The organism is Ilyobacter polytropus DSM 2926, from assembly GCF_000165505.1.
Lineage (GTDB): Bacteria > Fusobacteriota > Fusobacteriia > Fusobacteriales > Fusobacteriaceae > Ilyobacter > Ilyobacter polytropus.
The window spans coordinates 980,414-1,036,222 of the sequence record NC_014632.1; the positions used below are offsets into that span (position 1 = coordinate 980,414).

Genomic DNA, 55,809 nt, shown 5'->3' on the forward strand with positions numbered 1-55,809 from the left:
TTTCTACATACCGGGCACAGCTTGTTATAAGGAACACCTCTATTATCCAATTCGCTTTTAAAATTCTTCTTACATTTCAAACATGTTATGGCCTTAGATTTTATTTTAGTTTCCATTAACATACCCCTCCCATTTTAAAAACAATAAATTATTCTTTAGACGGACTTTTAATAAAAAAAGTTTATTTTTTTATTTTTTATTTAAAAGTCCTATAATTTATTAATATTAAATTTTTTGTAAAAAAATAAAAAATAAGATATAATAAATCAGTACAAAATATTTCAAAGAATAGGAGAAAATATATAAATGAATATAGAATTAAAAAAAATAGTTTTAGATATAAAACCAGGACAGGAAAATTTAGATTTTGAAAAACTCTATGAAAATTCTTATAAAGAAGCCTTAAAAAGGGAAACCTTGACAGACAAAGAAAAAATACAATGGTCTGGAATATTTCACATAGAAGATGATGAGATTGAGATGGAATTTTTAGCAGATACAAAGGGAAATTATATAACCTACCTCGATCTAGATGGATATTTAAATGGTGAAGTTGCAGAGATTGACGAAGGAAGTGCACTGCATCTTGTGTCTGAAGGAAGCAATATCTATGAAGCAATTTGTTTTATGGAGATAAAAAAGTTGAAAGTTCTTCCAGAGCCGAAATTAAAGGCTTTAGAATATAGCTTGTTTCCTAAATTTGCTCAGGGTTTTATAGCAAGTGACCTTTCTGGGGAAAATAATGTAAGTGAATTTATGGAATTATTTACTCCTATTCTTTCAAATTTAGAGCTTATAAAAAAAATAAACATCAGTTGTGAATGGAGTGAGATTATAGGTGGAAACAGCGAGACTAAAGAAAGATTTGAAAAATTTCTGAAAGATTATGTTGAAAAGGAACTATTCTTTTTATACTATGATACCGAGTATGGTGAGATGCTCTCTAAGAAAGAGTATAACGAACTTTTTGCTCAAGGTATAAAATATAATCCCAATACTGATATTTTAGACCTTTATGAATAAAGAAGGATAAACAAAAGAGGCAGCAAATGCTGCCTCTTTTGTTTATATTATTCGTACCCTAAATATAATTATTTCATCTTTATCAGGAGTGATGTGGATGAAATTAACTGTATCTTCATTTTCATACTGAACTTCGTCTACTTTACAAACAATCTTTGTATCATTGTCTAAAATCATTATTAAAAGTTTATTTAGCTTGGAGATCTCTTTTACAGAACCTATAGAATCTATTTCTATCAGTTCCCATCTTGACTCTACCATAACTTCTTTATTCATTAGAAGAGTTTTAAGTTTTTCTAATTCCATAGATACTCACTCCTTTTTAATATAAGGTTAAATATTCTTTAGATATTAATCTGGCGATAAATTTTAAATATTTCCCATCAAAAGACATTCACTAAAAGTAGTATTTGACAAGAACAGCTTTTATCCTTTTCAGAAAAATATAGTTCCTTCTATAAAATCATTCTTTATGGTAAAATACTATAAGTGTAAGAAATAGGAGGAAAGATATAAGTGAGGAAAAAAATAAAAGAAACAATCGTAGTAGAGGGAAGAGATGACATAACTGCGGTAAAGGCGGCAGTGGATGCAGAACTTATAGAGGTAAACGGATTTGCTGTAAGAAAGAGAAGTACACTGGAAAAAATAAAGAATGCACAGGAAAGGACAGGAGTTATTATTCTTACAGATCCTGATTTTGCAGGAGAAAAAATAAGAAAGACTATAGAAAACTATGTCCCAGGTGTAAGACATGCATATATCGGAAGGAAAGAGGGTACCAGACTAAAAGACGGGAATGTTGGAGTAGAAAATGCTTCTCCATCTGTTATTATAAGGGCTCTTAATGATGCAAAATGCAAGCTCATAGAAAGAAATGATATATTTACTTCTATGGATATGCTAGAGTATGGCCTGACAGGTGGAGATGACTCTAAAAATAAAAGGCAGATAGTTGGAGTTAAATTGGGTATAGGATACGGAAACGGCAAGCAATTTTTAGCCAAACTCAACCACTTTGGCATAACAAAAGATGAATTTCTGAAAGCAATGGAAAAATAGGCTCCTAACAGGAGCCTATTTTTTATTTGTACCTTTTTTAACTTTTTCTTTCTTTTTATCTTTTATTTTATCCTTCTCTTCTTTTTTCAAATCCTCTATAATGTCTTCCATCTCTCTTCTGCTCATATCTACCTCCTCTTAAAATTAGGTCCTTTAATATCTTATTTGATAATAAATAAATATTCCTTTTACATTATAAAGAGGAAAAAGAGTAAATATAAAAAACATTATTTATAGATACATATAAGGAGGGATAAATATGTTTACAGAAAAAATTATTATAAATAAGGGAGCAGTATATCTACTTTTTGATAAAGACGAGAATTTTATTGGAAGAGCCTTTATAGAGGATTTAAGTGAAAGCCCGGTCAAAATATTCACTTATGTTGGTAGAACGTATAAAAAAGATTATGAGGAGATAGCAGGATCCATTTCTAAAGCCTTAAAAGAGGATTATAAAGGAAAAAGTGAAATGAAAATGGAATTTCTTTTAAATTTCATTGAAGACGATGCAACCAGGACTATAACTTTAGATTAAAAATAAACTACAAATTTCAAATACTAGAACTTGAAATTATGGATGATATATTTTAAAGTTTCGTAAAAAAATCCCCTGTTAATAAATACAGGGGACTTATTGCATATGAATAAAAACTAGTTTTCTTCGTTATTAATGTAATCTTCAAAACCTTGATAAAATTCTTCTTCACTTTCTTCATGAGAAAGGGATTCAAGAATAGCTTCTTTAAAATTTTCTAACTTTAAGTTTTCAGGAAGTGGAGTTTCACTTAGAAACTTAAAGTCTTTATCTTTTAATATAGGAAGAAAAAGATAAGGCAACTGTCTGTCAAACTCTGAAAAATAAGAATGTGCTCCAAATGAATTTCCCTGTTTGGATGCCTTATTTATCTCTCTTGCATATTTAGTGTGATTTGAACAGTCATGGACCAACATATCCCATTTTTCCTTAGAAGCCATTTCCATAAATTTGCACGTTATTTTTCTAGACCACGTAGGAGATAGATATCCATTTTTATAGACATAAAATTTTTCTCCGATATAGTTGTTAATATTGTCAGGCCCAACATGAAATTCTGCACAGTTCATAAAATCAAGACCGATAGATAGAATTTCTTCTTTTTTTTCAATAAAACTCTCATAGAATTCAGGAGTCATAGGTGTTTCAATTCCCACAGCCTTAAAATATTTTTTTGCTGTTTTCATGGCTTTTATTACCTTGTCAGAGCAGTTGGAAGCTCCTAGATTAAATCTCAATTCATCTAGCCCGCTTTCTGCAAGTTTTTTTAGATTTTCATCTGTACAAAGGACTCCGTTGGTGTACATATGCTGATGAATTCCGGCTTTACTAAATTTTTTCACAACCGAATAATATTCTTCTATCTCCATGAAAGGCTCTAAATACACATAGGCTATACCACTTGGATTCTTCTGAATGGAGAGAAGGAGATCAATATCTTCTTCTTCATAAAGGTTGTCCCCTATATCCCACATACCCTCTGGAATCTGTTCTACATCTTCCATAGAATCGTGATAATAGCAAAATTTACACGTAAGGTTACAGGTGTGTGTCTTTCTAATACCTCCTAGTCCGTCGCCGAAAAGACACGACATACATCCTTTTGGAAAGTTTTTTTCCTCTCCTACGTAATATGTTCTTCCTTGTAAATTTTTAAGTCCGGGAATATTATCCTGAAGTTTTTTTATTTCATTCATATAGCTTTTTTCGATCTGTCTCAATGTGGATTTTATTATATTGTTATATTCTTCAAATACCTGTTGACTGTCACTTGGTATTTCAGATAAAAATTCAAACCACTCTAAAGCTTCTTTTTTACTAATCTTCATTTTTTCCTCCATAATTCAAATACAGGGTTATCTAGTTATTTTATCATTTAACTTTTACTATTACAATGAAAAACTTTCTTATCTATTTTATTACATATGATTTAGTATTAATAAAAATGGTATTTACAGAAAAATAAAATAAAATAAATATTTTTAGAAATTTGAAGGATTGAGTTGAAAAAATTAGTATATATATAGTGATTCGAATAGGTATGATTTTTTTAACATAAGGAGGAGAGAAAATGAGAAAGAAAATATTAATAGGAGCATTTATAGCTGTTGCGGCTATGGCAAGTGCAGCTGAGTTAGAATTAAAATTGGGTGCTGATTTATACAGAGACTTGACAGAGGATGCCGCAGGACATAACCCTGTTAAAATATACCCTGGAGGATCAGCAGGATTGGAATTATTGGTTAATGAAGATTCACCTTTTAGATTTGGTATAGGTGCTGAAGCTAAGAGTTCTGTAGAAGGAAGTGGCGGATATGATGGACACTATGCCTTCCCTGTATACGGTGTAGGAAAGTATGATGTTGCCGATACATGGTATCTACTAGGTAGAGCTGGTTATGCCTTTGCCAAAGAAGGGGATGCCGACGATGTGATTGATGCTAATGGTGGTCTATATGGAGCTGTAGGTGTAGGTAAGGAGTTTATGGATGAAAGGTTCAACCTTGAGTTCATGTATGAACTTATGGATTATGACTATGATACAAATACATCTGCTTCTAACGAGGACGGATTATACCATGTGGCTTCCCTTAAATTCGGTATTAAATTCGGAGGACCTTCACCTGCTGTAGCTGCTCCTGCACCTATGGTGGTAGAGAAGCCAGAGCCAGTTATGGTTGTAGAGCCCGAACCTGAGCCGATGCCAGTAGTTGAAAAACCAGCTCCGGCTCCTGAACCTGTTATAATGGTTCCTGAAGAGGGATTAAAATTAAGAGAGCTATTCTCAGTAAATAGCTATGAAGTAACAGGAGCAGGACTTGCAGAAATAGATGAAATTTCTCAAGTTTTAGAAGGACACAAAGGAACTCTAACTATAGAGGGAAATACAGACTCAACAGGAGCTGCAAAGTATAACATGATGCTATCAGAAAAAAGAGCAGAAGCTGTAGCAAATGTGTTTAAGGCAAGACTTGAAGGCGAAGAGATAGAAATAGTTTCAAAAGGATTTGGAGAGGAAAACCCATTGGTTCCTAACACAACTCCAGAAGCAAAAGCCCAAAACAGAAGAGTAGAGGTATTCTGGGCTCCAGCAGAATAACAAATAAAAAAAACGGCTGCGAAAGCAGCCTTTTTTATTTGTTATTCATTATATTATTTCTTTAGTTTCTATTTTTATATCTTTCATTTCTTTCATATTTTTTAGCCTGTACATGAGGAACCCTGTTTCGAGATTTATGATAGTTATTGATAACTACAACTTTTTGAGGTTCTCTAGATCTGTTTTTATATTTCTTACTATATCTAGGTTTTTCATATCTGTGGACAACTTTTTTTACATACCTAGGTCTTTTGTATATGTGTACCTCTTTTTCGATGTATCTAGGCTGTTTATATATATGCACTTCTTTTTCAATATACCTAGACCTCCTAGGTTCACGATATCTGTGGTGATATCCGTCATTGACGCTGAGTGAAACAGAAACATCTGCCTTTCCCCTATGCCCGTCTCCAAAGTTTAAAGACAAACTTCCACTATCTGCAAAGGTTAGAGTGGAAATAAATACGAATCCTATCATCAGTAATTTTTTCATTTTTATTCCTCCTTATTATCTTATAATTTTCTATAACTAAGTCTACTCATTGACTGTGACGGCAATGTGACAATAAAAAGAAAGATAAAACAGCTTAAAGGAAGGATAGATTAAAGTAAAGGAATATGAAATAAAAATTGGTATTTACTTTGAAAGAGCTAGTTTTGTAGCTGATTATGAAATGTGGTGATATATATGGAAAGACTTGAAAAATATAAAAAAGTACTAAAACTAGCTCTGCCTGCAGTGGGTGAGATGCTTTTATACATGCTTATATGGACGGTGGATACTCTGATGGTAGGGAAATATGGGGGGAGAGTAGCAGTCAGTGCAGTAGGACTCTCAGGACAGATATTGTATACAGTTTCTGCTATATTTTCTGCGATGGGTATAGGGGTTGCTCTCACATCACTTGTTTCTAGGAAGATCGGAGAAGAAAATGGTGAAGAGGCCAACATCTATGGTAGTATAGGATTTTTTATGGGAGTAGCCATATCATTAGTTTTAGGTGTTTTGTTTTTTACCCTTCCACAGGAATTTTTGAAGTTTGCAAATGCCAGAGGAGAGGTTTTACTGTTAGGTAGTATTTATTTAAAAATAAGTTCTTTTGCTCTTTTGATGACAATCTGGAGAGGACTCTTAAACGGAATTATAAGAGGGGCACAAAATACAAAGATCCCTCTATACACAACCGCAGTAATGACAGTAGTTAATTTAGGACTGGATTACCTCCTTATATTTGGTAAAATGGGGTTCCCTGAAATGGGAGTAAAAGGAGCAGCTATAGCAACTGTAGCTGCTAATTTAGTTGGGTTTTTATACACCATGTTTTATCTTCAGAAATATTCTTGCATTAGCCTGGGTCTATGTATGGGAATAAAGAGCAGCCATCTCTTATATTTAAAAGACAAGTGGTGGGAAATAATGAAAATTGCTTTGCCTGCATCATTTCAAGAGGGAGCCATTAGTATCTCAAGACTTGCTGCCGTATTTATAATAATGATCTTAGGAGAAACAGCATTTTCGGCCAATCAAATCGCTCTTACAGTAGAATCTATTTCTTTTATGCCTGGTTGGGGGTTTGCCGTGGCAGCAACTTCACTTGCAGGTCTAAAAATAGGTGAAAAAAATTATGAAGAAGCAGAAGATATGATAGGAATCTGCCTTCAAATGGGAATTGTAGTAATGGGAGTTATCGCCTTTTCATTTGTACTTTTTCCAGAATTTCTCATATCTCTTTTTATAAAAATTGAGGAAAAAGAAGTTATATCATTAGGTGCCACTTGCCTTATGATAGCGTCTTTAGAGCAAATTCCACTTGCCTATTCTATGATTGTCAGTGGAGCACTGCGTGGTATGGGAGATACCAAGACACCTTTTTATATATCAGTATTTTCACACTGGTTTATAAGACTACCTCTGATCTACTATTTGATTTATCTAAAAAGATACCCTGTATACTACGTGTGGATTGTGCAAATATTTCACTGGATTATAGACGGAGGACTTTTGTATATATTTTATAAAAAGAAAATAAATGCCCTATTAAAGTACAAAGTTAAAAATTGAAATAGAAGCTGCAAAAGTGAGAAATCAAAAAATATAAAATTATTTTCAGATTTTACTCTAATTTTAAGTTTGTTATTTTATACTATCTGTACTCAAAAAAAAGTATATGAAGCAATATTGAAAATATGTTCATTATTGTGAAAAATACTTTTTTTTTATACAAAAAATTAATAGAAAAGTATAAATTAATTAAAAAAAAGGATTTCAAAAATAGAAATTATGTTTAAAAAAATATTTTTTGTTCTTTTTAAGAACTGATTTGAATCAAAAAAATACTATATGATATTAAAATTTTAATTAGTAAATTTAATTTTATGATTTCTTAATTATAAAGATATTTATATGATTACATAATGTAATTTTATAAAAAAAATATTGACCTTTGGATAAATATAATATATATTGTATGAATATAATTCGACAAAAGAATAATTTGTATCAATAAAAGTGCGGTGCTGTTCTATAAATGATCTCTTCACTTTTTTATTTTGAATAAAATACAGTAAAATTAATAAAAATTTAAAAAAATAACATAATAATCAAAAAAATCTTTAGTTTTAAAATTTTCAATAGGAGGGTTTGTTACATATGAAAAAAATGTCGTTTTTAGGAAAGCTAGGGGTTATTTCTTTGATATGTCCTACTTTATTATTTGCATCTTCAGATATTCAGACAAATCTTAACATAGTTTGGCTTGGAATAGCCGGTGCTATGGTAATGTTTATGCAGGTTGGTTTTATAGCGCTAGAATCAGGGTTTACCAGAGGTAAAAATGCAGTTAATGTTGCTTCAAAAGGTATACTGGATTTTGCAGTGGGAGCTATATTGTATTTTTCAATCGGTTATGCATTTATGTTTGGAGAAGGTGGATTTATAGGAACCACTAATTTTTTTCTGACAGATTATATCAGCTCGGGAGATAGCTGGGGAATCATGGTTTGGTTCTTTCAGGTAATGTTTGCAGGAGCGGCGGCTACAATAGTATCAGGTGCAGTTGCAGAAAGAGTAAAACTTTCAGGTTATGTAGTAGCATGTGCTTTAATCGCAGGTTTCATTTACCCTATATTTGGGCACTGGGCATGGAGTGGCGAAGGATGGCTTGCTGCTATGAATTTTCATGATTTTGCAGGATCGACAGTAATACACTCACTAGGAGGTTGGCTTGCCTTAGCAGGGGCAATAGTTGTGGGACCTAGATTTGGAAAATTCGGAAAAGATGGAAAAGTTAATGCCATACCTGGTCACAACATTCCGTTAGCTACTTTAGGAACTTTTATACTATGGTTCGGCTGGTATGGTTTTAACGGTGGTTCGACTCTTTTAGGTGACGGTTCTATAGCAATAGTTCTTTTGAATACAACACTTGGAGGAGCTGCAGGAGCACTTTCTGCAATGATCTATTCGGTATTCAAGCAGAACAAACTAGTTGATCTAGGTATGACTCTAAACGGAGCTTTGGCAGGATTGGTATCAGTAACGGCTGGGGCAGATGTATTACATCCTGGGTTTTCGATACTTATAGGACTTGTAGCAGGGATACTTGTATCAGTTTCGGTTCCTTTCTTTGATAAAATAGGTGTTGATGATCCTGTAGGTGCAGTTTCAGTGCATGGGGTAAATGGTGCATGGGGAACTATTGCCGTAGGGCTTTTCACAGCAGAGTATAGTTTAGGGACACAGCTTATAGGTTCAGTTACTGTATTTGTTTATGCTTTTGGAATTGGAATGATTATGTTTAAACTAATAGATAAAATGATGGGAATAAGAGTAACTGCAAACGAAGAGTTGATGGGGCTTGATCTTGCAGAGCACGGATATTCAGCATATCCAGAATTTCCTTCACATTCTGAGGTTTCCCTATTTAAATAATAAGTATTTTAGGGTAGAATTTAAATGAGGATAATATTCTAGGAGGTGTTTTTATGAAAATGTTGTCAGCAATAATTAGACCTGAGGGTCTGAATCTTTTAAAAGAGGCCCTGCATGAAGAGGGAATAAACGGTATGACAATAAGTGAAGTAAGAGGATTCGGTAGACAACTTGGTAAAAAGGAGATTTTCAGAGGTGTTGAATACCTTGTGGAATTCATCCCAAAACTAAGAATAGAAATATTACTTAAAGATGATGATGTGGAAAAAACAGTAGATATTCTACTAAAAAATCTAAAAACAGGAGAAATAGGAGATGGAAAAATATTTATATATCCTGTAGAAGATGTTATAAGAATAAGTTCTTCTGAAAGAGGAGAAAAAGCAATATAAATAAAAAAAATTGGCAGTTTAATTAAACTGCCAATTTTTTTTATTAGTCTGCAGAAATATTTAAGTTACTTATAAGAACAGAGGGAGCACCTACAGGAGAAAGTCCAAAATTCAGGTCATCTCCTAATAAGTTTATTTCTTTTAAAAGTTCGAAAAAGTTCCCTGAGACGGTTATCTGTTTTAAAGAACTTGATATTTCCCCCTCAGAAATAACAAAGCCTTCAGATGCCAGGGAAAAGTCCCCTGAGATAGAATTGAGACCTGAGTGAAGTCCGCTTAGAGAGGTAATTAACACACCATTATCTATTGACTCTAAAAGTTCATTAAAGGTAGTTTCTCCCTCTTTCATATAAAAGTTACTAGGAGATATTCCCAGTGTTCCCTTGTAACCACCTTTTGAAGCATTTCCAGTAGATTTTACCCCATCTTTTTTTGCAGTTTTGAGATTGTAGAGATAACTAGTAAGAATACCATTTTTTACTATCTCTTTATATTTAGTGGGAACCCCCTCAGCATCAAAAGAAGAAGAAGCCATACCATTTTTCATATGTGGATTGTCAATAAGAGTTACTTTGCTACTGGCTATGCTGGCTCCTAACTTTTCTTTGAGTTTGGAGACACCTTTTTGCACATTATCAGATGAAAAAATTCCTGTGAAGGCCCCTAACATACTTGCAAAGGCCTTATTTTTTATAATAACTTTATATTGTTTTGATTCTATAGATACAGGATTTAATTTAGAGACTGCATCTTCTACTGCATCTTTTGCAACAGTATCAGCATCAAATAATGAAAAGTCATTTGAAACCTTAAAACCAGACCCGGATTTTGTAATCCCATTATCTTCTGCAACAACTGATACATAAACATAGGCTGAATTTCCTTTTTCTGATAAATTAAGTCCTTTGGAATTCTTAATTATTCTAGTGGAAGAACCATTTCCAAACACACAATAGTTTACTCTCTTTATTTTGCTATCGAGTTCCTTTGTGATTTTTTCAGTATTCATAAGTAAAGAGATCTTATCCCCTATACTGACTGTCTCTAAGTCTGGGTTATAAAGCTCTAATTCTTTATATTCTTCCTCGCCTTTATAAATCTCCTCAATATCCTAATTTTCGATAATTGCAGCATTTTCAAGGGCTTCATTTATAAGAAAATCGATCTCTTTTTCAGAAATTGATTCTGTATAAGAATATCCCATTTTTCCCTTTTCAATCAATCTAAAAGATATCCCCTGGGAGTTAGAATCCGAATATGAGTCCACTTCCTGGTTAAACACCTTTATAGAAGAACTTTTTGAAGATGTATAATATATCTCAAAATTTTCGATACAACGTTCTTCTGCTTTTTTAAAAAGAATATCAATAAAATTATTTATTTCCATTATTTTTTCCTCCAAATCACATATTTGTTATATGAACCATTGATATTTCCATATAGTTTAATATACTTTACATATTTTATAATATTAATTCGTTATAAATGCAAATAAAAAATGGATTTGTCAGAATTTAAATAATAATTTATAAACTTTTATGATTAAAAGTAAAAGAGACAGATAAGCCTGTTTATAGCTTATCTGCCTTGGTGTGTTTTTGATTAATATTCAAAATACTCCTTTATCTTTTAGTGTTTTCATGATTTATTTTCATGATTTCGGTTCTGACCTTGGCTTCTAATAAAGCTATCTCATTATTTAGATTTTCTACTTTCTTCCAATCGGGACCTTCTTTTAATAATTCTCTTTCTAACTGGATCTGCTTTTTATTTATCTCTAGACCATAGTTACTGTATACCTTAAAGCTCTCTTCCTTGATTTTTAAGTATTCTTTCCCCTCTTCAGGTGTAAGTTGCTGAAATCTATGCATTGGCATATATTCATCTCTGTAAGGGCTCTCATAGCTATAACCCATCATATGGCTTCCCTGCACCATTCTATATCCATCTCCCCTGTTGACAACTCTTTTCATACCAAAATTCATGAATACAATAAAAAGTATGAATATCAAGAATAAAGCACCTAAAAATGATAAAAGTTTTCTCATGAGTCTCCTCCTTTTATAAAGAACATCTATTTATATTATTCTTTAGCTGTTGTAATAATCCTATTTAATTATTTTAAAAAAAGGATAGAAAATACATAGGAGTATACTTTTCTGTACACTATAGGGGGTGTTATTATGAAAAATATGATTTCTTTATTAATTCCAAAATTTATTTCTATTTCCACATCCTCTAAAGTAAAGGACATTTATGATATAGATAAATTAAAATCAAAATTTGGTAAATTAAATGTTTTTGTAAATGAACTCCAAATTGAAATATGGTCGGATAATACTTGGGCGATACTTCAAGACGGTGTTGAAAAACCGTTCGAAGGTAGATTTTTGGATTTAATAGATGAATCTTTGAGAAAAGAAGGAATATCAAAACTTGGAATTAAAAAAAGAGGTCATGTGTACTACGATCCTGCCAGGGAGAAATATACAGTTATAAATTGTTCCAGCCGTTTAGTTTTCATAGGTACAGGAAAAAATATAGATGATATATCCAAGTTATTTAGAATAGTAAGCAAATCCAGAAACTGATAAAATATTTATCAATCATAAAGAAAGCCAGACTATTATGTCTGGCTTTCTTTATGATTGCTCTTTTAGAAAAAATTCAATGGTTTTTTTAGATTTTAGCTCATTACAGTTGTTACAAAAAAAATTGTGTTGAACCACATGCTGAAAGTATTTCTACTTCATTTCCACACTTATCACATAAAGCAGCTTTGGTAAAAAATTTATTACACTTTTCACAGTGGTACTTTCCTGTGGAACTATTCTTAGTTACTTCATTTTTGCAAATTGGGCAGAATTTTAGTTTATCCATATGATCGTCTCCTTATTATAATTTTTTATAGTCTTTAAAAATTATAAAGTTCTTTTATATAGATTTCAAGTTCTTATTTTCAGATATTATATTTCAAATTCAAAAAATAAAGTTATAAAGTTTGGACTACCTCTGATGCCACTTATGATTCCCCGAATTCCAGATCTATGTGAAATTTCTATTCCTGTGTAACAATTATTCCATTTTTCATCTTAAAATATATTCCCTGTATTAATAGAGGTTATCCTATAAATAAAATTGCGTTTAAAGAACGAAATATAACCGTGGTACATATTTTAACATCTTTTATATTTATAAATAAAATGTTGATAAAACTTGTAAATATATGTACAATTCTTATTGATAGTGCTTATATTAGGTTTGAAAATATAGATACTATTAACTGAAATATTTTAAAGGGGGAAATTCATGTCAGAGTCTATAGAAGGTAAATTAATATACAGTTTTAAAAATGACTACAGTGAGGGAGCTCACTCTAATATTTTGAATGCAATGATGAATGCAAACATGGATCAGCATGACGGCTATGGGGAAGACTCATACTCAAAAGAAGCTGTGGAGATTCTAAAGGAAAAGATCAACAATCAAAATGTTGATATACATTTTGTTGTCGGAGGTACTCAGGCCAACTTAGTGGTGATATCATCTATATTGAGGCCCTATGAATCTGTCATTGCTGCAGAAAGCGGACATATAAGCACACATGAGACGGGAGCTATAGAGGCCACCGGACATAAAATAAATACCGTCGAAACATCTGACGGGAAATTAACTCCTGAAAAAATAAAGAAAATTCTGGATGAACATAACAGTGAGCATATGGTTAAACCTTCTATGGTTTTTATATCAAATTCTACAGAACTGGGAACTGTCTATAAAAAGAATGAATTAGAAAAAATTTCGTTATTTTGCAGAGAGAATAATCTTATTCTCTATTTGGACGGGGCTAGACTTGGAACTGCATTGTCATCTGATAAAAATGATATGACTATAGAGGACATTTCAAAGCTTGTGGATGTTTTTTATATAGGAGGAACAAAAAACGGAGCACTTTTAGGAGAAGCAATAGTTATTTCCAACGAAAGATTAAAAAAGAATTTCAGATATAATATAAAACAAAAAGGTGCACTTTTGGCAAAGGGAAGAATACTGGGAATACAATTTAAAGAATTGTTTAAGGAAAATCTTTTTTTTTCCCTTGGGAAACATGCTAATTTTATGTCACTAAGACTTGGAGAAAAAATTGAGAAGCTCGGTTATGATTTCCTTTATGAAACAGAATCTAATCAAATATTTCCTATATTTCCAAACGAAATAATAGAAAAACTTAATAAAAAATATGGATTTTATTTATGGGAAGAAGTTGATAAAGACACATCTGCTGTGAGACTTGTGACATCATGGGCGACAAAAGAGGATATGATTGATAAGTTTATTGAAGATTTAAAAAGTTATAGTTTATCAAAATAAAATTAAGTTTTTATGAAAAAATAATGCAATAGGGAAAAAGAGATATAGGCAGAAAGCTCTATATCTCTTTTTTAGGTAAATTCTTACTTAATTGGGATTAGAAGATAGAAAATAGATTCTGGATCATCTATACCCCTATAGGATTCGTCATATAATTCAAAAGAATTTATCCCCCTATCCATATCGTAAAGAAGCTTTCCTGAAGTCATAGAAAAGGAAAAAACATCTGTATAGAATTTCTCCATTACCTCAGAACTCATAACACCTTTAGACTTAAATTTGGCATACTTCCCTGCAGGAATTACAGTTTTGGTATATTCCATATTTTTTATAAGAGGTGTACCTACTTCAACACAGGCTATATAATCAAATTCCTGTGTATCCATCTGATAATTTTTAGATACTCCAAAGGAGTATTTTAATTTTTTGTAATCTATAGAGTCCATGAGAATTTCCCACATATTGCTAAAAATATTACTTCCCATTTTATCTTTTTTTGTTATGTGATTCTCAATTCCAAAACAATTTCTCGTCTCAAATTCTATAATTTCAAATTTCATTTTTCCCTCCTTTTATTGATATTCTCATTTATAGTTTAACTTTAAAATTTTATTTCTTCAACTATCTTTAACTGGTATATCTGAAAACAAAATTTAAATATTTTTTAATCTTGATAAGGTATCTTACTTTGTAGTATGTTTTTGTATTTTGTATAGTAAGGAGGTGTATCATGTCATTAGAAAAACTTACAGGTACTCAAACACTTGGAGGACATTTCAGGTGGGAAACTACCTATGAAGAAAAAGATTGGAAAATTCAACATCACAAAACTACAAAGGCTGGTTTAAAACCCTATCGTCTTTTGGATCCGCACAATCATCTCATGGCTGCAGCGGATACTGAAGAGGAAATAAAAGAATATATGGATCAAATAATGATACATTAATTTTAATAAATTAAATAAGGGTTGAAACCTGTGTTATTATAAGGGTATTTTTATAAACTAATTATTTTTTTACTAATTATGCCATCTGTCCTATTCTTTACCGAATTGATAAGGTATAATTATTTTAAATAAATTAAGTATTATTCTTAATCAAAACTCCCCCCCGTTTTGATTACCCTTAGTGAGAGCCCATTTATATTTGATGTAAGTGGGCTTTTTATATTCTATTAGTTATTGTCTGTTTCTGTATATTTCTTTGAAGGAATATCCTGAAGACCTCCTAATATTTTAATGTAGGAGGTGTTCGGCATGAAAAAAAGAATATACGAACTGCAGGAGCAGTTGGGTAGAATTATGGTTTTTTATGAGGAGTCTGAGCAGGTAGAAGGGAAATTGGCTGAAAGTATGGTGACGGGTATAGAGGTGAACAAGGATCTAGATAAAGTAAAAGAAATACTTGATAATATAGAGCTTAAATTAAAAGAAGAGATAGAAAATTAACAAAGCCGGAAGATTAAACTTCCGGCTTTGTTATACTATTTAAGATTCTCCTACTACACTTTAAAAAATTATTTTAATATCTAAAATTATCACATCAAATGCAGGAGGTAAAAAAGTATGAAAGAGTTTGATCCTATTGCATACAAAAGAATGGTCAAATCTTATCAAGATGATGATGACCCTACAGGCTGGTTTGATAGCATATATACTGACGCAGAGGGGAATTACAGGGATGTTTTCTGGGCTGACCTTACACCAAATCCGTATCTTTTAGAATGGCTTGAAAAGCATGCCAGTGAACCCAGAGGAGGCAACGCAATTGTTATAGGGTGCGGAGTTGGAGATGATGCAGAGGCTATTAGTGCAGCAGGATATGAGGTGACTGCTTTTGATATATCTCCTGAAGCCATACGACTTTGTAAAAATCGCTATCCAAATACTAAGGTTAATTACCTTATAGCCGATCTTTTTGATTACCCATTACAATGGGCTGAAAGTTATGATCTTGTCTATGAATGTAACACAATTCAAGTATTACCGGGAAAATACAGAATAAAAGCACGCGATTCAATGATATCATTACTTGCTCCTGAAGGATATATTCTTGTTTCGTGCAGAAGTCGTATGAAGGGAGAACAAGAAGATGATATTCCACTTCCTCTTGATAAACAAGAGATAGATGGTTTTATAAGGTGTGGTCTGAGTGAAGAAAGCTTTTTAGCATACAACGATACCCAGTTACCATCTGTTCCTCATTTTTTTGCAGTTTATAAAAGGTGAGGAAAGTCACATCAGAAAAAAGAATAGATATATAAGTATAGAGGTCTTAAACAGACCTCTATACTTATATACTTGAAAAAGGGTATAATCTAGTTTTTCTTAATCATATTAATTACTTTCTCCCACCGACTGTAATTTCTTTAATTCTAATAGCAGGTTGTCTATCACTATAGTTTTAGAACTTATACTTTAAAAAAAATTTGAATATCACTATCATTATCTAGATATACAATCTTATTTATGAATAGCTTTAGAATTGTATTTTGCTCCTTTATATCCAGTTCTTCAAACTTTGAAACCTTGTCTATAAGTTTCTTAAAATTTTCTTTTATGGGTGATGAGCTATCAAGATCTTCATTTGTAATATTCTGAATAGACCTCTCTATATCTTGAAGATTCTTTGTATATTTTTCTCTGCTTATAGTTCCATCTAAATATATCTCAGTAAGCCTACCCTTTCTTTCTTGAAGAGTTTTCAATTTATATTTATATTCACTCCTATTTTTAGTAGAACTTTTTAAGAAATCAAGGTTTCTAACATAATTTTTAAACTCTTTGAGAACTAAAGCATCTATCTTCTTCTTATTTACTCCCTTGCTACATTTATGACAAATATAATACTCATTATTGTAGTTATTCTTTTTATAATAAGCACCTCCACAAGAATTATGCTTTACTATACCTGTAAGGAGATATTTAGTTCTTCTTATCTTACGTCTTTGGTCTATACCTCTTTCGTGGATTATAGACTGAACTAAATTAAATAGATCTTCAGAAACTATTGGATCATGCTTTCCTTCAAAAACTTCACCATCAGTTTTCTTTATTCTTTTTCCAGCTCTATTAGTCCCTTCAAATCCAAACTTAATTTTACCTGTATAGGTTATATTTGAAAGGAGTACCCTCATATTATTATAGTGAGTTCCATGTTCTTTAGCCAGCTTCCTTATACTTTCTCCCTTTGCTACCCTCTCATAATAACTCCTAAGCATAGGAGCATCTTTACTTGGATAGAGGATCTTACTTCTCTTATCATATCCAAAGGGAGGAGCACCATGAAGATGATAGCCTTCTGAAGCATAATGCCTCATTCTGTTTTTAACTCTTTTAGAGATCATATTACTTTCATTTTCAGCAAGAGACCCTATAATTCCAATCATCATCCTAGAGGTTGGGTTATTCCCATTAAGAAAATCTTCAGTCATAGATTCAAACTCAATATTATTATAATCTAATTTATGAATTAACTGATGTAGATCTTTTTGATTTCTTGCTAATCTTGATAATTCATAGAAAACAAGAACATCAAAGGAATTATTTTCTATCTCCTCTATCACTTTCTTGAAACCACTTCTTTTCTTTATATCCTTTCCTGATGCTGTATCCTTTTTTATATCATATAGGTAGTGTAACCTTTTTTCTGGATATATTCCCTAGCCTGTGATTCTTGCTTAGCTAGGGAGTCTTTATCTTCTTGCATCTGATCACTTACTCTCAGATAAACTATTGCTTTTTTCATTTAATTCCACCTTTTCATAGTATTTTAAAATTTGTAATGCATTTTTTCTACTAGATTCAGTGGTAGGTTTTATAATAATTACTTTCATTTTATCACATCCTCTTAAATTTTAACAAAACCTAATTTTTCATATTTATTTTTTTAAGATTAAAGTTTATGATATAATGATGGTGAATAATCCACAATTCTTCTTTGGTCGGTAGCAATTGAGGTTTTGTTCTTTTAAATAAAGACAGTTTTCTTTAGTTATTAAGTTTTTAATTAAGGAGACTGTCTTTTGTTTTGTAAATTTTCCTTTAATCATTACTTTCTCCTATTCTACTAAAATCTAACTTTACATCTTCCTATGTACTATGGCTATTTTATTTTTTAATTTTAATAAGTAGGCTATATTTATCAATGTTTTTATTGAAATTAAACACCATTAATTATTCTTAGAAAACCATACAAAACAATCCTGTTTTTAGGTTTTTTTAAAGCTTCTTTTTTTATTTGTTTTTTGAAATCATCAATCCTTTTAAAGTTGTTTATATACTTTGTATTATCTCTTTCTTCCAGCTCTAAAAGATATTTTTTAGCTTTTAAATATGTTTTTTCAGCTGTCTGAGAGTTTGAATAAGAATTTTTTATAGCTTCTCTCAATAGAGAATAATCATAAATAATATCTTTATTAGCTTCAATAAAAGTATTTAGTCTAAATGAGTCTCCTTTTTCCTTTCTCCACTTATTCAATTGGTTACTAAGTGTTAATATACTTTTTTGCTTTGCTTTATTTATATTATTAAATATAATATGGTCAAGGTACTTAAAGGATCTGAATTTCACTTCTTTTAACATATTTTCTTTAAAGTTTTTTCTATTTTTTCTTAACCTAATTGATACCTCTACCCTTGTTCTTTCTTTTAAATCACCAAAGTCTTCTAGAACTTTTTTTAGTTTACCTGAATTTTTCATTTTAAGTGCCTGATCATAGATTGTAACCTTTCCTTTTGAATTAGGATTAGTAATATAAAAAGACTCACTTTTAAGTAACTCACCATTGGTGTTATGATGGTTTAGTAGACAGTTTAGCACTCAAAAATATATAATAAAAAATAAACATATTTAGGAGTGGCTATGATGGAAGAAAAAAGAAGATATGCAAGATTTTCAGAGGAGAAACAGAAGCAAATCGCTGAGCTTTCTTTCCTTAAAATAAAAACAAAGGTAGAGCTATCAAATGAATACGGTATTACCACTAATACTGTTGCTGCCTGGGAAAAGAAATACTTTGGAGGTCCTAAGAAGGACATGGAGTTAAGCGCTCAAGACAAAGAAATTATCAGGTTGAAAAATCTACTTAAGGAAAAAGAAGAGGATATAGAGATCTTAAAAAAGGCTACAGCCATATTCTCAAGGAAAAAAAGATAACTAAGAGGGAACTCTTTATCTTCGTTGAAATACACAGAAATGTTCATTCTATATCTCAGATATGTAGAGCCCTAGAAGTCTCTCGAAGTGGTTTTAATAAGTTTCAGAATAACAAAACTACTGAGAGAAAGAAAAAGGATCAAGGGATTCTAGATAGTATTCTAGAGGTCAGAAAGAACAGACATAAGAGGAGCTATGGAGCCCCTAGACTAAAGGTTGAGCTCAAAGATGAATATGGCATAATAACAAGCGAAAGACGAATAAATAGAATAATGAAAGAAAATGATATATCAGTTAATTCTACCAAGAAGTTTAAAACAGGAAATGAAAAGAGTAAAAGAGAAAATATCACAGGAAATATTGTAAAAAGAAAATTCAAAGTAGGTAGAAAAAATGAGGTCTGGGTTACAGATATCACATATATTTGGACAAGCGAAGGTTGGCTATATTTAAGCACAATTATGGATCTTTTTTCTAGAAGGATTATCGCCTACGATATAGGTAAGCGCATGACTAGTGAGTTAGTAATAGATACTTTAACAAGGTCATTTTTACTGGAGGAACCAGAGGAAGAACTGATAATTCATAGTGATCAAGGATCGCAATATTCGAGTAGGGAGTACTCTAACCTTGTAAAGAAGCTAGGATTAATCCAATCTATGAGTAGACGTGGGAACTGTTATGATAATGCAGTAATAGAATCCTTTCATGCTTCTTTGAAGAAAGAGATGATTTATGTAGAAGGTTTAGTAACTAAAAGGTATATGAAGGCAATGGTATTTGATTACATAGAATTTTATAATAAAGAGAGGAGACACAGTTTCTTAGGAAATGTCTCCCCTGTTGAGTTTGAAAAAATACAGAAAAAATTGGTGTTAGGTTGACTACTATATTGACAGAAGACCACCATAGCCTTTATATTGCCATCCTCCTAATTCTGAACAAAGCTTTATAAAAGCCCAAATTTGTTTCCAACTATTAAAAGACTCTGTGGCAGGTCGGTAATGAGTAAAGGGGTAATCAATCTTTAAAAACAAAACACTTTCGATATTATATCCTAAACGTGTAATTGTATTTTCTAAATTTTCTAAAACTTCATTAACTTCTTTTTCCTTTGTTATTAAAAAAGCATTAGCTAGTGTATAAAAATATCTAGGAAAGCTTAAAACAATAACTCTATTATTTGCCTTTAATCTAATAGCGTTAATGTTTTTAATTTTTCTTAGCTCTTCCCAATCGCAGTCGCTAATTTTTTTATTTGTTGTAATTGTTAAATCAATTGTATCCATTTCCAACTCCTCATAAAATTAATTTTTAGGTTATAAATTTAAAGTTGTTATAAATATCGAATTAAATGACTCTTCATATTAGACCTCCTTGAAATTCTTAATAACTATTGAGGAAAAAATTAGCCTTATTCCTTAATAATTACTCGTAAGCATTATTGCTTATTATAATAAAAAATTCAAACACTAATTTTAGTGGAAATAACTATTTTTTAAAAAAATTTAAAAAAATTTAAAAAAACACAACTAGAGATACTAGAAGCTTTAAAAAACCATAAAATTAAACATTTTTAAGGGATTAAAAAAAATTGAAAGTATTTTTTTATTACTTTTATTCTAAAAATAAAATCTATATTTTTTATGAGAATTTTTTAACAATATTCAGATAAAAAAAAACCTTAAACTAAAGGCTTTCTTTTTTCTAATTCTTCTTCAATTTTTCTAATAGCTTCTTTAGAAGCTTCATAGCTAGTTTTAGCTCTCTTGTAATAGTTCATCATGTGATTGTCTTCCATATCTTTAAAAGTTTTAGGATAAACGCTATTAATTATAATAAAGTTAGTAGAACTTTCACTATCTTTATTAGGTTCTTTTTTTATTTTCTTGATTTTTTCTGATATATCCATTAAACCCTCCTGTTAGCTCCTAATTCTAGCTTTTTAATCATTATTTCAAAGCTTGCTAAGTCTTTATAGGTTAAAATATCATGAGCTACATAATCAATTTGACGAGTTTCTTTCAATATTTTAACAAGTTTTTCTAAAAGTTGAACTTGATAAAATGAATCTTCATTATTAAGTCCTGATTTAATAATCTCTGATATCTTATCTCTTATAGCTCTTAGGGTAGATTTATAAAACTCCTTTACTTCGATTACCTCCTTAGATGTAGAAGCACTATTAAGAGGGGTATTTTCTGTTTTTCCTTCCACAACTTCTGCCACAACTTCACCAGCCATTTTATCTGAAAACTTTTTATCAGCTGGCACCCACTTTTCTTTATTGTTATATAGAGTCCCAGGAGCTATCTCCAATTCATTGCTTATCTCCTTAACTGAGAAGCCTTTACTAGCTAAGATTGTCACCTTATTCCAATCTATAATTTTAGGCATATTATCACCTCTTTAAATTTAGTTTCATTAATAAAAAATCAAGTTAAAACCATTAATTTTATTGACTTTCCTTAATATAAGTTTACCTTAAAAATCAACTATAATGAACTTTTAATTAAATAAATTTAGCCCAAATGAATATGTGTGGTAAATATAAGATTATAAAGGTAGATAGGAGTAATATTTATGAAACCAGATCTTAAAGATACTGACTTATTAACTCATTATTTTAAGGGGGAAGAATATGATTATAAGTAAGACTAAATTTATGAATTTTATGAAATGTGATAAATACTTTGAATATTTTAGAGCTGAAGAAGCCTCAAACCCATATAAGGAAGATAAAAATGAAAAATTTAAGGAGATATTATATAAGTTAGGAGAATCAGTCGATGAAGAAAATGGACTAAATGAGTTGGAAGCTATGATGCCTTATTATAATCAGGTAGAATCTGTAGCATCTGAGATCACAAAAAAGTACTTACCTGGAGAAGTACATGATAGAAGGAATCCCTATGGACAACGACTATTTGAAAAAGAATACGGAGAGAATAAGTATTTTTGCTATACAGATATTGTTGCTGAAACTGAAAATGATCTGAATATTCTAGAAGTTAAAGCCACCTCAAGTAGAAAATTTATGGACATGAAGTATAATAAGATTCCTATTTTTGAAAAAGGTGATGATAATGTAATAAGATTAAGAGAGACATCAAATCCAGACTTATTACAGGATAAAAAATACATGAAACAAAGAGAAAAATTATTGGATTCAGGTGACAAAGTTGGTAAGTACTTTTACGACCTTGCATATCAGTATTTTATTATTAACGGAACACCTGACAAAAGGACGAATTACTATCTCGCTGTGTTGAACCATGAATATGTTTTTGACGGTGAGTATAGTGATGATAGAAATCCTATATATTCCCAAAATGAAGATGGGAATGAATTAATTACTTTTATAGATATATCTCCACTATTGAATGATTATGAAAAAAAGATAGAAGAAGACATAGAGTATTTAGAAGGCTTAATGGAAACAGAGGAGTTTGATAAACCTTATCTAGATGGAAGGTGTAGTGGCTGTGATTATGAAAGTCATTGCTGGAAGGATATTCCAGAGAAGAATTCTATTCTGTCATATATAGGAAGCCATTATGGATTTGAAGATGATAGTGGAACTAAGAGACAACAATATGACCTATTGAATGAAGGGTATATTAACCTTTTGGATATTCCAGATTCTTGGTTAAAAAGAGAAAATAATATAATTCAGAGGAATGTTGTTGAAACAGGTGAAGCTTATACTAACAGAGAAAAAATAAAGGATGCTTTAGAAACCCTTAAATATCCACTTTATCACTTAGATTTTGAAACATTCCCTTGTCCTTTACCCAGGTTTAGAGGAGAGAAGCCATATAGTCAATCGGTATTTCAGTTTTCATTACATATAGAGAAAGAACCAGGGGTTTGTCATAAGGAAAAGGACCACTATGAGTTTTTAGCTGATTCTCATAGTGATATAAGAGAGAATTTTATAAAAACTATGCTAGAGCATATTGACTTAGAAGCAGGTGGTAATGTTATCGTTTATAATCAATCCTTTGAAAAAACAAGGGTGAAGGAACTTGCTGAGATTTTTCCTAAGTACAAAGTGGATCTAGAGAAACTAAATGAAAAGATATTCGATCTGCTGTATATAGTGAAGACTAACAGTAACTTTTATAAGGGTTTAGGTTATAGTGATCCTGAAGCAAAGCTGTTTAATTATTATCATGAGGATTTAGATAGTTCCTTCTCTATAAAGAAGGTGTTGCCAGTGTTTAGTCCATTAAGCTATGAAGGGCTAGCTGTATATGACGGTGTACAAGCTATGCTGACCTATGCTGATGAAAACCTGTTAAAAGCAAAGCAAAAGGAATTAAAGGAGTATTGCAAGCAGGATACCTGGGCTATGGTTGAGATTTTAGAAGAGTTAAGGAAATTAGCAGATCAAAACCTTTAAAATCTTTATAGTATTAAATTTATCTGTAATTTATTTGAATTTTATAGTGAGAATGGGAGCTTATAAAAAAGCTCCTTTTTTAGTCTTTCTGAATAAATAAATTAAATAATATTATAATACTTTTTTTTAAATCTTCAGAAAAAGATAAAAAATAAGAAGACATTCTTAAGAAAAAAAGACATTTATAAGCATAATATAATTTAGAAAATATAAAATATTATTATGTTCATTTGAAATAATTTGTTAAAAATGTCTTTACTATAAGTGTAATGTCTTTCTAATTGTCTTGTTTTTGTGTCTAAGTAAGGTTAATATATGAATATAAGAAATTTAAACGTGATATCAAAAGTCATAAATCAATTTACTAGATGTGGAGGTATATAATGTTGGATAAAGAAAAGGCAGCTCTAATACTAAAAAAAGAAAGGACAAATCAAGGGTTAAAACAGGAATTTGTAATCGAAGATTTAAAAGAAAAACTAGGTGGTAAAGGGATTTCATTAAAAACATTACAGCGAATGGAAAAGGGTTCTCCTGATGTAAGTGAAGAAAAATACATAGAGATGTTGCATTATTACGATATTCCACATACTGAAGAAGGTGTAAAAACACTTTATGAGGATAATGATTTCTATAATTTACTTAAAGAAGAAGGAATTTTAGAAGCAGCTATAGAAATTGATGAAAAATTATCGGTACAGGCTTTAAAATTAATAAGAGAATTATTAAATGACCTACTTATGGAAGCTCAAAATTATGAAGAGCCCTACCTAGGAGAAGTTCAGCAGGTAGAAAAACACATTACACTTATTGACATGAAAATAAGGGCTTCAGAACTGCAGGGAAAATTCCTAGAAAATAATATAATATTATTTTTCAATAAAAGAGATAGCTATAGAATAGTTGAAAGCTATTCCAATAAAGAACCTTTGAAGTTGGAAGGAATTTCAGAGCGTGAACTTTATTTTTTTAAAAAGGATTCTCCTAGAGTAAAGCAGACAAAAACAGGGGTTAATTATATAACAGTTGAAAATTATAATTACAAAAGTTTTTTTAAGGAAAGAGAGAGAATTTCAAAAAAGTATAAGTTTAATAGTGTAGATGACCTACTTATGACGTTTCCAAACTTAAGAATTAAATCTGAGGAGAGCATCACTAAAGAGAAAGGAACGGAAGGTATTAAAAAGAAAGAAATAGAGCAACAAAAGATGAATGTTTTTAAGGAAATTTTTAAGAATTTTTATTATGAGAATGAAAGGCAAAAGCATCACCATGATATCTTTTTCATTGGAGAAGATCCTGATGCTGAAGAAAATAAGTATTCTTGCCCCGAAGATTGGGAGGAAGACTTTTATAGGTGGTATAAAAAATAACAAATATTTATTAAAAGGGTTTTAAATAATAATAAATTTAATGTAGAATGATATTAGAACAGATAGGAGGTATGAAATGATTAATCAGAAACCTGAAGATCAAGCTAGGGATAATATAGATTTAATACTCAGAAGGTCAGGATGGGCTGTACAGGATAAAAAAAGTATAGACTTTAGTGCTGCCCAAGGAGTAGCCATAGCAGAATATCAAACAAGTACCGGACCAGCTGATTATGTTCTTTTTGTTGATGGTGATCCAGTAGGAGTTGTGGAAGCCAAGAGAGAAGAGGAAGCCCATAGATTAACTGAACATGAGGACCAGACTAAACGTTATATCAACAGTAAGCTCAAGTATATAAATAACGACACGCCATTGATTTTTGGGTATGAAAGCACTGGTGTAATAACACACTTTACTGACTATAGAGATCCGCTTCCAAGAGCCAGGGAGGTCTTTACTTTTCACAGGCCAGAAACAATGGCCAGATGGTTCAAGGAGGGAGAAAGTTTAAGAAAAAGTATCTTAAAGATGCCAGAGCTTAATGAAACTGGACTGAGAGATTGTCAGATTAATGCTATTGGAAATTTAGAAAGATCATTTAAAGACAATAAGCCAAAGGCCCTGGTTCAGATGGCAACTGGAAGTGGAAAGACCTTTACTGCGGTAACTTCTATCTGGAGGCTGTTAGAGTCTACCAAGGCGAAGAGAGTATTATTTTTAGTAGATACCAAGAACTTAGGGGAGCAGGCTGAGTCTGAATTTATAACTTATTCTCCAGTTAATGAGAACAGGAAGTTCAGTGAGATATATGGAGTAAAAAGACTGAACTCTCCTCATATCCCAAATGATAATCACGTATATATAAGTACTATCCAGAGGATGTACTCTATACTATCAAATAAGGAATTGGATGAAAGCGAGGAAGAGATCAATCCAAATGAGTGTGGCGAGGATTACAATAAAAAGGAACCTAAGGAAGTAGTTTATAATGAAAAACTTCCTGTGGAATATTTTGATTTTATAATTATAGATGAATGCCATAGATCTATCTATAATGTCTGGAAGCAGGTTTTAGATTATTTCGATGCTTTTTTTGTGGGACTGACTGCTACACCGGATAATAGGACATATGCTTTTTTTAATGAAAATGTAGTAAGTGAGTATGACCATGAGGATGCAATCGCTGATGGAGTTAATGTAGGGTATGACACTTATTTAATAGATACAAAGGTATCATTAGCAGGTGGAAAGTTAAAAGCTGAAGAAAATGTAGAAAAGAGAGAAAAGTTATCCAGAAAAAAAAGATGGACGCAGCTGGATGAAGATTTTGAGTATGACAGAGCAAAACTTGATAAAGAAGTTGTCAATAAAAGTCAGATAAGAAATATTATTAAAGAGTTTAAAAGATCAATAGAAAAATAGATATTTCCGAAGAGAGAGGAGATTCCCAAAACACTTATATTTGCCAGAACAGACAGCCATGCTGAGGATATAATTGAGGTTGTAAGGGAGGAGTTTAATAAAGGGAATGAGTTTTGTAAGAAGATCACCCATAAGGCAAAGGAAGATGCTAAATCACTGCTGAGTTCCTTTAGAAATGATTATAATCCGAGAATAGCAGTAACTGTAGATATGATTGCAACGGGAACAGATGTAAAGCCTCTGGAATGCCTTCTTTTTATGAGGGACGTAAGGTCTCGTAACTACTTTGAGCAGATGATAGGAAGAGGAACAAGGGTAATAGAACACGAGGCTCTTAGGAAGGTAACACCTTCAGCTGTGAGTAAAAATCACTTTATTATAGTGGATGCTGTGGGAGTTACAAAGTCTACTAAGACAGATTCCAGACCTCTAGAAAGAAAGAGAGGGGTATCACTGAAGGAGCTGCTAAACGGGGTTCTTATGGGAGATACCAGCGAAGATACTTATCTGTCCCTTGCCAGCAGGCTATCAAGACTGGAGCAGGACATGACAGATAAGGAGAAGAAGGAATTTTGTAAGCATAGTAAGGATAAGCCTATAAATATAACTATACATGATCTGCTGGATACTCACAATCCAGATAAGATTGAAGAGGAAGCTAGAAGGATCTTTGATACTGATATTAGTCAGGTGCCAGATGAAGATCAACTAAAGGAAGGAAAGAAGAGTCTAGGAAAGAAAGCCAGGATGAACTTCAATGGAAACCTTATTGAATACCTTGTGGGCTTGAAGAAGTCCAAGGAACAGATCATAGATGAGAAAAATCTGGATGAGGTAATCTATTCAGGATGGGATAAGAATAGAAAAGATATCAGTAAAGAGGTTGTAGAGGAGTTTAAAGGATTCATAGAGGAAAACAGAGATGAGATTGCTGCACTGAGATTATATTATGATACTCCCTACAGAAGAAGAGAAGTAACCTTTGATATGATTAAGGAGCTTATGGAGATACTAAAGAAGGCAAAACCAAGGTTAGCCCCGCTAAATGTATGGAGGGCATATGAAGAGATAGAGGGAGCAGCAGGTAAATCTCCAAAGGATGAGTTAGTGGCCCTTGTATCCTTAGTAAGAAGGGTGTGTGGTATAGATGAGATACTCACACCATATGATAGCGTGGTAAATAGAAACTTTAAAAACTGGATATTTGATAAGCACTCTGGAGCTAAGAGTAAGTTTACAGAAAAGCAGATGGAGTGGCTGAGGATGCTAAAGGATCATATAGCTACTTCATTCCATGTGGAGGTTGATGATCTGGAATATACACCGTTTATATCTCAAGGGGGGATAGGGGGGATGTATAATCTCTTTGGTGAAAATATGAATGATATAATAGATGAGTTAAATGAGGTGCTGGCTGCATAGCCAGCCCTTTATTTTTAGGTTTAAATATGCGATAATGAATAATCAAATTAAGAAAGGTAAAAGCATGAATGACAATAAACCAATAGAGTGGATAAAAGTTCCTTTAATTGAATGTGTGGGTATATATGATAGATATAGAAAGCCAATTAGCAAAATAGAAAGAGATAAAAGAGTCAGTGGAAAAAATTGTAATGATCTATTCAAATATTATGGTGCGACAGGTCTAGCAGGATATATAGATGATTATTTATTGGAAGGAGAATATGTTATTTTAGGAGAAGATGGTGCTCCATTTTTAGATTCTCTTAAAAGTAAATCTTATCTTGTTAGCGGAAAATTTTGGGTAAATAATCATGCTCATATTCTTAAATCTTATTTTAATAATAAGTTTTTATTGCACTATCTAAATCAATTTAATTATAAAAATTATGTTTCGGGTACGACTAGACTTAAACTAAACCAAACTTCGATGAAAAAAATTCCAATAATTGTTCCTCCATTAGCTGAACAAGAGGAGGTAGTTTCAAGAATTGAATCTTTATTTTCTGAGCTAGACAATGGTATAGAAAACCTTAAGAGGGCTCAGAAGCAGCTGAAGCTATACAGACAGTCCATATTAAGGGATGCCTTTGAAGGTAAGCTTACAGAGGAGTGGAGAAGGAGTAATCCAGATAAGGTTGAGGATCCTGAAGTTCTTGTGGAGAAGATAAAAGAAGCAAGAGTGGAGTATTATGAGAATCAGCTGGAGGAGTGGAAGGAAAGAGTAGAGGAGTGGAAGAGTAGAGGAGAAGTTGGAAAAAAGCCAAGTAGGCCTAGTAAATTAAAAGAATTTACTTTATCAACTAATAAAATGAAAAATATTCAAGGGTGGACTTGGATGGCCTTTGGGAATACTTTTACAGAATCTCCACAAAATGGAATTTATAAACCTGCTAACTTATATGGAGAAGGAACAAAAATAATTAGGATTGATAATTTTTATGATGGTGTGATTAATAGTAAAAAAACATTTAAAAGTTTAAAATTAACAGAAGAAGAGGTAGAGAAATATAAATTGACAAATAACAACATATTAATTAATAGAGTCAATAGTATTGATTACCTAGGAAAATGTGGATTGTGTCAAAATATAGACGAATCCACAGTTTTTGAAAGTAATATCATGAAAATTACAGTTGATAATAAGAATATTGTATCTAAATTTATTACATTGTATTTAACTAGTAGAATAGGAATAAGTGAGCTAAGAAAAAATGCTAAGCATGCAGTTAACCAGGCAAGTATCAATCAGACAGATGTGTCAAATGTTCTTGCACCTATATGCTCTTTAGATGAGCAGAATGAAGTTATTAAGATTGTTGAAGAAAAGCTTTCTATTTGTGAAAATCTTGAGAGAACTCTTAGGAGTAGTCTGAAGCGATCTGAATTATTAAGGCAAAGTATCCTTAATAAAGCATTTAGTGGGAAACTAACTAAAGAGTGGAGAAAAGAAAACCAAGGATTAATAACAGGAGAAAATTCTGCAGAAAACCTATTGAAAAAAACCAAAGAAGAAAAAGAGGGATAATATGACGGAAACTAATGCACTACTTACCAAGGTTGATAATTTTTGTAATACACTAAGGGACGATGGAATAGGATATGGAGACTACCTGGAATAGCTTACCTATCTGATATTCCTAAAGATGGCTGATGAGTATTCCAAACCACCATATAGAAAGGAATCTGGAATTCCTAATGAGTATAACTGGGAATCACTGAAAGATAAAAGCGGTATAAAATTAGAATCACACTATATGACTGTCCTTAGAGAGTTAGGGAATAAGCCAGGTATGCTTGGACAGATCTTTACAAAGTCTCAAAATAGGATTCAGGATCCAGCAAAGTTATATAAACTAGTTAAGATGATAGATGATGAAAGCTGGGTTATTATGGGGGCAGATGTAAAGGGGAATATCTATGAGGGACTTCTACAAAAATTTGCTGATGACACAAAGAGTGGAGCGGGACAATACTAGCAGTAATTAAAGCTATGGTAGAATGTATGAAGTTGGAACCTAAAAAAACAATCTGTGATCCAGCATGTGGAACAGGAGGATTTTTCCTAGCTGCTTATGACTATTTATCGGATAACTACAGAATGAACAGAGAAGAGAAGGAGTTTCTAAAAAAGGAGACCTTTTTTGGAAATGAGATTGTTGCAAGTACAAGAAGGCTTGCGCTTATGAATCTATTCCTACATGGTATAGGTGAGATCACAGGGGAATCAGTGATATCTCCTAATGACTCACTTGTTTCAAGTCCTTCTAAAACTGTTGACTATGTGCTCGCTAATCCTCCGTTTGGGACAAAGAGCAGTATGACATTTACAAATGATGATAATAAAAAAGTTAAGGATGACCTTACTTACAACAGACAGGATTTCTGGGTAACTACGTCTAATAAGCAGCTAAACTTTATGCAACATATACATTCACTATTAAATAGCACAGGTAAAGCTGCAGTAGTAGTACCTGACAATGTGTTATTTGAAGGTGGAGCTGGTGAAACAATCAGAAAGAAGCTCCTCATGAATACAGAACTCCATACAATATTAAGGCTTCCTACAGGAATTTTCTATAAACAAGGGGTAAAGGCAAATGTACTTTTCTTTGATAATAAGCCTGCTGGAGAAGATGTAAAGACCAAGGAGATATGGTATTATGACCTTAGAACTAATAAGCACTTTACTTTAAAGAAGAGTCCATTAAGCTTTAAAGATCTGGAGGATTTTATAAAGTGTTATAACCCTGAAAACAGGTTTGATAGAAAGGAAACCTGGTCTGAAGAAAACCCAGAGGGAAGATTCAAAAAGTTTTCCTATGAAGAGATTGCTGAGAAGGATAAGACCAGTCTGGATATCTTCTGGATTAAGGATAAGAGTTTGACAGACCTTGATAACCTTCCTGCTCCTGAGGTGCTAGCTGGAGATATTATAGAGAACATAGAGGCTGCCCTAGAGAGTTTTAAGGAGATCAATGATTTTTTAGAGGATTAAAATAATATGATGTTAGAGGCTCTGAAATGGGCCTCTACTTAGTTTTTGCAATGAATTTTAGAATGATATAGAGGGGGGAAGTATATGAGCAATACAGAGAAGTTTGAGGATGGAGCAGAGCGTGCAGGAAAATATTTAGCAACAGCAACTACATTTGTAAATCCTGTTGCAGGGATGTTGTTATACGGAGGAGTTGAGTTAGCCTCATATTTAAATAAGTTTGCCCAAGATAGAGTAAATGGAAGAAATGAAAAGATGCTTAAATTTTTAGAAGAACTTAATAGTTTCATTGGAAAAGAAATTAAAGATATAGATGATCCATTTTTAGAGGGAGAGTATTTCAATGATGTTCTAGAGAAAGTGTTAGTAAAAGCTAGTAGTTGTAAAACTCAATATAAAAAAGATGTGTTTAAGAAGATAATAAAGGATGAGATTACTGCGAAAACTGAGATAGACTTTTCTTCATCATACCTAAATATAATCAGTGAACTTCATGGAGAAGAGATTGAGATATTAAAATATATAAGACAAAATCAAACTCCAATAAATACTAATAGTATGGAGGACTGGGTAGAAAAGGAAAAACTTAGAGATTATTTAGATGGAATTAAAGGCTTAAACCAAGCTTATAGTAAAGAGAACTTTGAAGTCTATTTATATAATCTAATCTATAAGGGATTATTGGTCAGTGCTTCAATGAATGGAAACGATCCTTTGAGGACAACCATTTTAGGAGAGAGATTGATGGAGTATATAGAGGGGGAAAGGATCTAAGAATCACAGAAAGAAAATTTTGGTATAGGGGGAACTAATTATGACTGTTAGACAAATTATAGAATGTAATTATTGTGGGACTAAAACCTTGACTAGAACTATAATGGGTTTTATTGAAAACGTTCCTTTGAGAGTTCCATGCTGTGGATGTGGCGTAGTTTTAAGAGGAACTCTAACCATGATTCCAGAAGATGTTGATTATAGAATAAAGTTTAGTAACGCAAAATTAGTTGGAAGTAGTGAGGGAGAGCCAGAATATACTATTGAACTCTCAGGAGAGCTAATGACTAAAAAGGTAGAGAAATATGAATTTGCTACTTCTCTTATTTCACCTGTTATTAAAAATCTGATGTTTCACGGAGCTTTAACTAAGGGGAAAAATAATATTGAAGATTTCAAGTTTAAATTTAAATCATTAATTGGTGATAGGTCTAAGGAATGGCAAACTTTAAAAGATGTCGAAGATCTATGGAATAATAGGAATTATAAAATCATTAAGAAAGTTATCAGTTCGTTTCCCGAATTTGAATACCTTAAGGAAATCTCTGATGATTATAAAAACATAGAGTTAGAAGCATTTAATTTAAAAAATATTTCCTTTTCAACTATTATTACCCAAATTACTCCTAATGATTTCGCTGAAAAAAGAAATAATTTAGAAGATCAAATAAGCCTCTCTTTAAATAACCCGAATAAACTTTATTCTTTAATTATTGAGAATAAAGAGAGCTGCGAAGAACTCCAAAAAAAACTTTTTAGTCAAATAGGGAAAATTGTAGAACGTTTTGAGAATTTAATTCCAATCTTTGGGTTAAAGTATCTTGGAGATATGGAGGATAATTTTTTTGACAATAAAGGAATTACTACAGTTACTTTTGAAGAGATAAAAGATATTTATATAGATAATTACGAAGTGATACTATCTTGTAGTGATATAGTAATAGCTATAGATAATTTAATAATAAATAATGATTTTAATAATATGCAAGTAACTGGAGCCTCAAAAACGAAAACTTTATCAAAATATAGAAAACTATCCAACGGACATAAACTTAACTTCATAAATGAGAATGAAAGCTATTTTAATAAACTTCTTGAAAGCGATCTTGACAAAGAAATAAGGAATTCAATAGGCCATAATTCTTATTCATTTGATAGTGTTAGCCAAAATATAACTTTCAAAAAAAATAATGGTTCAAGTAAAAAAATGTCTTTAGTACTTTTTTTAATGAAGTTATGGGACAGCTTCATAACATGTTATAATCTTTGGTACTTTTATAAAGAACTCAATAAACTACGTATAATACTCTCTCTGCCATTAAGTACAAAAGAACTAAATAGGTTTATAAGAGATTATTCAATAAGATAAATTATGTTAATGTTAAAAAGACACCCAAATATAGGGTGTCTTTTAACATTATTATTACCTACCACCGACTGTAAGTTCCAAAACTTTGATAGCTGGTTGTCCTACATTAGCAGGGATGCTACCTGAAACAGATCCGCACATTCCTTGACCGTGAGCCAAGTTGTCTCCTATCATATCAATCTTGTTTAGAACTTCAGGCCCGTTTCCTATAAGGGTAGCTCCCCTTACAGGCTCAGTTATTTTACCGTTCTCGATCAGGTATCCTTCCATCACAGAAAAATTGAAATCACCTGTTGCAGGGTTTACAGAACCTCCTCCCATTCTCTTTGCATAGATACCGTTTTCTGTATTTGAAATCATTTCATTCAACTTTGATTTTCCTGCCAAAATAAAAGTATTGGTCATTCTTGATGTAGGAGCAAATTTATAAGATTCTCTTCTTGCACTTCCAGTACTTTCCATGTTCATTCTTCTTCCGTTTAATTTATCAATCATGTATCCTTTTAAAATTCCATTTTCTATAAGAAGATTTCTTTTTGTAGGAGTTCCTTCATCATCTATATTCGACGAACCCCATTCATTTTCTAAAGTCCCGTCATCAACTGCACTCACCAGATCAGAGGCAACTTTTTGCCCTAGTTTACCTGCAAATACAGAGTTTCCCTTTGCCACACTAGTGGCTTCAAGACCGTGTCCACAGGCTTCATGAAAAATGACACCTCCAAATTCATTGTCGATTATTACCGGGAATTTTCCACTGGGACAGTATTTGGCATTTAGCATCGTCTTTGCTATTCTAGAAGCCTCTATACCGCACTCTTCTACATTTATGTCCTCAAAAAATTCAAATCCCTTTAGAGCTCCCGGTCTGTATGAACCAGTTTGCATATCATTATCTTTTGAAGCGACACTTTCTATACCTATCCTAGAACGTGTCCTAGTGTCTTCAGTCCACAAGCCTTCTGAATTGGCGATCATAACATTCTGTACAGAGTCGGAGTAGCTTATCCTCACCTGAGATATAGAATCATCATATGAAGATGCAGCTCTATGAGCTCTTTTCATAATCTCTACTTTTCTGTCTTTCCCCACTTTATCAGGAGGCAGAAGTATTTTGTGCCTGTTTTCTATATCCTGTTTAATTAGATTGATGGTTATGTCACTGTTAGTACCTTTTATAGCTTCTGCGGCTCTTTTAGAGGTTTCCATAAGTGACCCTCTCGTAACTTCATTTGTATAGGCATATACAGAAAAAAGTCCCTTGAATATCCTTATACCTACTCCAAAATCTTTACCTGAAAGAGATTTTTCTATACTGCCGTCAATCATAAATAATCCTGTATTAAATTTTTCTTCTATAAATACCTCGGCAAAGTCACCACCAGTGGATAAAGCCTGTATCAGAATATCTTCTATCAATATTTTATCTAACATAATAAACCTCCATTTCAAAAATTTCATTTATTAAGAAAATACTATCAAAATTAACTTGAAAATACCATTATAAAAATTATTAATAAAAAATAAAATTTAAAATAACAGTAGTCACAATTACAAAGATATCTTCTAGATCCCATTATAAATAGGTTTTTCTATATAAAACTTTAATTTTTGTTCTTTATAAAATAAAAAAAAATGTTGACAAATGCCCGTAAACAAGATATATTATATCAATAGAGAATAACAAAAGAATACATCGAGTAAATGACATTCTTCGGCAGTCGAAATAGAGTAACCCTCATTTCATCCTGAGAAGACTTGCGGTCGGCTTACTTTCATTATTATAGAAAATTTATTTTTCTGTTTAATTCAGTGGAAGTAGTGCGGACTTTTTTTATTTTACCATCAATATAAATCATAATAAAGAGTTTTATTAAAAGGGAGGCTTGTTACTTATGAAAAGGATCCAAGCGATTATAAGACCCAACAGACTTGAAGTTTTAAAAAAGGCGTTGGTTGATAACGGCATCGGTGGAATGACTGTAACTGAGGTACGAGGATTTGGACGACAAAAAGGAAAAATAGAAATTTTCAGGGGGGTAGAATACAAGACAGATTTTATCAAAAAGCTTAAAATTGAAATTTTATGTAAAGAGGAAAACTTGGAAAAAATAATAAAGGTTATAATGGAAAGTGTCAGAGAGGGAGAGCCTGGAGACGGAAAAATATTTATATTCCCAAATGAGGAAATAATAAGAATTAGCTCTGGAGAAAAAGGTAAAGAAGCTATTTAATAAACGATTATATTTACATAAAAAGAAATTATAATTTTTTAGGGGGGATTTATTATGAAAAAGATGAAATGGAAAGCGATAGTTTTATGCTTAATGCTGACAATGGGTCTTAGTGCATTTGCAGAAGTTGGAGCCGAAGAGGTACAGACTAACCTTAACTGGACATGGACATTGATTGCTGCCGCAATGGTATTCTTTATGCAAGCTGGATTTGCAATGGTAGAAGCTGGATTTACAAGAGCAAAAAATGCAGGAAACATCATAATGAAAAATGTAATGGACTTTTCCATGGGTATTTTGGCATTCTGGGCTGTTGGTTTCGCCTTTATGTTTGGTAAGGGAAACCTTTTAGGAACTACAAACTTTTTTGGAATGGGTCTTGCTGACTGGGACTGGACATTCTTTATTTTCCAAGGTGTATTTGCTGCTACAGCTGCAACAATAGTTTCTGGAGCCATGGCAGAGAGAACAAAATTTGGTTCTTACCTTGTATCTAGTTTTTTAATAACTGCCTTTGTTTATCCTATCTTTGGTCACTGGGCATGGGGAAGTCTTTTTGGGCAATCAACTGGATGGCTTGAAAACATGGGATTCATCGATTTTGCCGGATCTACTGTAGTTCACTCTGTTGGTGGATGGGCTGCCCTAGCTGCTGCAATCGTTTTAGGACCAAGAATCGGTAAATTCAAAGACAAAGAAATCTCAGCTATACCTGGTCACTCTATACCTTTAGCTTCTTTAGGTGTATTCATCCTTTGGTTTGGTTGGTTCGGATTTAACTGTGGAAGTACTACAACTGGTACATCTGAAATAGGTCTTATCGCTACAAATACATCTTTAGCCGCTGCTGCTGGATCTATATCTGCTCTCGTTATATCTCAGATGATATTTAAAAAGGCTGATATTGGTATGACACTTAATGGTTCTCTGGCTGGGCTAGTAGGTATCACTGCTGGATGTGCAAATGTTGATCCTTGGGCATCTGTGATAATAGGATTGGTAGCAGGAGTACTTGTTGTTCTATCAGTATTATTTATTGATAAGATGCATATCGATGATCCAGTTGGAGCTGTCTCAGTACACGGTGTCAATGGAGCTTGGGGAACTCTTGCAGCTGGAATTTTCAATGCTGAAAAATTGTTTGATCCAAAAATTATAGGAGTACAGGCAATAGGTATCGCAGCGGCATTTGTAGTAGCCTTTGTGGGAGGTTTAATCATATTTAATGTAGTAAAAGCTGTTATGGGACTACGTGTGTCAGCAAAAGAAGAGATAGAAGGTCTAGATATAGGAGAGCACGGTTACTCAGCTTATCCTGAGTTCCCTTCTCACACAGAAGTATCGCTATTCAAGTAATCTAAATTATGTAGTATATATAATATTAGGAGTAAATTTATTGGGGGGGATTTTTATTATGAAGATGATCGTTGCTATAATTAGACCTATAGGCATCAATCCTTTGAAAGAAGCTTTATGTGCCGCTAATATAAAGGGTATGACTATTAGTGAAGTGAGGGGTTTTGGTAGACAACTTGGAAAGAAAGAGATTTTTAGAGGTGTCGAGTATTTAGTGGAATATGTACCAAATCTCCAAGTTGAAATACTTGTAAAAGACAGTGATGTTGAAAGAGTTGTGGATTTGATATTAAAAGCTACTAAAACTGGTGAAACTGGTGATGGTAAGATATTTATACATCCTGTTGATGACGTTGTGAGAATCAGAACTGGTGAAAGAGGAGAAGGAGCTATCTAAAATATTAACAATGCTTCATCTGAGGGAGGTGATATTTATGTTGACCAAGAAATTTATAGAAAATTTTGGAAGGACTCCAACTCATAAAGAGGCAAAGGTCCTTGAGTATATAAAAAGTAATTGCTATGGGGAATATTTAAATGTTGACCCTCAGATGTTCATTGATTATTTTTGTAAATATTATTACTACTGTGTAAGCAAAAGTTTTATTTAAATTAAAATATTTTAAATAAAGAAACAGGAGGCTTTTAAGCCTCCTGTTTCTTTATTTATTATTGTTGTATACAATTTCTTGAAAAGGTAGTTTAGTTATGATAAATTGTTAAATATACAATAGTCTATTCACATTGAATACGAAAATGATAATAGGGAGTGACAAATAATGAAAAAATTTAACTTTTCTTGCACACCAAAACTTTATTTTGGAGAAGGAGCCTTTGATAAAGTCAAAAATATTATAAAAGATTATGGTGACAAAATTTTAGTGATTACTGGAGGTACCTCATTTGAAAAATCATTTTACCACAAAAGATTGCTTTCAGATTTAGAAAAAAATAATATTATATATTATCTGGAAAAAGTAAAAAATGAACCATCCCCTCTAATAATAGATGAAATATCGGAAAAATACAGAAAAGAAAATATAAGTGTAGTTATATCTGTAGGTGGGGGCAGTGTCATGGATGCTGGAAAAGCCGTATCAGCAATGCTCACAAAAAATGATTCTGTAAAAGAGTATCTTGAGGGAATAGGTAAAAAGAAGCATGACGGAGACAAAGTTCCTTTTATTGCAGTTCCCACAACTTCTGGGACTGGGAGTGAAGCTACTAAAAACGCAGTTATAAGCGAGGTTGGGGATAGGGGATTTAAAAAATCTCTAAGACATGATAATTTTGTTCCTGACTGTGCTGTTGTAGATCCTAGACTTACAGCAAGTTGTCCTAAAATGGTTACTGCAGCAAGTGGAATGGACGCATTTTCACAGTTAATAGAGGCATATTTATCCACTGATGCCTCACCAATGACTGATGCTTTGGCTTTAAGCGGTCTAGAGCATATAAAAGATGGACTGATTGAGGCCTATAAAAATAAAGAAAATCTAGATGCAAGGGGCAAAGTAGCTTATGCCTCTTATTTATCAGGTGTAGTTCTTGCCAATGCAGGACTGGGAACTGTACATGGGTTTGCCTCTCCGATAGGCGGATATTTTGATATACCTCACGGAGTGGTGTGTGGGACTCTTATAGGGGAGCTTATAAGAATAAATATAAAAAATCTATCGTCAGACCCTAATAAGGATGGAATTTATCTGGAAAAATATGCCAACGTTGGAAGAATCTTTTCAGGAAAAAATAATTTGGAAAGAAAAGCTGCTTGCGAGGCCCTTGTAGATGAGGTAAATAGGCTTATAGAAGTTATGGAGATACCAAGATTAGGAGATTATGGTATAAAAGAAGAAGATTTAGATAAAATCATAGAAAAAACCGGGAACAAAAATAATCCGGTAGAACTGAAAAAAGAAGAATTAAGAGAGATGCTTTTAAATAGATTATGAGAAAATATTAAATGTCAGGAAGACAAATATTTCCTGACATTTTTACATTTTCATATACCTAGCCATTACATAGTATAGTTTTCTAGGAAGGGCCTTTATAATGGTATAGAGGATTTTATTTGACCATCCTGGAATAAAGATCCCCCCTCTTTTATCCACAGAGTTTAGGGAGAGTCTCACTACTTCTTCTGAAGTCATCCATCTGATAAGGCCTCTATTTTCAAAGGTTTTTTCTTGAATTTTTAATGACCTGTGAAAATCACTTTTGGTGAATCCAGGACAAAGAACCTGTACATTTATCCCCAATGGATAAAGCTCTATATAGAGGGCTTCAGAAAAGGTTATTATAAATGATTTGGTAGAGCTATAAAGATGGTTGAATGCAGCAGGGGTAAAGGCAGCCAGTGATGATACATTTATAATCTGACCTTTTTTCGTTTTTTTCATCTTTCCTGCCACTAGATGAGTAATTTTACAAAAGGACTCTATATGTGCCTCTATCATTTTACGTTGATTTTCATAGCTGTCGTCCAAGAATTTTTTTTCATGACCGAAACCAACGTTGTTTACAAGAAATTCTATATCAACTGATGTAATTTTTTCCAGTAAACAATCAATTTCTGACTCATTGGTGAAATCTGCGATTATAACTTCTACAGCTACATTGTGTTTTTCACGGATTTCCTGTGCCAATTTTTCGATTATTTCTCTCCGCCTTCCTGTGATATAAAGATTATAACCTTTTTCTCCCAGTTGTCTTGCAAATGCGGCCCCTATACCACTTGTAGCTCCTGTTATCAATGCATTTTTTATCATAATTCCGTCCTTTTATAAGTTCTCTAAAAATATCCGAAAATTCCGTATATCTGTATCATTATTTTTTTAAAATCCTCAAGCTCATCCCAACAGGTTATAAGAGACGAAACTTGTCCCTGAGAATCTATTATTTCTATTTTTTCTTTATTGTTGATTGCTTTTAGCATATCAGTAAGAACCTTATCAAACTCCAAATAATTCTGCTCAGAAAGAAGGTTCTGAATATAACTTAGTTTATACTCCATATTATATTTCTCCTTTAGTTGTTTATAGTATTTTATACGTGAAGATAAATATAGTCAAATAATACTGAAAAATTAAAAGTAAATTTTTATATTTTCTTGTATAAAATTTTATAGTGTATACTATTAATTGTGAAAGGATGTGAAAACATGATGCTTGTAAATATGTTTAAATTAAAAAAAGGAGATATAATATCGATTATAGGGGCTGGGGGAAAAACCACCTTTCTCTTCAGGCTTGCTGATGAGCTGAGGGAGATGGGTAAAAAAGTACTTGTGGCAACTACAACAAGGGTATATATGCCTCCAAAAGATTGCTATGATGAACTTTGCACTGATATAAAAGAGCTTTTAGATAAGAGTAAAAAACTTACAAAGGGAGTAATGGTTGCAGGGAGCGGTGTTAGTTCAGAAAATAAACTTCTGGCTTTAGATCAGGAGACAGTCCAAAATATCAAAGATTATTATGATTATATTTTAATAGAGGCTGACGGGTCAAAGAGAAAGCCACTAAAAGGATGGAGAGAAAATGAACCTGTGGTTATAGAAGACACTACCAAAACCATTGCAGTTGTGGATATAAGAGGAGTGGGCCTCACGGCCAATCCCTATACAATTCACAATTTCGAATTATTCAAAGAGTTGACCGGTATAGAGGATGGAGAGGTAGTTACCCCCTCTCATGTGAGAAAAATGATTACCGGCGAAAAGGGCCTTTTGCAGAAAGGTGTAGGACAGGAGATATTATATTTTAATAAAGTGGAAGATGATATGGATATAGAGAATTTAAAAGCAGTAGCTAAAGATATAGATAAAAAAGTTATATACGGAAGTCTTAAATATCAGTTTTATCATGAATTTATGAGTAGGCCATAAAAGTTAGGAATTATAATTTAGACAAAAGGTAAGTGCGATCTTTATATATAGCTTATGGAAAGTATATAGGAAAAATTTAAAATAATCCCTGGGAGATAAGTCCCAGGGATTATTTTAAATTATCTATAAATCAAATATTAATATTGGTAATTTTGCATATACTCTTCAAAGGAAATAGTTTTTCCATTTTTAAGTTGTAGTATATAAGCTTCTAATAAGGAGAATACAAATTCCGGAGCTTTTTCTACTGTAACAAATTTATCAGGGTGAGTTTTAGAGAGAGTTTGTGTTTCAGAGTCTATTTTACCACCTATAAAAACCTGTAGGCAGTCTGTGACTACTCCATCTACCATTTTCTTAACTCCCATAAATCCAAGGGGGGCGATTTGATTTACTGCACATGAGCTGCTGCATCCGGAAATTCTGATTCCGTCAATAATCTGGGTATAGAGGTCTCCCCTATACTCAGGATATTTATCAAAAAGTTCTTCTATTTTATAAGAGATGCTCTTCCCTATTACTTGGGAGTCTAAAAGTCCTATCCCGCAAAGGCTAGCCCCTATACAGGTCACTGTATGATCTTGGAAATTAATATTTGCCGCCCCTTGTTTATTAAGATTTTCTTTTAGGAAAATATAGAGTTCAGGTAGGAATTTTTTATGAACAAGAGGTATATAGAGGTCCTGCTCAGTTGTAAGTCTTACAAAGGGACAATTTACTTTTTCTAAAACATAAGCTAAGTTTTTCAGATTTTCAGAAGAAAAATTCCCACCGCCTATAAATAATCTTACGGAAAAAATATCCTGAAAAATACTTTCTTTAAGAGCCGCTTTTTCCCAAGTTTCAAAACCTTTTGTCTGAATACTTTCATTAGAAGATTCATTCAACGAATTTACAACATCTTTATAATTTTTTTCAATATAATTTTTGTATTCTTTTGGTATTATAGTTTTGTTATAATATTCCAAAAATAACTTTTGAAATTCTTCAAAATCTAATTTATCTACCAAAAATCTTAATCTCGCTTTGGATCTATTTGATCTTTCCCCATGATCATGGAAAAGTTCTACCAAAGCAACAGAAACTCTGATGCATTCATCAGCAGGTAAAAAGTCAAAAAGAACTTTACCAATAGCAGGGCCTCTTCCCATTCCTCCACCTGCATAAACAAGAAATCCTTTTTCCCCATCTTTAATTTTAGCTAAAAATCCCAGATCATTAACGGCTGTATGCCCGTTATCTTCAGCCTCAGATGAAAAGGAAATTTTAAATTTTCTTCCGAGGTTAAAAGCTTTTTCAAAACTTTGCATAAATAAATCTGTTTGTAGAGCATAGGGTCTTACATCAAAAATATTCTCTTTTGAAATTCCTGAAAGTGGTGAAACAAGGGGATTACGGTATGCATTTCCGCCTCCGCCCTTAAATGGCATTCCATTTTCTGTACATTCTCTGACAATATCATAGACATTATCTGCTGGAACTCCCTGTAGCTGAATGCTGTCACGGGTGGATACATGTGCAAAAGATACATCATTTTTCTCCATAATTTCTACTATTTTTTTTATTTTACTTAAAGAGAATTCTCCTCCAACCTGCCTGATTCTTGTCATAAATTTTCCGTCTCTCGTGTTATATATCCCATAATTTGCAGTAACTTTCTTTACATCAGGTATTTTTATTTCACCTGCTGTATATTTTTCTAAAGCTTTTTTTATTTCCAGATGCTCTAATTTAAGGTTTTCTTGTAAGATCATTTTTCCTCCCTATACCAATATTATATCTTAATTATAATACTTAAATACTTATAAATACAATATAAGTATTTTATAGGAATAATAAGCATAAACTTATGAATATTCAAAAAAATTAAAAGGAAATTCAAAATTTGGCGTATAAAAATTTGTTAGGTTTTTTAGAAAAGATAAATAAATTTTAAATTATATACCAATAAAACAAATTATTTTAAATTTCAATAACTTTAGGTAAAATTTAAAATCACTTTAAGGTTTACTCTAGAAGATGTTTGGTAATTTCCAGTAAGAATAATTTTAACGTGAAATAAAGGAGGATCATACTTTGAACTATAAGATAAATATAACCAGTTGTAAGGGGTGTGAAGAGTGTATTTTTAATAAATTAAAAGATATTAAAAAAGTTTTGAAAAATGGTGAACTGCTAGTAGAATCAGAAAGTATTCTTTTTGAAAAATGTGATGCTGTTGAAAAAATATCAGATTAATGAGAAATATTATAAAAATAACCTAAGATCTTTAAGTTTTTAAAGTCTCATAATAACAAAGGATTATTTTTCTTCATGTTTTGGACAATATATTATTTTTGCTTTTTCCAGTGAGTCTACACCGGAACATATTCCGTTAAGGTATTTTATACAATTTTGACATTTTTTCATAAGTCCTAACTTCACTGACGTTCCTCCTTTGGTTGTATGAAAATTATTTTTAACAGGTGAAGTATATCATTTCAGAACTTAATTTTCAAACTTTTATTAATCTTTATTGCAGAAATTGTTTTAAAAAAATTATTTTATAACTTTTTTTTATTTGAGTCGGTCTAAAAAGTGTAAACATTATACCGAATTATTGATTACTTACTGGAGGTCATAAGATGTTAAATAAGATATCAAGAAAAAAAATAGATGCCCTTTATAAAAAAGAGGGATTCGAAAACCAATTTGAAAAAACTAAAAAAGTAGGGTTAGAACTGATATTGTCAGTTCAAAAATTTACTATGGATCCCACAAAGAAGAAACTTGAAAATATAAAAAACTGTGTTGCCGATTATTGGATTTTATGCAAACAAATTCTAAGAAATGCTCCCAGAGAAGAATTAAAATACCTTGTTAAATTAAATAATAGTTTTGAAAAAACCATTACAGACCTTGATTTGAAACATATCTATTCTAATATAATGGAGAAGTATAAAGGTGAAATAATTAAAATAACAGAAAATAAACTCAAAGATATAAAAATTTCTATAACTGATAATTCAAGAGAATTTAGATCTAATAGTTCTTTAGGAGTCTGTTAGAAGATAGAGAGGGAGTTATTTTTTTCTCCCTTTTTTTTATTTTAAAATTTAAATACAATTACTGAAAAAATAAATATATACTAATATAGTAGTCATTAAAATAACCCAAGTTTGGAGGAATTATATGAAAATTAACTTTGACGAAGCGGCGAAAAACTGGGATTCAGATATATGGAAACAAATAAGAGCTTCTGATGTGGCAAAAGATATGTTGAAGTTTCTTTATAATACTCAAGATATGAATGCCTTGGAATACGGATGTGGAACCGGACTACTAGGATATTATCTTTTACCCTATTTTAAAAATATCACATTTTGTGATTCTTCTCAAGGGATGATTGACCAGGTGAAAAATAAAATAGAAGAAAAAGCCTGTAAGAATTGCGACACAATTCTGTTAGATCATGATAAACCTTTTGATACTTCTAAAAAATATGACTGTATATTTAATCTCATGGTTCTCCATCACATAGACAATGTAGAGGATATAATAAAAAATTGGTCAGCAGCTCTAAATAAGGGTGGATACCTGTGTATAGCAGACTTAGAAGAAGAAGACGGGAGTTTTCACGGAAAAGAATTTTCTGGACACAATGGTTTTAGTAAAGGAAAATTAACTGAAATTTTTAAAAAGAATAATTTTGATCTTATAACCATTTCACAACCTCATATTACAAAAAAACAAAAATCAGACGGTGAGATAGCTGAATATCCTATTTTTCTGGTGATAGGTAAAAAAAAATAAGTTAGTGTTCTAATAATAGATAAGCCTTCCCATCATCTAATCAGGGAAGGCTTATCATATTCTGAACAAATAAAATAATATTTAAAAAGATTTTTTGTTGCTTCCATCTGCTATTGAATTAAGAGAGTTTATCTGATCTAAACTTCCAAGTACAAGCAGCTTATCTCCAGCATTAATTTTTGTATGAGACATAGGGTTAAATTCAGTTCTAGATTTTTTTTCTATTCCGATTACAATTAAATTTGTTCTCTGTGGAATCATCGCTTCTTTTAGGTTTTTTCCCTCTAAATCGCTGGTAGTTTTTATTTCAACTGAAGCAAACTTTAAAGTTTGCAGAGAACTATTATTGCTCATTATATCTAAAAAACTAAGTATATTACTCTGGGTAGCAGTGGCAAAAAGTCTACTGGATTCTATTTCCAATGGTGATATGACTATATCCGCACCTGCCATCTTTAATTTTTTACTGTTTCCTACTTCGATAACTCTTGTAACTATTTTAATATTTTTATTTAGTTCTCTAGAACTTAAAGTTATAAATAGATTTTCAGCATCTGTAGCGAGAACCGATAAAATCACCTTAGCTTTTTCTATACCGGCCATTTTTAGATTCTCATCATCTGTGGCATCACCAATTATATAATGAAAACGATCTCCAAATTTTTCGATATAGCGTTCTATCTCTTCATAGGATTTTTCGATAATTACAAATTCTAATTCATTACTGATGAATTCCTCTATAATTTTTTTTCCTGTCCTACCACATCCTACAATTATGTAATGATCTTTCATTGCATTTATTTTTTTCTTCATTTTTACCCCCTTGAGATAATTCTTCATTTCCCCTTCTATAAAAAAAGTAGTCAGATGCCCTAGGGAGTATATCACTCCAGATACACCTGCGAATATTAAGAGACAGGTAAAAATTTTCCCCTGATCTGTCAAAGGTATAACTTCCCGAAATCCCACAGTAGATAAAGTAATAAATGTCATATACAGTGAATTTATAAAACTGTATTCTTCAATATAATAATACCCAAGAATTCCAAACATGAATATTACTACCAGTAACAACATTGAAATAACAACTTTTTTAATCTGAGTCTGCATATATTCTCCTTCTGATTATTGAGTATATTATCAATTTATTAATGATTAATTATTTACGATAAATTTTATTTTTTCCTCTTATACATTATCATAAGCTTTTTGCCAATAAAAATACAACTTTTTTTTATTTTCAATTTTTAGGAGGATTATGATTATTAACATTGTAAATATATAGTGAGTAAATTATAGCAGGAGGTGCCTTATATGAACAATCAGTTTCATGAGCCTTTTGAACTTCTTAGTGAAAAAACTAAAGATGTTACCAGGGCAATTAATAGTCTGAGAGAAGAACTAGAAGCTGTAGACTGGTATAACCAGCGAGCCGATGTCGCAACTGACGATGAACTCAGATCTATTCTTGAGCATAACAGAAATGAAGAGATGGAGCATGCGGTAATGTTGATGGAGTGGCTCAGGAGAAATATGGATGGATGGAATGAAGAAATGCAAACTTATTTTTTCACCAATTCACCAGTTACAAGTTTGGAAGAAGAAGCCGAACAATCAGATGAACCCAAGGATTCCATCGCTTTTGGTAAATCTTTGAATATAGGAAGTATGAAATAATTTAGGAGGGATATGGATGAATGTGTTAAAAAGAGAACTCGCTCCAATTTCCAGTAAAGCCTGGTCAGAGATAGACCAAAGAGCCAGAGAAATTTTAACTTACTATCTTTCAGCTAGAAAGTTCGTAAATGTACAGGGACCTATGGGACTTGATTTTACCTCTGTTACAGAGGGAAGAATACAAGTACATAACGACCCTATCTTGAATTATGGAATTTTTAAAGTTAAACCGCTTGTGGAACCTAGAGTTAGTTTTGTTCTCAGTCGTTGGGAACTTGATAATATAGAAAGAGGAGCTAAGGATATCAACTACGACGCTCTAGATGAAGCTGTAAAAAAAATAGCACTTTTTGAAGAAAAAGTTATTTTTCAAGGTCTGGAAGAAGCAGATATTACAGGTATCTTTGATTGCTCTTCACACAAGGTAAAGACTTTTGGTGACTCCGATGAAGAGATACTATCTAATGTGTCAAAGGGTATAATGGAGCTAGAGAGATCTATTGCTCCCAAACCTTACACACTTGTAGTTAGTGAAGAATACTGGTGCAAACTAAGCTCTATGGGTAAAAGATTTCCACTACTAGATCAGATAAAATCTTTGATAGGAGGGGATGTCATAGTAAGTAGGAGTATAGAGGGCGCTGTTTTATTACCTTTTGATAATGAAAATATAGAATTTTCTATAGGGGAAGATTTTTCAATAGGTTATCAAGAGCATTCTGAAAGTGAAGTTAAATTATTTATAACTGAAACATTTACTTTTAGAGTATTAGATGAAACCTTTATAGTATTATTTAAATAAAAATAAAAAAAGGAAATATCCGGGTTTTGGGTATAAAATATACTATAGCGGTTTTCAAATAACAAGGGAGGTAGTTTTATGAAAAAGGGACTAATTATTTTATTTGCTGCAGGTTTACTTGCTGCATGTACTTCAACTGAACCAATGGACGCACAGGCAGGAGCTTCACTTAACAGAGCTGATACAATCGCTAAGTATGACGCACTATCAGCAAAAGTAGATGCTATCGCATCTAATCCAGATGCAACTCCAGAAGAATTTGCTGCAGCACAAGCTGAAGTAAAAGAATTTATGGATTATCTAAATTCTTACAAAGCATCTGCTTCTCCAGGAGCACAAAAATATATTGAAGACTACAATAAAACATTGAGCGGATCACGAATTTTCAAATCTTCTCCTAGTAAGTAATGTTACTGTTTTATTTAAAAAAGCTGCCTAAGGGCAGTTTTTTTTCTAATCAATATAGCGGTATTTAACTAAATAATGGAGGTAATTTTATGAAAAAGGGACTCGTTATATTATTTGCTGCAGGTTTACTTGCTGCATGTACTTCAACTGAACCAATGGATGCACAGGCAGGAGCTTCACTTAACAGAGCTGATACAATCGCTAAGTACGATGCTCTATCAGCAAAAGTAGATGCTATCGCATCTAATCCAGATGCAACTCCAGAAGAATTTGCTGCAGCACAAGCTGAAGTAAAAGAATTTATGGATTATCTAAATTCTTACAAAGCATCTGCTTCTCCAGGAGCTCAATCTTATATTGATGAGTATACTGGTACGTTAGGAGAATCTTATATCTTTAGAAGAGATAGAAACGACTAAATTTTTAAGAAAAGACCAACTTTTTAAAAGTTGGTCTTTTTATTATAGAAAAAGAAAACCACCTGCTCTGCAGGTGGACCCAAAATGCCGGAAGGCTATGCGTATAAAATAGAAAACCTCCTTTGATATAATCAACTTAGGTTTGCCGACCAGTTGAGATACAAAAGGAGGTTTAAATGGATAGTAATAGTTTAGCACACACAAGATGGAATTGTAAATATCACATAGTCTTTGCACCTAAGTACAGGAGAAAAGTAATCTATGGAAAGATAAAGCAAGATATTGGGCAAATACTTAGAAAACTTTGCGAGAATAAAAAAGTAGAGATACACGAAGCAAGCGCATGTAAAGATCACATACATATGCTTGTGAGCATACCGCCTAAATTGAGTGTATCTAGTTTCATGGGGTATTTAAAAGGAAAAAGTTCATTAATGATATTTGATCGACATGCAAATCTAAAATATAAGTATGGAAACAGGCACTTTTGGTGCCGCGGATACTATGTAGATACAGTAGGTCGTAACAGGAAAAGGATCGAAGATTATATTAGAAATCAGTTGCAAGAAGATATTGCAGAAGATCAATTAACATTGAAAGAATATATTGATCCTTTTACTGGAGGTAAAGTAAAAAAGAGCTAGAAACAAAGAGCTACTTGAGTAGCTAAATGAAATATTACGCGGTTGGCAAACCGTTCAGAAGGGCTTCAGCCCAATGCTGGAAAAGCGCCCTTCTAGGGCATGAGCAAACTACCACTTGAAGTGGTAGTTTTGATTTTTGTTGAGAATTATTTAGAAATATGTCCTGAATATTTTTTAATTTTTTTAATATTTTGGATTTTATTGTTATTTTATCCAGATTCTTTCAATTGATCATAAAATTTTAAAAACAGATGTATTTTTTAATCAAATATTCTTTAAAAATGATTATTAGATTAAAAATCCACTATTTAGGCTTAAAATAAAATAGTATCTATTACAGACAATTAATCCATAAAAAAATTAACTGACATCAAAATTTTAAATTAAAGAATAAAAAAAATTATAATTAGTTAAATAATAAATATTTTTTTGGGATTCTTATTTAAAAAAATTCGCTCTTATTTTAAAGTGATTTTAATTTACTGATAATCAAATAAAAAAAGCACTCAAAACAGAAGAAATCTAAACAATATTAACTCGAATAACAAATATTTTAATTAGTGTGGAATCATAGTTATATATAATGATAGTTATATTTATTTCTGTTATTCAAATAATTATTACACAAATAAGATATGGATTGTAAAGCTTGATTTATAAGGGCTTTATAAATTGCATATTTTTTTAACAAATTATAGTTATTATTTGTTTTAATAAACTGTATTATAGAATTCCATTTTAGTTAAAGTCTTATAAAATTAAATATGGACAATGAAGGTGTTAATCTTTTTTAAGAACTCACCACACACTTTTTAATATGAGTATAGTATAATGATTTTTGTGTCTGAAACTTGGCATAAAATAATTCTGTTTAATTTTTAAATCTTATACAGTGATTATGAGAATATAATTTTAATTTGTCTAAGTGATGTTTTTTATAGTAACAATATTTTAAAATAGAGAGAGTAAAAGAGGAGTGGTCTAAATGAAAGAATTAGCAAAATATTTATTAAATGAAGAAAATATGTTACCATATGACAATTATTCTTCCACGAGAGAAGTAGATGAGTATATCCTAAAAAAAGGGAATATTTCACCATGTGGGAAATATACTTCAAAAACTGACAAAGAATATTATACCTTGTGGGGAAAAATAAATAAAAAAAGTGAAATGACTGGTGATATAATTTTTTCATACTATAAAGATATTGAAATTAATCTAAACCTAAAGAACTGGGAAAATAAAAATTTATACCTTGGAAAAAAAGTTTCAATATATTAATTTTTAAATTATTGATCTTTTAAGGGAAAATAAAAAAGAGGGTGCCAAAGTAGAATAACTACTAGAGGTCACCTTCTTTTTCATTTGAAGTTTTTTGAGTTGTTTAAAATTGAACTAAACCTAATATTATTAATCCAGAGCAGGTAATTTTTCTATAGCACGTTTTTCCAATAACCCTTTGGCATTGATATACACTTCTGTAACCTTTGTATCAGCATGCCCTAAAAAATCCCTGATTTCCATAATGTCAGCTCCCTGAAGTGATAATTCCGTAGCAACTGCATGACGGATATTATGAGGACTGATATCCTTTTCTATTAACTTTCCCATATTTTGTATTATGGTATATAGGGAACTATAGGAAAGACGGGTATTATTTAAAAAATCTGATGGAAATATATATTGTTCTTCCAACTGGGAATCTGATAAACTATATAATTTCTTTATGTATTTTTTATAAGAAAATATTTTTTCCATACATTCTGGATGAAGGGCCTTATACTGTTCACGACCACTTTTGGTTTTTTCAAGCTTAATGACATACTCTTTTTCACGCTTGATGATGTCACTATACTTTAGATTTAAAAGTTCTTGACTACGCATTCCTGTATAAAATAAAGTGTGAACTATTATTCTGTTTCTGTAGCTCTTGTCATCCAAGACTTCATGCTTTTTCAGTATTTCTTTTATTTCTGAAAAAGATACCTTTAGAACATTTTCAAAATTATGTCTAGATACTTTTAAAAGTGGGACAAATTTCAAAGGATTTTCATGGCCATGTTTTTCCAACTCGTTATAAAGACTTTTCAAAGATGATATTATCTTGTTTACAGAAGTATTTTTTAATTCCCGTTCCTCTATAAGATGATAAACATAATCTTCAATATCTTCTTTTTCCACCTCTGTCATGAGCCGAACTATTTCGTCCTTATGAAATTCTCCATTTCCTTCGTAAACAAAATTTAAAAACTTATTCAAATAAAACATATAGTCTTTTAAAGTTTTTTCAGATTTATACATTGAAAAAATATTTTTAGAATTTAGATTTCTTTTTCTTTTTTTTCGGTTTCCGATTTGAAAATTTTCTTTTTTTGTTATATCCATAATATAAACCTTTCAAGTTAATTTTTAAAAAAGTCCTCTAAAATTAAATACGGAAATTATATTGTTTTCATTTTAAAATCGAAAACATCCACAACAACATCTCTACCATCAACTTCTTCTACATTTATAAATCTACGAACTTCCTCTTTTTCACCTGGTTTTATGTTTCTAACTGTGAAAATTTCTCTAAGGGAATATTCGTCTGCAAATAAGATCTTAATTTTATATACTACATACTCCAACTCATAGTCTGAATAATTTACAACATCAAAATTAACACGTCTAGACTGATTCCTTTTTCCTGCTACCTCTAGATTTTCAACCTTGACCATCTTTTGGAACTCGGATTTTCTGTTGTAATTATCTATAGTTTCCCATGTTTTATCTGGCTTTAAAACAATCTCCTCGTCTTTGGAGTTTTTCACAATCTCAACATCTCTGGCAAAACCTATATTACCAATCAATAAGAGACTCGCCAATATTAAATATATTTTTTTCATTACGTACCTCCTAAAAAATATCTTTTAAATCTACTTCTTTTACCTCACCTAAAGGAAGGTCACCAAGTTCTAAATTTCCAAAACTTAGCCTTTTGAGATAAATTACTTTATTTCCAACAGCCTCAAGCATTTTTTTTACTTGGTGAAATTTTCCTTCACAAATCGTAAGTAAAATTTCCGTATTATTAATTATCTGAACTTTTGAAGGTTTCGTAATATAACCTCCAATATCAACCCCTTCCTCTAATAGGTTTACTGATTTTTTGTCTATTTCCTTTAAGAGTTTTACCAGATAAGTTTTGTCCACGTGCTTTTTAGGAGAAAGCAGTTCATGGGCGATTTTTCCGTTATTAGTAAACAAAAGAAGTCCTTCTGTATCCTTATCAAGTCTGCCTACTGGAAAAAGATCTTTTTTGATTACCCATTCTGGAAGTAACTCCATCACAGTTTTTTCTCTGGTATCTTCAGTTGCAGTTATAAATCCAGATGTTTTATTCATTATATAGAATCTGTCTTTTTTATATTTCAAAACTCTTTCTCCGATTTTGATTACGTCGTTTTCTAAATCTATTTTTTCTTTTGGAGAGTTAACTTTTTTATCATTTATGGTTATCTCATTTTTAGATATTATATTCTTTACATCTCTTCTAGTTCCTACACCACATTCAGTAAGAAATTTATCTAATCTCATTTTACCTCCTTGTAAAATAAAAGCAGCCACAAGGCTGCTATATTGTAATTGTAGGATCTACTGGTTTACTATTTTTACGAATTTCATAATGAAGGTGCGGACCTGTTGATAAACCTGTATTTCCAGTTTTTGCGATAACCTGACCTTTTGAAATTTTTTGACCTTTCTTGACTAACCATCTATTCAGATGTGCATATCTAGTTTCATAGCCATTTCCATGGTTTATTATCACGACTTTACCATATCCCCTCATCCATCCGGAATATGTTACAGTTCCTGAATAAGGAGCATACACAGGTGTATTCATCTTTGACTTCAGATCTACCCCGTCATGTGTGGTCTTTCTTCCTGTTATAGGATGGATTCTGCTCCCAAATTTACTTGTAATTTCTTTTGTTTTTATGGGCCACCTAAATGACTTTAAGGTAGGAGAAATATATGAACTTTTACTTGCTGATTTATAAATCTGTGTGTTATTTTTTGAATATTTTGAATTTAAATATATCTTTTGACCAACATATATAGTGTTATCCGGAAGATTGTTGTATTGTCTCAGTCGTTCTACTGAGATGTCATACCATACTGATAATCTATAGAGAGTTTCCCCTGGTTTTATAATATGGTAGTTTGGTTTGGCTTTTGAATTTTTAGCCTCTCCTTTGAGTAGCAACTTGGTTCCAGTATTTATATGCGGGGTATTTAAGTTATTTAAAACCATTATATCTGTTACACTTACTTTGTTTTTTACAGCTATGGAATAAAGGGTGTCTCCCTTTTTTACTTTATGATACTTCCCACTACTACATCCCATTAATACAACGGAAAAAACAGATATTAATAATTTTTTAGAAATGTTCATCGCCTATTCCCCCAATACTTTGTATAATTAATTTACCACACTTTATATTAAGTTTCAAATTTATTTATTGGAAAAATCAATTATGAGTAGTATAATTATTTTAAGTAATAATAACTAGGGGGTTATGTTTTATGGTTAATTTTGATAAAGTAGATGAAATGATAGAAATTATAGAAGATGGTGAACTGCAAGATGGAAAAAATTTCAACCAATTTGCTGTTGAATTTTATTTAGAGTCAAAATCTTTGCCACTTTCAAAATATCTAAGAATGCAGAAAAAAACAAAAAAAATGCCAAAAATAATGAACACAAAAAAGGCAGGTGAAGTTCTCTATTTTACGGAAAAAGATGATGATGCAAAAAGATTTTTAAAAAGAAAAGGATACGGTGAGATACCTCAGCTAAATTATACTTGCATTATGCTTCTAAGAAAGGTCGACATCATCACAAACTGGACCAAGATACTTTCATATTTTGAGGGGAAAGGGACTATAGAGGAGATAAACAACTCAACAAGAACTGAACTTCTACCAGAAGAAAAGAAAAAGATGGATGAATTTATCAAGGAAAAATTAAAGCTTTCAGAAAAAGAATATGATTGGTTTTGTGTGAAACTTTCTAAAGTATTTGAAAATAAAGAGATAATGAAGGCTCTAAAAAAGGTGGTCAGATAAAAAAACCATTGCTCAAACTAAAATGAGCAATGGTTTTTTTATGAATCTATTCCTAAAAGATTTTTTATAAATATTCCTACAACAAAAGACAGAGTTGCTATACCAAGACTTAAAAAAGTCATTTCAAAAAATCTTTTTTTGAACGAGGATCCTGTAGCTACTGCAACATAATAGTTAAATACAAAAATTATAGAGATTCCTGTTACAAGAGTTAAGAACAATGCCATATAAGGAGTTGCTCCAGACAAAAAAGGAGCTACCAAAAGGAAAACAGTTATCATATAGGTTATACCAGTGTAAATTGCAGCTCTTTTATGGTTTTTATTTGAATTTTTTTCTGCTTTTGAGGACAGGTATTCTGAGGCTCCCATAGATAAGGAGGCTGCGATTCCTGTAATCAGACCAACCATCGCAATAACTTTTGAATCATCTAGTGCAAAGGTATAACCTGCAAGGGCTCCTGTAAGTTCTATAAGTGCATCATTTAGGCCCAATATTATTGAACTGACGTAAACCAGTTTTTCTTCTTTCAAAAGATCAACTACATCTATTTCATGGTTTTCCTCATCTTCCAGAATTTTTTGGACTTCAGGTACCTTCTCCATTATACCCCTATAGTTTTTCTGAGCCTTTTGTTCCCCTAGTTCCATGGCCTTTAGTCCAAAAGTTAGTCCGAAATATTTTGCCATAAAATAATTTTTTTTGGCTCTAAAGCAATTTGGTTTTACTTCACATTTGGTATATTGCTTAAAAAATTCATAGTGAGAAAATTCTGATTCAGCTAGTTTTATAAGTGTCTCCTTATTATTTTCTCCGCTTATTTTTGAGAGCATCATATAAGTATGATGCTCTGTTATCTCATCTTTTTGGAATTTTTTCAGAATTTTTATGAGGTCTTTTTCCAATATATCACCCCCTATACCCTAGAAACTCACCTTACTATATATTTTATTTTATTATTTAGATATAAGTATTACTGAACTTTTAGGATGTACCAGATATTTTCTTCTTTGTACTATAGTTGGCTCTTCAAGGAAATCCTCTTCTAAATATGTATCTACCACCCTATACCATTTCTTCCCATTCTTAAGAATAGGCAGTTCGAAGATAAGTGTCTCGTGATATGAGTTCAAAGCTACGTATATATCATTATCTGTTTCTTCAATGTCCCTGGTGTCTCCTCCGTCAATCATAAAGGCAATACTTCTCGAATAGTGTGACCAATCCGGAGTACAGGCCTTTACTCCATGCCAGGTTATATCACTATAACCATCTCCATCTATGTCTGTGTCAGTAAAAAAATGTTCTCTTTTAAGTGCCGGATGACTTTTTCTGAATTTTATCATATTTTTCATAAATTTATGTATACCTTTAAATTCAGCTAGTCTATCCCAGTTAATCCAGTTCATCTCATTATCCTGGCAATATGCATTATTGTTTCCCTGCTGAGTTTTAGCCATCTCATCACCCATTAAAATCATAGGAACACCCTGAGAAAGCATAAGTATTACAAGAAAATTTTTCATCTGTCTTTTTCTTAATTTTATAATAGATATATCTAGGATATCTCCCTCTACACCATGGTTATAAGAGTTATTGTGATTATCCCCGTCTCTGTTGTACTCCCCATTGGCATGATTATGTTTTTTATTATAAGAAACAAGGTCCCACATTGTAAATCCGTCATGAGAAGTTACGAAATTTATACTATGATAAGGCCTTCTTCCAAATTTTCTAAAAAGATCAGGACTTCCGACCAGTCTTGTGGCCAGATCCTGTACCTGTCCCATATCGCCACGTATAAACCTTCTTACAGTATCACGGAATTTACCGTTTAATTCTGCCCAACCGCATGGAAACTCTCCTAAGAAATAACCTCCGGCTGCGTCCCATCCTTCGGCGATAAGTTTCGATCCGGATAAAACGGGATCATCGGCAATATCTTTTAGGAGAGATAAGTCTCCTATCCATCGCCCGGTGCTGTCACGACCTAATATTGCTGCCAAGTCAAAACGAAATCCATCTACATTTAGCTGTCCATACCAGTATCTCAAGCTATTTATAATGAGTTCTTTTACTACTGTATGACTACAGTTTACCGTGTTACCTGTTCCAGAATAATTTGAGTAGTACATCTTGTTTTTTTCCAAAATATAATACACAGAGTTATCAAGACCTTTAAAAGATATAATAGGACCCATTTCATTACCTTCACCAGTGTGGTTAAATACGACGTCTAAAATAACCTCTATACCTTTCTTATGCAACGCTTCTACAAGTTGACGAAACTGGATAACATGCTCTCCTAGTTTTCCAAGTACTTTTCTGTCTCCAGAAAGATAATTCGAAGTAGGTGCATAAAAACCAATAGGGTTATACCCCCATACATTCTTTAACTTTTCTCCAGTTATAGGGTTGGTTCCCACTACATCATCCTCATCAAATTCAAATATAGGAAGAAGCTGTACAGCAGTGACTCCAAGATCCTTTAAATGATCAATTTTCTCCATAAGTCCCTTATATGTCCCAGGATGTGTTACATTAGAATTTTTGTTTGCAGTAAACAATTTCACATGCATCTCATAAATAATTGTATCTCGAAATTC

At 31.9% G+C, this 55,809-nt stretch carries 67 protein-coding genes (2 of these 67 only partly in view); 39 read left to right on the top strand and 28 right to left on the bottom strand.

Going from position 1 to position 55,809, the window contains the following annotated elements; all coding sequences use genetic code 11:
- Window positions 1–116 carry the 5' portion of a hypothetical protein gene (locus tag ILYOP_RS15730; protein ID WP_013387333.1) on the bottom strand. It extends 46 nt beyond the left edge of the window, so the window shows 116 of its 162 coding nt (coding positions 1–116); the start codon lies at window positions 114–116; the stop codon falls past the left edge of the window.
- A gap of 190 nt (window positions 117–306) precedes the next feature.
- Here ILYOP_RS15730 and ILYOP_RS04480 point away from each other — a divergent pair, with 190 nt between their 5' ends.
- Entirely contained in the window at window positions 307–1,023 is a 717-nt protein-coding gene (locus ILYOP_RS04480) for a hypothetical protein (RefSeq protein ID WP_013387334.1), read from the top strand.
- 42 nt (window positions 1,024–1,065) lie between these two features.
- On the opposite strand, the gene ILYOP_RS04485 is transcribed toward ILYOP_RS04480, so the two are convergent.
- Window positions 1,066–1,329, bottom strand: a complete 264-nt coding sequence (locus ILYOP_RS04485; protein ID WP_013387335.1) for a hypothetical protein — start codon at window positions 1,327–1,329, stop codon at window positions 1,066–1,068.
- 210 nt (window positions 1,330–1,539) lie between these two features.
- Between ILYOP_RS04485 and rnmV the strand changes: the two genes are divergently transcribed.
- Both rnmV and ILYOP_RS04495 read left to right on the top strand, forming a co-directional pair.
- The gene (gene rnmV / locus ILYOP_RS04490; RefSeq protein ID WP_013387336.1) at window positions 1,540–2,085 is read left to right on the top strand and encodes a ribonuclease M5; all 546 of its coding nucleotides are present in this window, start codon (window positions 1,540–1,542) and stop codon (window positions 2,083–2,085) included.
- A 259-nt stretch (window positions 2,086–2,344) separates the two neighbouring features.
- Complete coding sequence (locus ILYOP_RS04495; RefSeq protein WP_013387338.1) at window positions 2,345–2,623, top strand: hypothetical protein; 279 nt, start codon at window positions 2,345–2,347, stop codon at window positions 2,621–2,623.
- Window positions 2,624–2,739: 116 nt separating this feature from the next.
- On the opposite strand, the gene ILYOP_RS04500 is transcribed toward ILYOP_RS04495, so the two are convergent.
- Entirely contained in the window at window positions 2,740–3,951 is a 1,212-nt protein-coding gene (locus ILYOP_RS04500; protein ID WP_013387339.1) for a radical SAM protein, read from the bottom strand.
- A gap of 242 nt (window positions 3,952–4,193) precedes the next feature.
- Between ILYOP_RS04500 and ILYOP_RS04505 the strand changes: the two genes are divergently transcribed.
- Window positions 4,194–5,222: an OmpA family protein gene (locus ILYOP_RS04505; RefSeq protein WP_013387340.1), complete on the top strand. Its 1,029-nt coding sequence runs from the start codon at window positions 4,194–4,196 to the stop codon at window positions 5,220–5,222.
- Window positions 5,223–5,283: 61 nt separating this feature from the next.
- Here the strand turns inward: ILYOP_RS04505 and ILYOP_RS04510 are convergent, their stop codons facing one another.
- Window positions 5,284–5,715 (bottom strand): hypothetical protein, encoded by a 432-nt coding sequence (locus ILYOP_RS04510; protein WP_013387341.1) that lies wholly within the window; start codon window positions 5,713–5,715, stop codon window positions 5,284–5,286.
- Between the two features lie 195 nt (window positions 5,716–5,910).
- Between ILYOP_RS04510 and ILYOP_RS04515 the strand changes: the two genes are divergently transcribed.
- The 3 genes from ILYOP_RS04515 to ILYOP_RS04525 all read left to right on the top strand — a co-directional run bounded on the left by ILYOP_RS04515 (window position 5,911) and on the right by ILYOP_RS04525 (window position 9,545).
- The gene (locus ILYOP_RS04515; RefSeq protein ID WP_013387342.1) at window positions 5,911–7,284 is read left to right on the top strand and encodes an MATE family efflux transporter; all 1,374 of its coding nucleotides are present in this window, start codon (window positions 5,911–5,913) and stop codon (window positions 7,282–7,284) included.
- A 588-nt stretch (window positions 7,285–7,872) separates the two neighbouring features.
- On the top strand, window positions 7,873–9,153 hold the full coding sequence (locus ILYOP_RS04520; protein WP_013387343.1) for an ammonium transporter: 1,281 nt from the start codon (window positions 7,873–7,875) through the stop codon (window positions 9,151–9,153).
- A gap of 53 nt (window positions 9,154–9,206) precedes the next feature.
- Window positions 9,207–9,545: a P-II family nitrogen regulator gene (locus tag ILYOP_RS04525; protein ID WP_013387344.1), complete on the top strand. Its 339-nt coding sequence runs from the start codon at window positions 9,207–9,209 to the stop codon at window positions 9,543–9,545.
- A gap of 43 nt (window positions 9,546–9,588) precedes the next feature.
- Here ILYOP_RS04525 and ILYOP_RS04530 read toward each other — a convergent pair whose 3' ends face one another.
- From ILYOP_RS04530 to ILYOP_RS04535, 3 genes are all read right to left on the bottom strand, one after another.
- A complete protein-coding gene (locus tag ILYOP_RS04530; protein ID WP_187288112.1) occupies window positions 9,589–10,653 on the bottom strand; it encodes a metallopeptidase TldD-related protein in 1,065 nt (354 codons plus the stop codon).
- A gap of 3 nt (window positions 10,654–10,656) precedes the next feature.
- The gene (locus tag ILYOP_RS15110; RefSeq protein WP_049774851.1) at window positions 10,657–10,932 is read right to left on the bottom strand and encodes a PmbA/TldA family metallopeptidase; all 276 of its coding nucleotides are present in this window, start codon (window positions 10,930–10,932) and stop codon (window positions 10,657–10,659) included.
- A gap of 235 nt (window positions 10,933–11,167) precedes the next feature.
- Entirely contained in the window at window positions 11,168–11,593 is a 426-nt protein-coding gene (locus ILYOP_RS04535) for a hypothetical protein (RefSeq protein WP_013387345.1), read from the bottom strand.
- A gap of 135 nt (window positions 11,594–11,728) precedes the next feature.
- On the opposite strand from ILYOP_RS04535, the gene ILYOP_RS04540 reads away from it, so the two are divergent.
- Window positions 11,729–12,136: a hypothetical protein gene (locus tag ILYOP_RS04540; protein WP_013387346.1), complete on the top strand. Its 408-nt coding sequence runs from the start codon at window positions 11,729–11,731 to the stop codon at window positions 12,134–12,136.
- A 51-nt stretch (window positions 12,137–12,187) separates the two neighbouring features.
- On the opposite strand, the gene ILYOP_RS16240 is transcribed toward ILYOP_RS04540, so the two are convergent.
- Both ILYOP_RS16240 and ILYOP_RS04545 read right to left on the bottom strand, forming a co-directional pair.
- Window positions 12,188–12,274, bottom strand: a complete 87-nt coding sequence (locus ILYOP_RS16240; protein WP_222838876.1) for a YfgJ family double zinc ribbon protein — start codon at window positions 12,272–12,274, stop codon at window positions 12,188–12,190.
- Window positions 12,249–12,425 (bottom strand): YfgJ family double zinc ribbon protein, encoded by a 177-nt coding sequence (locus ILYOP_RS04545; RefSeq protein WP_013387347.1) that lies wholly within the window; start codon window positions 12,423–12,425, stop codon window positions 12,249–12,251. The genes ILYOP_RS16240 and ILYOP_RS04545 overlap by 26 nt, the downstream gene beginning before the upstream one ends.
- Window positions 12,426–12,854: 429 nt before the next feature.
- Between ILYOP_RS04545 and ILYOP_RS04550 the strand changes: the two genes are divergently transcribed.
- The gene (locus ILYOP_RS04550) at window positions 12,855–13,916 is read left to right on the top strand and encodes a threonine aldolase family protein (protein ID WP_013387348.1); all 1,062 of its coding nucleotides are present in this window, start codon (window positions 12,855–12,857) and stop codon (window positions 13,914–13,916) included.
- Window positions 13,917–13,999: 83 nt separating this feature from the next.
- On the opposite strand, the gene ILYOP_RS04555 is transcribed toward ILYOP_RS04550, so the two are convergent.
- On the bottom strand, window positions 14,000–14,476 hold the full coding sequence (locus ILYOP_RS04555; protein WP_013387349.1) for a GyrI-like domain-containing protein: 477 nt from the start codon (window positions 14,474–14,476) through the stop codon (window positions 14,000–14,002).
- 170 nt (window positions 14,477–14,646) lie between these two features.
- On the opposite strand from ILYOP_RS04555, the gene ILYOP_RS04560 reads away from it, so the two are divergent.
- The 3 genes from ILYOP_RS04560 (at window position 14,647) to ILYOP_RS04570 (ending at window position 16,143) form a co-directional block, all read left to right on the top strand.
- Complete coding sequence (locus tag ILYOP_RS04560; RefSeq protein WP_013387350.1) at window positions 14,647–14,862, top strand: hypothetical protein; 216 nt, start codon at window positions 14,647–14,649, stop codon at window positions 14,860–14,862.
- Window positions 14,863–15,171: 309 nt separating this feature from the next.
- Complete coding sequence (locus ILYOP_RS04565) at window positions 15,172–15,363, top strand: hypothetical protein (protein WP_013387351.1); 192 nt, start codon at window positions 15,172–15,174, stop codon at window positions 15,361–15,363.
- A gap of 117 nt (window positions 15,364–15,480) precedes the next feature.
- Window positions 15,481–16,143, top strand: a complete 663-nt coding sequence (locus ILYOP_RS04570; RefSeq protein WP_013387352.1) for a class I SAM-dependent methyltransferase — start codon at window positions 15,481–15,483, stop codon at window positions 16,141–16,143.
- A 182-nt stretch (window positions 16,144–16,325) separates the two neighbouring features.
- Here ILYOP_RS04570 and ILYOP_RS04575 read toward each other — a convergent pair whose 3' ends face one another.
- The 3 genes from ILYOP_RS04575 to ILYOP_RS04580 form a co-directional block, all read right to left on the bottom strand.
- Entirely contained in the window at window positions 16,326–17,573 is a 1,248-nt protein-coding gene (locus ILYOP_RS04575) for a recombinase family protein (protein WP_342633607.1), read from the bottom strand.
- Window positions 17,534–17,662, bottom strand: a complete 129-nt coding sequence (locus tag ILYOP_RS16125; RefSeq protein ID WP_148223664.1) for a recombinase family protein — start codon at window positions 17,660–17,662, stop codon at window positions 17,534–17,536. The genes ILYOP_RS04575 and ILYOP_RS16125 overlap by 40 nt, the downstream gene beginning before the upstream one ends.
- 414 nt (window positions 17,663–18,076) lie before the next feature.
- Window positions 18,077–18,616 carry a hypothetical protein gene (locus ILYOP_RS04580; protein ID WP_013387354.1) on the bottom strand — a complete coding sequence of 180 codons (540 nt, stop codon included), beginning with the start codon at window positions 18,614–18,616 and terminating at the stop codon, window positions 18,077–18,079.
- Window positions 18,617–18,778: 162 nt separating this feature from the next.
- Between ILYOP_RS04580 and ILYOP_RS04585 the strand changes: the two genes are divergently transcribed.
- Window positions 18,779–19,072, top strand: a complete 294-nt coding sequence (locus ILYOP_RS04585) for a transposase (protein ID WP_083789061.1) — start codon at window positions 18,779–18,781, stop codon at window positions 19,070–19,072.
- Window positions 19,073–19,089: 17 nt separating this feature from the next.
- On the top strand, window positions 19,090–19,956 hold the full coding sequence (locus ILYOP_RS04590; RefSeq protein WP_245546512.1) for an IS3 family transposase: 867 nt from the start codon (window positions 19,090–19,092) through the stop codon (window positions 19,954–19,956).
- A 3-nt stretch (window positions 19,957–19,959) separates the two neighbouring features.
- Here ILYOP_RS04590 and ILYOP_RS04595 read toward each other — a convergent pair whose 3' ends face one another.
- The 3 genes from ILYOP_RS04595 to ILYOP_RS04605 all read right to left on the bottom strand — a co-directional run bounded on the left by ILYOP_RS04595 (window position 19,960) and on the right by ILYOP_RS04605 (window position 21,469).
- A complete protein-coding gene (locus tag ILYOP_RS04595; protein WP_013387355.1) occupies window positions 19,960–20,361 on the bottom strand; it encodes a hypothetical protein in 402 nt (133 codons plus the stop codon).
- A 395-nt stretch (window positions 20,362–20,756) separates the two neighbouring features.
- Window positions 20,757–20,984, bottom strand: coding sequence for a hypothetical protein (locus tag ILYOP_RS04600; RefSeq protein WP_013387356.1), 228 nt, complete (start codon window positions 20,982–20,984; stop codon window positions 20,757–20,759).
- Window positions 20,984–21,469 (bottom strand): hypothetical protein, encoded by a 486-nt coding sequence (locus tag ILYOP_RS04605; RefSeq protein WP_013387357.1) that lies wholly within the window; start codon window positions 21,467–21,469, stop codon window positions 20,984–20,986. The genes ILYOP_RS04600 and ILYOP_RS04605 overlap by 1 nt, the downstream gene beginning before the upstream one ends.
- A 244-nt stretch (window positions 21,470–21,713) precedes the next feature.
- Here ILYOP_RS04605 and ILYOP_RS04610 point away from each other — a divergent pair, with 244 nt between their 5' ends.
- The 9 genes from ILYOP_RS04610 (at window position 21,714) to ILYOP_RS04640 (ending at window position 32,875) form a co-directional block, all read left to right on the top strand.
- A complete protein-coding gene (locus ILYOP_RS04610) occupies window positions 21,714–23,477 on the top strand; it encodes a DUF2779 domain-containing protein (RefSeq protein WP_013387358.1) in 1,764 nt (587 codons plus the stop codon).
- Between the two features lie 383 nt (window positions 23,478–23,860).
- Window positions 23,861–24,850, top strand: a complete 990-nt coding sequence (locus ILYOP_RS04615) for a helix-turn-helix domain-containing protein (protein ID WP_013387359.1) — start codon at window positions 23,861–23,863, stop codon at window positions 24,848–24,850.
- A gap of 76 nt (window positions 24,851–24,926) precedes the next feature.
- Window positions 24,927–26,273: a DEAD/DEAH box helicase family protein gene (locus ILYOP_RS15950; RefSeq protein ID WP_222838869.1), complete on the top strand. Its 1,347-nt coding sequence runs from the start codon at window positions 24,927–24,929 to the stop codon at window positions 26,271–26,273.
- 21 nt (window positions 26,274–26,294) lie between these two features.
- Window positions 26,295–27,695, top strand: a complete 1,401-nt coding sequence (locus ILYOP_RS15955; RefSeq protein ID WP_342633608.1) for a type I restriction-modification enzyme R subunit C-terminal domain-containing protein — start codon at window positions 26,295–26,297, stop codon at window positions 27,693–27,695.
- 64 nt (window positions 27,696–27,759) lie between these two features.
- A complete protein-coding gene (locus ILYOP_RS15115; protein ID WP_013387360.1) occupies window positions 27,760–29,262 on the top strand; it encodes a restriction endonuclease subunit S in 1,503 nt (500 codons plus the stop codon).
- Between the two features lie 118 nt (window positions 29,263–29,380).
- Window positions 29,381–29,713, top strand: coding sequence for a hypothetical protein (locus ILYOP_RS15960; protein ID WP_222838871.1), 333 nt, complete (start codon window positions 29,381–29,383; stop codon window positions 29,711–29,713).
- A gap of 5 nt (window positions 29,714–29,718) precedes the next feature.
- On the top strand, window positions 29,719–30,732 hold the full coding sequence (locus tag ILYOP_RS04630) for an HsdM family class I SAM-dependent methyltransferase (protein WP_280985346.1): 1,014 nt from the start codon (window positions 29,719–29,721) through the stop codon (window positions 30,730–30,732).
- A gap of 84 nt (window positions 30,733–30,816) precedes the next feature.
- Window positions 30,817–31,506: an Abi-alpha family protein gene (locus ILYOP_RS04635; RefSeq protein ID WP_013387361.1), complete on the top strand. Its 690-nt coding sequence runs from the start codon at window positions 30,817–30,819 to the stop codon at window positions 31,504–31,506.
- Window positions 31,507–31,546: 40 nt separating this feature from the next.
- Window positions 31,547–32,875 (top strand): hypothetical protein, encoded by a 1,329-nt coding sequence (locus ILYOP_RS04640; protein ID WP_013387362.1) that lies wholly within the window; start codon window positions 31,547–31,549, stop codon window positions 32,873–32,875.
- Between the two features lie 54 nt (window positions 32,876–32,929).
- On the opposite strand, the gene ILYOP_RS04645 is transcribed toward ILYOP_RS04640, so the two are convergent.
- Window positions 32,930–34,309, bottom strand: a complete 1,380-nt coding sequence (locus ILYOP_RS04645; protein ID WP_013387363.1) for a TldD/PmbA family protein — start codon at window positions 34,307–34,309, stop codon at window positions 32,930–32,932.
- 461 nt (window positions 34,310–34,770) lie between these two features.
- On the opposite strand from ILYOP_RS04645, the gene ILYOP_RS04650 reads away from it, so the two are divergent.
- The 5 genes from ILYOP_RS04650 to ILYOP_RS04665 all read left to right on the top strand — a co-directional run bounded on the left by ILYOP_RS04650 (window position 34,771) and on the right by ILYOP_RS04665 (window position 38,417).
- Window positions 34,771–35,109: a P-II family nitrogen regulator gene (locus ILYOP_RS04650; RefSeq protein ID WP_013387364.1), complete on the top strand. Its 339-nt coding sequence runs from the start codon at window positions 34,771–34,773 to the stop codon at window positions 35,107–35,109.
- 54 nt (window positions 35,110–35,163) lie between these two features.
- A complete protein-coding gene (locus tag ILYOP_RS04655) occupies window positions 35,164–36,465 on the top strand; it encodes an ammonium transporter (RefSeq protein ID WP_013387365.1) in 1,302 nt (433 codons plus the stop codon).
- A 58-nt stretch (window positions 36,466–36,523) separates the two neighbouring features.
- The gene (locus ILYOP_RS04660; protein WP_013387366.1) at window positions 36,524–36,862 is read left to right on the top strand and encodes a P-II family nitrogen regulator; all 339 of its coding nucleotides are present in this window, start codon (window positions 36,524–36,526) and stop codon (window positions 36,860–36,862) included.
- A gap of 37 nt (window positions 36,863–36,899) precedes the next feature.
- A complete protein-coding gene (locus ILYOP_RS15735) occupies window positions 36,900–37,076 on the top strand; it encodes a hypothetical protein (protein WP_013387367.1) in 177 nt (58 codons plus the stop codon).
- A 168-nt stretch (window positions 37,077–37,244) separates the two neighbouring features.
- On the top strand, window positions 37,245–38,417 hold the full coding sequence (locus ILYOP_RS04665; RefSeq protein ID WP_013387368.1) for an iron-containing alcohol dehydrogenase: 1,173 nt from the start codon (window positions 37,245–37,247) through the stop codon (window positions 38,415–38,417).
- A gap of 42 nt (window positions 38,418–38,459) precedes the next feature.
- On the opposite strand, the gene ILYOP_RS04670 is transcribed toward ILYOP_RS04665, so the two are convergent.
- Both ILYOP_RS04670 and ILYOP_RS04675 read right to left on the bottom strand, forming a co-directional pair.
- Window positions 38,460–39,233, bottom strand: coding sequence for an SDR family NAD(P)-dependent oxidoreductase (locus tag ILYOP_RS04670; protein WP_013387369.1), 774 nt, complete (start codon window positions 39,231–39,233; stop codon window positions 38,460–38,462).
- Between the two features lie 23 nt (window positions 39,234–39,256).
- Window positions 39,257–39,478: a hypothetical protein gene (locus ILYOP_RS04675; RefSeq protein WP_013387370.1), complete on the bottom strand. Its 222-nt coding sequence runs from the start codon at window positions 39,476–39,478 to the stop codon at window positions 39,257–39,259.
- 147 nt (window positions 39,479–39,625) lie between these two features.
- Between ILYOP_RS04675 and yqeC the strand changes: the two genes are divergently transcribed.
- Window positions 39,626–40,351, top strand: a complete 726-nt coding sequence (yqeC, locus tag ILYOP_RS04680; protein ID WP_013387371.1) for a selenium cofactor biosynthesis protein YqeC — start codon at window positions 39,626–39,628, stop codon at window positions 40,349–40,351.
- A 137-nt stretch (window positions 40,352–40,488) separates the two neighbouring features.
- On the opposite strand, the gene ILYOP_RS04685 is transcribed toward yqeC, so the two are convergent.
- Window positions 40,489–42,105, bottom strand: coding sequence for a nitrite/sulfite reductase (locus ILYOP_RS04685; protein WP_013387372.1), 1,617 nt, complete (start codon window positions 42,103–42,105; stop codon window positions 40,489–40,491).
- 322 nt (window positions 42,106–42,427) lie between these two features.
- Between ILYOP_RS04685 and ILYOP_RS15740 the strand changes: the two genes are divergently transcribed.
- Window positions 42,428–42,589, top strand: a complete 162-nt coding sequence (locus ILYOP_RS15740) for a hypothetical protein (RefSeq protein ID WP_013387373.1) — start codon at window positions 42,428–42,430, stop codon at window positions 42,587–42,589.
- Between the two features lie 63 nt (window positions 42,590–42,652).
- Here the strand turns inward: ILYOP_RS15740 and ILYOP_RS16130 are convergent, their stop codons facing one another.
- Window positions 42,653–42,775: a hypothetical protein gene (locus ILYOP_RS16130; protein ID WP_280985340.1), complete on the bottom strand. Its 123-nt coding sequence runs from the start codon at window positions 42,773–42,775 to the stop codon at window positions 42,653–42,655.
- Between the two features lie 200 nt (window positions 42,776–42,975).
- On the opposite strand from ILYOP_RS16130, the gene ILYOP_RS04690 reads away from it, so the two are divergent.
- Together ILYOP_RS04690 and ILYOP_RS04695 are read left to right on the top strand one after the other, a co-directional pair.
- Window positions 42,976–43,398, top strand: coding sequence for a hypothetical protein (locus ILYOP_RS04690; protein ID WP_013387374.1), 423 nt, complete (start codon window positions 42,976–42,978; stop codon window positions 43,396–43,398).
- A gap of 124 nt (window positions 43,399–43,522) precedes the next feature.
- The gene (locus ILYOP_RS04695; RefSeq protein ID WP_013387375.1) at window positions 43,523–44,143 is read left to right on the top strand and encodes a class I SAM-dependent DNA methyltransferase; all 621 of its coding nucleotides are present in this window, start codon (window positions 43,523–43,525) and stop codon (window positions 44,141–44,143) included.
- Between the two features lie 81 nt (window positions 44,144–44,224).
- Here ILYOP_RS04695 and ILYOP_RS04700 read toward each other — a convergent pair whose 3' ends face one another.
- A complete protein-coding gene (locus ILYOP_RS04700) occupies window positions 44,225–45,253 on the bottom strand; it encodes a potassium channel family protein (protein ID WP_013387376.1) in 1,029 nt (342 codons plus the stop codon).
- A gap of 204 nt (window positions 45,254–45,457) precedes the next feature.
- On the opposite strand from ILYOP_RS04700, the gene ILYOP_RS04705 reads away from it, so the two are divergent.
- The 6 genes from ILYOP_RS04705 to ILYOP_RS04730 all read left to right on the top strand — a co-directional run bounded on the left by ILYOP_RS04705 (window position 45,458) and on the right by ILYOP_RS04730 (window position 49,375).
- Window positions 45,458–45,820, top strand: a complete 363-nt coding sequence (locus ILYOP_RS04705; RefSeq protein ID WP_013387377.1) for an encapsulin-associated ferritin-like protein — start codon at window positions 45,458–45,460, stop codon at window positions 45,818–45,820.
- 16 nt (window positions 45,821–45,836) lie between these two features.
- A complete protein-coding gene (locus ILYOP_RS04710) occupies window positions 45,837–46,622 on the top strand; it encodes a family 1 encapsulin nanocompartment shell protein (protein WP_013387378.1) in 786 nt (261 codons plus the stop codon).
- 78 nt (window positions 46,623–46,700) lie between these two features.
- Window positions 46,701–47,030, top strand: a complete 330-nt coding sequence (locus ILYOP_RS04715) for a putative periplasmic lipoprotein (RefSeq protein ID WP_013387379.1) — start codon at window positions 46,701–46,703, stop codon at window positions 47,028–47,030.
- An 89-nt stretch (window positions 47,031–47,119) separates the two neighbouring features.
- Window positions 47,120–47,449, top strand: a complete 330-nt coding sequence (locus ILYOP_RS04720; RefSeq protein ID WP_013387380.1) for a putative periplasmic lipoprotein — start codon at window positions 47,120–47,122, stop codon at window positions 47,447–47,449.
- A 176-nt stretch (window positions 47,450–47,625) separates the two neighbouring features.
- A complete protein-coding gene (gene tnpA, locus ILYOP_RS04725) occupies window positions 47,626–48,093 on the top strand; it encodes an IS200/IS605 family transposase (RefSeq protein WP_013387381.1) in 468 nt (155 codons plus the stop codon).
- A gap of 985 nt (window positions 48,094–49,078) precedes the next feature.
- Window positions 49,079–49,375, top strand: coding sequence for a hypothetical protein (locus ILYOP_RS04730; RefSeq protein ID WP_013387382.1), 297 nt, complete (start codon window positions 49,079–49,081; stop codon window positions 49,373–49,375).
- A 129-nt stretch (window positions 49,376–49,504) separates the two neighbouring features.
- On the opposite strand, the gene ILYOP_RS04735 is transcribed toward ILYOP_RS04730, so the two are convergent.
- Genes ILYOP_RS04735 through ILYOP_RS04750 form a run of 4 tightly spaced genes read right to left on the bottom strand, consistent with a single transcriptional unit; the run spans window position 49,505 to window position 52,529 of the window.
- Window positions 49,505–50,479, bottom strand: a complete 975-nt coding sequence (locus ILYOP_RS04735) for a tyrosine-type recombinase/integrase (protein ID WP_013387383.1) — start codon at window positions 50,477–50,479, stop codon at window positions 49,505–49,507.
- Window positions 50,480–50,535: 56 nt separating this feature from the next.
- Window positions 50,536–50,979 carry a hypothetical protein gene (locus ILYOP_RS04740; RefSeq protein ID WP_013387384.1) on the bottom strand — a complete coding sequence of 148 codons (444 nt, stop codon included), beginning with the start codon at window positions 50,977–50,979 and terminating at the stop codon, window positions 50,536–50,538.
- Window positions 50,980–50,989: 10 nt separating this feature from the next.
- Window positions 50,990–51,670: a pseudouridine synthase gene (locus ILYOP_RS04745; protein ID WP_013387385.1), complete on the bottom strand. Its 681-nt coding sequence runs from the start codon at window positions 51,668–51,670 to the stop codon at window positions 50,990–50,992.
- 37 nt (window positions 51,671–51,707) lie between these two features.
- The gene (locus ILYOP_RS04750) at window positions 51,708–52,529 is read right to left on the bottom strand and encodes a M23 family metallopeptidase (RefSeq protein ID WP_013387386.1); all 822 of its coding nucleotides are present in this window, start codon (window positions 52,527–52,529) and stop codon (window positions 51,708–51,710) included.
- A gap of 131 nt (window positions 52,530–52,660) precedes the next feature.
- Here ILYOP_RS04750 and ILYOP_RS04755 point away from each other — a divergent pair, with 131 nt between their 5' ends.
- Window positions 52,661–53,203: a hypothetical protein gene (locus ILYOP_RS04755; protein WP_013387387.1), complete on the top strand. Its 543-nt coding sequence runs from the start codon at window positions 52,661–52,663 to the stop codon at window positions 53,201–53,203.
- A gap of 38 nt (window positions 53,204–53,241) precedes the next feature.
- On the opposite strand, the gene ILYOP_RS04760 is transcribed toward ILYOP_RS04755, so the two are convergent.
- Both ILYOP_RS04760 and ILYOP_RS04765 read right to left on the bottom strand, forming a co-directional pair.
- Window positions 53,242–54,108 carry a VIT1/CCC1 transporter family protein gene (locus tag ILYOP_RS04760; RefSeq protein ID WP_013387388.1) on the bottom strand — a complete coding sequence of 289 codons (867 nt, stop codon included), beginning with the start codon at window positions 54,106–54,108 and terminating at the stop codon, window positions 53,242–53,244.
- 51 nt (window positions 54,109–54,159) lie between these two features.
- A protein-coding gene (locus tag ILYOP_RS04765; protein WP_013387389.1) for a glycogen debranching protein crosses the window boundary here: on the bottom strand, window positions 54,160–55,809 show its 3' portion. 414 nt of this gene lie beyond the right edge of the window; 1,650 of the gene's 2,064 nt are visible here — the last part of the coding sequence; its start codon lies beyond the right edge, outside the window; it ends in the stop codon at window positions 54,160–54,162.

Coding starts and splice junctions, on each gene's coding strand:
- ILYOP_RS04605 (WP_013387357.1), bottom strand. CDS start 21,469: ATGCCTAAAATTATAGATTGGAATAAGGTGACAATCTTAGCTAGTAAA.
- ILYOP_RS04550 (WP_013387348.1), top strand. CDS start 12,855: ATGTCAGAGTCTATAGAAGGTAAATTAATATACAGTTTTAAAAATGAC.
- ILYOP_RS04740 (WP_013387384.1), bottom strand. CDS start 50,979: ATGAAAAAAATATATTTAATATTGGCGAGTCTCTTATTGATTGGTAAT.
- yqeC (WP_013387371.1), top strand. CDS start 39,626: ATGATGCTTGTAAATATGTTTAAATTAAAAAAAGGAGATATAATATCG.
- ILYOP_RS04735 (WP_013387383.1), bottom strand. CDS start 50,479: ATGGATATAACAAAAAAAGAAAATTTTCAAATCGGAAACCGAAAAAAA.
- ILYOP_RS16125 (WP_148223664.1), bottom strand. CDS start 17,662: ATGAAAAAAGCAATAGTTTATCTGAGAGTAAGTGATCAGATGCAAGAA.
- ILYOP_RS04750 (WP_013387386.1), bottom strand. CDS start 52,529: ATGAACATTTCTAAAAAATTATTAATATCTGTTTTTTCCGTTGTATTA.
- ILYOP_RS04660 (WP_013387366.1), top strand. CDS start 36,524: ATGAAGATGATCGTTGCTATAATTAGACCTATAGGCATCAATCCTTTG.
- ILYOP_RS04720 (WP_013387380.1), top strand. CDS start 47,120: ATGAAAAAGGGACTCGTTATATTATTTGCTGCAGGTTTACTTGCTGCA.
- ILYOP_RS04705 (WP_013387377.1), top strand. CDS start 45,458: ATGAACAATCAGTTTCATGAGCCTTTTGAACTTCTTAGTGAAAAAACT.
- ILYOP_RS04545 (WP_013387347.1), bottom strand. CDS start 12,425: ATGGATAAACTAAAATTCTGCCCAATTTGCAAAAATGAAGTAACTAAG.
- tnpA (WP_013387381.1), top strand. CDS start 47,626: ATGGATAGTAATAGTTTAGCACACACAAGATGGAATTGTAAATATCAC.
- ILYOP_RS04655 (WP_013387365.1), top strand. CDS start 35,164: ATGAAAAAGATGAAATGGAAAGCGATAGTTTTATGCTTAATGCTGACA.
- ILYOP_RS04510 (WP_013387341.1), bottom strand. CDS start 5,715: ATGAAAAAATTACTGATGATAGGATTCGTATTTATTTCCACTCTAACC.
- ILYOP_RS04600 (WP_013387356.1), bottom strand. CDS start 20,984: ATGGATATATCAGAAAAAATCAAGAAAATAAAAAAAGAACCTAATAAA.
- ILYOP_RS04685 (WP_013387372.1), bottom strand. CDS start 42,105: ATGATCTTACAAGAAAACCTTAAATTAGAGCATCTGGAAATAAAAAAA.
- ILYOP_RS04715 (WP_013387379.1), top strand. CDS start 46,701: ATGAAAAAGGGACTAATTATTTTATTTGCTGCAGGTTTACTTGCTGCA.
- ILYOP_RS15735 (WP_013387367.1), top strand. CDS start 36,900: ATGTTGACCAAGAAATTTATAGAAAATTTTGGAAGGACTCCAACTCAT.
- ILYOP_RS04690 (WP_013387374.1), top strand. CDS start 42,976: ATGTTAAATAAGATATCAAGAAAAAAAATAGATGCCCTTTATAAAAAA.
- ILYOP_RS04635 (WP_013387361.1), top strand. CDS start 30,817: ATGAGCAATACAGAGAAGTTTGAGGATGGAGCAGAGCGTGCAGGAAAA.
- ILYOP_RS04615 (WP_013387359.1), top strand. CDS start 23,861: ATGTTGGATAAAGAAAAGGCAGCTCTAATACTAAAAAAAGAAAGGACA.
- ILYOP_RS04560 (WP_013387350.1), top strand. CDS start 14,647: ATGTCATTAGAAAAACTTACAGGTACTCAAACACTTGGAGGACATTTC.
- ILYOP_RS04580 (WP_013387354.1), bottom strand. CDS start 18,616: ATGAAAAATTCAGGTAAACTAAAAAAAGTTCTAGAAGACTTTGGTGAT.
- ILYOP_RS04565 (WP_013387351.1), top strand. CDS start 15,172: ATGAAAAAAAGAATATACGAACTGCAGGAGCAGTTGGGTAGAATTATG.
- ILYOP_RS04665 (WP_013387368.1), top strand. CDS start 37,245: ATGAAAAAATTTAACTTTTCTTGCACACCAAAACTTTATTTTGGAGAA.
- ILYOP_RS04485 (WP_013387335.1), bottom strand. CDS start 1,329: ATGGAATTAGAAAAACTTAAAACTCTTCTAATGAATAAAGAAGTTATG.
- ILYOP_RS04525 (WP_013387344.1), top strand. CDS start 9,207: ATGAAAATGTTGTCAGCAATAATTAGACCTGAGGGTCTGAATCTTTTA.
- ILYOP_RS04520 (WP_013387343.1), top strand. CDS start 7,873: ATGAAAAAAATGTCGTTTTTAGGAAAGCTAGGGGTTATTTCTTTGATA.
- ILYOP_RS04570 (WP_013387352.1), top strand. CDS start 15,481: ATGAAAGAGTTTGATCCTATTGCATACAAAAGAATGGTCAAATCTTAT.
- ILYOP_RS04700 (WP_013387376.1), bottom strand. CDS start 45,253: ATGCAGACTCAGATTAAAAAAGTTGTTATTTCAATGTTGTTACTGGTA.
- ILYOP_RS04585 (WP_083789061.1), top strand. CDS start 18,779: ATGATGGAAGAAAAAAGAAGATATGCAAGATTTTCAGAGGAGAAACAG.
- ILYOP_RS04495 (WP_013387338.1), top strand. CDS start 2,345: ATGTTTACAGAAAAAATTATTATAAATAAGGGAGCAGTATATCTACTT.
- ILYOP_RS15950 (WP_222838869.1), top strand. CDS start 24,927: ATGATTAATCAGAAACCTGAAGATCAAGCTAGGGATAATATAGATTTA.
- ILYOP_RS04650 (WP_013387364.1), top strand. CDS start 34,771: ATGAAAAGGATCCAAGCGATTATAAGACCCAACAGACTTGAAGTTTTA.
- ILYOP_RS04755 (WP_013387387.1), top strand. CDS start 52,661: ATGGTTAATTTTGATAAAGTAGATGAAATGATAGAAATTATAGAAGAT.
- ILYOP_RS04610 (WP_013387358.1), top strand. CDS start 21,714: ATGATTATAAGTAAGACTAAATTTATGAATTTTATGAAATGTGATAAA.
- ILYOP_RS04555 (WP_013387349.1), bottom strand. CDS start 14,476: ATGAAATTTGAAATTATAGAATTTGAGACGAGAAATTGTTTTGGAATT.
- ILYOP_RS04595 (WP_013387355.1), bottom strand. CDS start 20,361: ATGGATACAATTGATTTAACAATTACAACAAATAAAAAAATTAGCGAC.
- ILYOP_RS15110 (WP_049774851.1), bottom strand. CDS start 10,932: ATGGAAATAAATAATTTTATTGATATTCTTTTTAAAAAAGCAGAAGAA.
- ILYOP_RS04640 (WP_013387362.1), top strand. CDS start 31,547: ATGACTGTTAGACAAATTATAGAATGTAATTATTGTGGGACTAAAACC.
- ILYOP_RS04710 (WP_013387378.1), top strand. CDS start 45,837: ATGAATGTGTTAAAAAGAGAACTCGCTCCAATTTCCAGTAAAGCCTGG.
- ILYOP_RS04540 (WP_013387346.1), top strand. CDS start 11,729: ATGAAAAATATGATTTCTTTATTAATTCCAAAATTTATTTCTATTTCC.
- ILYOP_RS04730 (WP_013387382.1), top strand. CDS start 49,079: ATGAAAGAATTAGCAAAATATTTATTAAATGAAGAAAATATGTTACCA.
- ILYOP_RS04695 (WP_013387375.1), top strand. CDS start 43,523: ATGAAAATTAACTTTGACGAAGCGGCGAAAAACTGGGATTCAGATATA.
- ILYOP_RS04480 (WP_013387334.1), top strand. CDS start 307: ATGAATATAGAATTAAAAAAAATAGTTTTAGATATAAAACCAGGACAG.
- ILYOP_RS15115 (WP_013387360.1), top strand. CDS start 27,760: ATGAATGACAATAAACCAATAGAGTGGATAAAAGTTCCTTTAATTGAA.
- ILYOP_RS04675 (WP_013387370.1), bottom strand. CDS start 39,478: ATGGAGTATAAACTAAGTTATATTCAGAACCTTCTTTCTGAGCAGAAT.
- ILYOP_RS15960 (WP_222838871.1), top strand. CDS start 29,381: ATGGCTGATGAGTATTCCAAACCACCATATAGAAAGGAATCTGGAATT.
- ILYOP_RS04515 (WP_013387342.1), top strand. CDS start 5,911: ATGGAAAGACTTGAAAAATATAAAAAAGTACTAAAACTAGCTCTGCCT.
- ILYOP_RS04500 (WP_013387339.1), bottom strand. CDS start 3,951: ATGAAGATTAGTAAAAAAGAAGCTTTAGAGTGGTTTGAATTTTTATCT.
- ILYOP_RS04745 (WP_013387385.1), bottom strand. CDS start 51,670: ATGAGATTAGATAAATTTCTTACTGAATGTGGTGTAGGAACTAGAAGA.
- ILYOP_RS04505 (WP_013387340.1), top strand. CDS start 4,194: ATGAGAAAGAAAATATTAATAGGAGCATTTATAGCTGTTGCGGCTATG.
- ILYOP_RS04670 (WP_013387369.1), bottom strand. CDS start 39,233: ATGATAAAAAATGCATTGATAACAGGAGCTACAAGTGGTATAGGGGCC.
- ILYOP_RS04645 (WP_013387363.1), bottom strand. CDS start 34,309: ATGTTAGATAAAATATTGATAGAAGATATTCTGATACAGGCTTTATCC.
- ILYOP_RS04535 (WP_013387345.1), bottom strand. CDS start 11,593: ATGAGAAAACTTTTATCATTTTTAGGTGCTTTATTCTTGATATTCATA.